Consider the following 57,671-nt stretch of genomic DNA (forward strand, 5'->3'; position numbering starts at 1 on the left):
ATTGCATCAGCTCATCGATGGTCAACTCGGGGTTGTCGATGAGGGCCAGGCAACCGTCGATGACTTCACCGAGGTTGTGCGGCGGGATGTTGGTCGCCATGCCCACGGCGATACCGCTGGAGCCGTTGACCAGCAGGTTGGGAATACGGGTCGGCATGACCGCCGGGATCATTTCGGTGCCGTCGTAGTTCGGCACCCAGTCCACGGTTTCTTTATGCAGGTCAGCCAGCAGCTCGTGCGCCAGCTTGGTCATGCGCACTTCGGTGTATCGCATGGCCGCGGCGTTGTCGCCGTCCACCGAACCGAAGTTGCCCTGACCGTCTACCAGCAGGTAGCGCAAGGAGAATGGCTGCGCCATCCGAACGATGGTGTCGTACACCGCGGTATCACCGTGAGGGTGATACTTACCGATCACGTCACCGACAACACGGGCAGATTTCTTGTACGGCTTGTTGAAGTCGTTGCCCAGCTCGCTCATCGCGAACAGCACACGCCGGTGCACGGGCTTCAAGCCATCGCGCGCATCCGGCAGTGCCCGCCCGACAATTACGCTCATCGCGTAGTCGAGGTAGGACTGCTTCAGCTCGTCTTCGATATTGACCGGGAGGATTTCTTTGGCCAGTTCGCCCATGAGAAGCCTGATTCCTTTTTCTGGTGAAACTTCGTCACATCCATTTGGGACGAACGAAGCTCGCCGATGCCGACTGATTGCCATGCACCGACTTACGACAAATCAACGAGTTAAGCCATGGATCTGCGCAGTAAAGACAACCCCGTGGGACTGCCTCGGAAAACGCCGGATGTTATCACAAGAGCCGCCACGCACCTATCCCCCTGATGCGCATGGAGCATAGTTAGTTGACCGGTGACAGGCTTAACGGGGACGAGAGAGGCTTAGAGCCGTGGTGAATGCAGATTTCGGGGCTGGATAAAGGATGTTTGCTGCTTGGAGGGCCCCTTCGCGAGCAAGCCCGCTCCCACATTTGACCGAGTTATCCAGTCAGACACCGTCAAGTGTGGGAGCGAGCCTGCTCGCGAAAGCGATTTATCCGACAACACGAATCGTCAATGCAGACGCTTACGGCACATCAATTGCGCCATTTTCGCGGTATCCGGGCGCTCGACAATGCCCTTCTCGGTGACGATCGCATCGATCAAGTCCGCCGGCGTCACGTCGAATACCGGGTTGAAGGCCTCGACATCCGCCCCGACCCGCTTGCCGCCAACGCTCAGCAACTCGCTGCCGTCGCGCTCTTCGATGGGAATGTCGTCGCCACTGGCCAGGTTCATGTCGATGGTCGAACTCGGCGCCACCACCATAAAACGTACGCCGTGGTGCATGGCGCTCACCGCCAACTGGTAAGTGCCGATTTTGTTGGCCACGTCGCCATTGGCGGTGATCCGGTCGGCGCCGACGATCACCCAGGTAATGCCTTTGGTCTTCATGATGTGCGCGGCGGCGGAGTCGGCATTGAGGGTCACGGGAATGCCTTCATTGGCCAGTTCCCACGCGGTCAGCCGCGAACCTTGCAACCAAGGCCGGGTTTCATCGGCGTAGACACGCTCGACCATGCCTTCAATAAAGGCGCCACGAATCACCCCCAGCGCTGTGCCGAAACCGCCAGTGGCGAGGGCGCCGGTGTTGCAGTGGGTCAGGATCGCCTGGGCATTGCCCTGATGCTTGCGGATCAGGTCCACGCCCAACTGGGCCATGGTCAGGTTGGCTTCACGATCACTTTCGTGGATGGCAATGGCTTCAGCCTCCAGAGCCGCCAGAGGGTCTGCATCGCCCTTGAGACGGTCCAGGCGATCACGCATGCGACTCAAGGCCCAGAACAGATTCACCGCCGTCGGACGGGAATCGGCCAACAACGCGTAATCTTCTTCCCACGCGGCTTGCCAGTCATCGCCCTCGGCAATCCGGGCACGGGCTGACAGCACCATGGCATACGCGGCACTGATGCCGATCGCCGGCGCACCGCGCACCACCATCGAGCGAATGGCCTCGGCCACCCCAGCGGCGCTGGTGTAGGCAATCCAGGTTTCCTCGAACGGCAAAATACGCTGATCCAGCAGGTACAGGGCGCCATCACGCCAATCGATGGCCTTAACTTTCTCTGCAGCCAATAGTCGATCGCGCATCCTTCACCCCGCACTCATGAACAAAAGCCGCCGATTATAGCGATCCCCCCGCGAAGACGCTCGGGTATACTTCGCCATCCTTTACAAAAGCACTGGAACCGATCTTCGATGCCGAAACCTGCCGTTGCGCTCGACTTATTATTGCTGCCGACCTGGCTGGTACCCGTCGAACCCGCTGGCGTGGTTCTCAAAGAGCACGGCCTGGGCATCCGCGACGGTCGCATCGTGTTTATCGGCCCGCGTGCCGAAGCGCTGAAGTGTAACGCGACCGAAGTCCGCGAGCTCCCGGATGTTCTGCTCAGCCCTGGCCTGGTCAACGCCCACGGCCACGCGGCGATGACGCTGTTCCGCGGCCTGGCCGATGATCTGCCGTTGATGACCTGGCTGGAAAACCACATCTGGCCGGCCGAGGCCAAGTGGGTTGATGAAGATTTTGTGCGCGATGGCACGGACCTGGCGATCGCCGAACAGCTGAAAGGCGGCATCACCTGCTTCTCTGACATGTATTTCTTCCCGAAGGTTGCCAGCGAACGCGTGCATAACAGCGGCATTCGCGCGCAAATCGCGATTCCAATTCTCGATTTCCCGATTCCGGGCGCCGCCACGGCGGATGACGCCATTCGTCAGGGCGTCGAATTGTTCGGCGATTTGAAGCACCACGAGCGCATCAAAATCACCTTCGGCCCCCACGCACCGTACACCGTGGGCGACGAAAACCTGGAGAAAATCCGGGTGATCGCCGAAGAGCTGGACGCAGCAATCCACATGCACGTCCACGAAACCGCTTTCGAAGTACAGCAAGCGGTCGAGCAACGCGGCGAACGCCCGTTGGCGCGCCTCGGGCGTTTGGGCTTGCTCGGGCCGCGCTTCCAGGCGGTTCACATGACCCAGATCAGCGATGAAGACCTGGCGTTGCTGGTAGAAAGCAACACCAATGTGATTCATTGCCCGGAATCAAACCTGAAACTGGCCAGCGGTTTCTGCCCGGTGGAGCGCCTGTGGCAGGCCGGGGTGAACGTCGCCGTCGGCACCGATGGCGCGGCCAGCAACAATGACCTGGATCTGCTCGGCGAAACCCGAACCGCCGCATTGCTCGCCAAGGCTGTTGCCGGCTCCGCCACGGCGCTGGACGCTCATCGTGCCTTGCGCATGGCCACGCTCAATGGTGCCCGTGCGCTGGGCATCGAGGCTGAAACCGGCTCGCTGGAAATCGGCAAGGCTGCAGACATCGTCGCCTTCGACCTGTCCGGCCTGGCCCAGCAACCGATCTACGACCCGGTTTCGCAACTGATCTACGCCACCGGCCGCGACTGTGTGAAACACGTTTGGGTCGCCGGCAAGCAACTGCTCGACGACAAGCGCCTGACGCGCCTGGATGAAGCACAACTGTGCGCCACGGCCAAGGCCTGGGGCCAGCGCATCAGTGGCCACACCGAATCGTAAGCACCCCGGACTCAACGCCGGGGCAACAGGATTTTTCAAGTTTTAGAGGACTTACACCATGAGCAACGTCGACTACGCCGAAATCGCCAAATTCGAAGCCCTGGCCCATCGCTGGTGGGACCGCGAAAGCGAGTTCAAACCCTTGCACGACATCAACCCGCTGCGGGTCAACTGGATTGACGAGCGGGTCAACCTGGCCGGCAAGAAAGTCCTCGACGTCGGTTGCGGCGGCGGCATCCTCAGCGAAGCCATGGCCCAGCGCGGCGCCACCGTCATGGGCATCGACATGGGCGAAGCGCCGCTGGCGGTCGCGCAGTTGCATCAACTGGAATCCGGCGTGAGCGTCGAATACCGCCAGATCACCGCCGAAGCCCTGGCCGAAGAAATGCCTGAGCAATTCGACGTAGTCACCTGCCTGGAAATGCTCGAACACGTACCAGACCCGTCCTCTGTCATCCGCGCCTGCTTCCAGATGGTCAAGCCGGGCGGCCAGGTGTTTTTCTCCACGATCAACCGCAACCCGAAGGCGTACCTGTTCGCCATCATCGGTGCCGAATACATCATGAAGTTGCTGCCTCGCGGCACCCATGACTTCAAGAAGTTCATCCGCCCGTCCGAGCTGGGTGCCTGGAGCCGCATGGCCGGCCTGACCGTCAAGGACATCATCGGATTGACCTACAACCCGCTGACCAAGCACTACAAACTGGCGGCCGACGTGGACGTCAACTACATGATCCAGACCCTGCGCGAGGAGTAAGCCGATGCGAATCAGAGCAGTCCTTTTCGACATGGACGGCACCCTGCTCGACACAGCGCCGGACTTTATTGCCATCTGCCAGGCGATGCGCGCCGATCGCGGCTTGCCGCCGATGAACGACAAGCACATTCGCGACGAGATTTCCGGCGGCGCCAAGGCAATGGTCGCGGTGACGTTCTCCATGGACCCGGAATCGCCAGGTTTTGAGGAACTGCGCCTGGAGTTCCTGGAGCGCTACCTCAAGGATTGCGCGGTTCACAGCAAACTCTTTGACGGCATGGGCGAGCTGCTGGCCGACATCGAGAAGGCCAACCTGATCTGGGGCGTGGTGACCAACAAGCCGTTGCGCTTCGCCGAACCGATCATGCAGCAGCTAGGGCTTGCCGAGCGCTCGGCGCTGCTGATCTGCCCGGACCACGTCAAGAACAGCAAACCGGACCCGGAGCCGTTGATCCTGGCGTGCAAGATGCTCGACCTGGACCCGGCCAGCGTGTTGTTTGTCGGTGATGACTTGCGGGATATCGAGTCGGGTCGCGATGCCGGCACCAGGACTGCCGCCGTGACTTACGGTTACATCCATCCGGACGACAACCCGCGGCATTGGGGCGCGGATGTGGTGGTGGATCATCCGCTGGAGTTGCGCAAGGTGTTGGATAGCGCGTTGTGTAGTTGCTAAGAATCGATTTTCCAATCCTGATTTCGGGCTGTCGGCGCTGACGCCTTCGCGAGCAAGCCCGCTCCCACATGGATTTCGCTGTACCTGTGGGAGCGGGCTTGCTCGCGAATGGCCACGCCGCGGTCTGCACTCTGATTTGTTGAGGTTTTTTTATGTTTGATTACTCCGCCCGCCCTGAATTGCTCAAGGGCCGGGTCATCCTGGTCACCGGCGCTGGCCGTGGCATCGGCGCTGCCGCCGCGAAAACCTACGCCGCCCACGGCGCCACCGTGCTGTTGCTGGGCAAGACCGAAGCCAACCTGACTCAGGTCTACGACGAAATCGAAGCGGCCGGGCACCCACAACCCGCCGTGATCCCGTTCAACCTGGAAACCGCCCTGCCCCATCAATACGATGAGTTGGCGGCGATGATCGAGACCGAGTTCGGCCATCTCGACGGGTTGCTGCACAACGCCTCGATCATTGGTCCGCGTACGCCGATCGAGCAGTTGTCCGGCGAAAACTTCATGCGCGTCATGCACGTCAACGTCAACGCCATGTTCATGCTCACCAGCACCCTGCTGCCGCTGCTCAAGCTGTCCCAGGACGCGTCGGTGGTGTTCACCTCCAGCAGCGTCGGGCGCAAGGGCCGGGCGTACTGGGGTGCCTACGGGGTTTCCAAGTTTGCCACCGAAGGGCTGATGCAAACCCTGGCCGATGAAGTCGACACCGTGGCACCGGTGCGCTCCAACAGCATCAACCCCGGCGCAACCCGCACCAGCATGCGCGCCCAGGCGTATCCGGGTGAAAACCCGCTGAACAACCCGACGCCCGAGGAGATCATGCCGGTTTACCTGTACCTGATGGGCCCGGACAGCACGGGCATCAATGGCCAGGCGTTCAACGCCCAGTAACGCCCGCACGTCGCTTTTGTGCCGCGGCAATTATCCGTCGCGGCACGTGGCAACCGCTGCAACTTCTGCCCTTTCCAGTCAAACAAATGCCGCGACATTCAGCGGCATTTTCAGAAAACCGCTCTAATCCAATGATTTAGAACGGCTTTTATCCGAATGAACCGAATGGCACGACTTTCGCTCTAATTTTGTTCAGACACGCAGTGTGACAGCAGCTGGCGGTGGCGCCTGAGTCGATAGGTTACTTATCTTCGGCAAAGCGGACTAAACTCGTACCAAATGTCCTACGGGACTGATGGACCAGTATGACGCGCAGCCCAAAGCCGCTCTCACCCAGCCTGTAAGACAGCCTTACTGCTTAGGGGCTCACGCCATATGAAATCACCTTCCCAGACCAACGCAATTGACTTCGATAGCGCCAAATTGCAACGCCTGGGCTTTGGTCAGCAGCCTCCTCTCCTGGAGCGGCCGGTCAGTCTCGCGCAATTGCGCCAGCAACTGGGCCTGCAACTGCAAACCAGTCTTGAGCCGCAACGCATTCTCGGGCTCTTTTTCCGCGAAATTCAGCGCCTCGTGCCTCTGGATGCCTTGAGCTACCAGCACAAGACCAGTGACTTGCGCCTGGAATTCGGTCAGCGCGGTCATCATTCGGTCAGCTACAGCCTGAGCCATGAAGGTGAACATCTGGGTGATTTGGTGTTCCGCCGCAATCAGCGTTTCAACGAACAGGAACAGGGCAATCTGGAGTCGCTGCTGTCGGCGCTGCTGTATCCGATGCGCAATGCCCTGCTCTACCGCGCCGCGACCCAAAGTGCCTTGCGTGACCCGCTCACCGACACTGGCAACCGTGTCGCCATGGACCAGACCCTGCAACGGGAAATCGAGATGTCACGGCGGCATTTGCAGCCCTTGTCGTTGCTGATGCTGGACATCGACCATTTCAAGGACGTCAACGACAGCCATGGCCACAGCGCCGGCGATGAAGTGCTCAAGACGGTTGCCGCCTCGATCAAGGGCCAGTTGCGCAACGTGGACATGGTGTTCCGGTTTGGTGGCGAGGAGTTTTTGATCCTGCTGTCCAACACCAGCCGGGAAGCCGCGGCATTGGTTGGCGAACGCCTGCGACTTGCCGCCCAGGCCCAGGAATATCGCGCCGATGGCCAGAGTATCGAGTTGACGGTCAGCCTCGGTTGCTCGACCTTGCTGCCCGGCGAATCCGCCGAGAGCCTGTTGCGTCGGGCCGACAGCGCGTTGTACGTGGCCAAGCGCGAGGGACGTAATCGCCTGGCGATGGCGGGCTGAGATTTCACCGACAGCACAAAACAATGTGGGAGCGGGCTTGCTCGCGAAGATGGACTGACAGTCACCATTTAAGTCGACTGATCAACCGCTTTCGCGAGCAAGCCCGCTCCCACATTTGGTTTATGTTGCCTTCAGGGCTCAGCTCTCGACCAACACCATCCGCTCGCGAGCTACCGGCGCCCGTTCCGCGTGTTCCTGCTGCATGCAGCGCTCCAGGAACAGGAACATGTAGTCGTAGCTCTTGCACACGGCCTGGCGCAATTCCACTTGCAGGGATTTGCTCGGGTTCGTGCCGGCGAGGGTGCAGATGATTTCCAGCGCTTCCCACGGGTGGGCATCGTCGTACTGGGCGTGCATCTTCAGCCACTTCATCGCGCGCTTGCGATCTTCCTCGGGGAAGGCCGCCGCGTAGACGCCACTGGAACACACCAGCGCCGACCACTCCCCGGTCGCGCCCTCGATGGCGTAGTTGGTCGCCGCGATGGCCACAATCAGCGAATCCGCCGAACTCGTGTGCCAGCACCAATGACTCAACGCATGCAGCTCAGGGGCGACTTGTTGCGCTTGCAGATCTTCCAGGCTGACACCGTGAGCCCGGCTCCAGTGCACCCAGTAATCGGCGTGGTTGAGTTCGACACGAATGTTACGCATCAGCCAGCGGCGCGCCATGTCTTCGCCGGGGTGGCGGGCAAAGCGGGTCTTGGTGAGGTTTTGTGCCATATACAACGCGAACTGCTCGACCACCGGCCAGCCCCCTATCAGGTACTGACGCATGGTCTTTGCGCTGAGTTTGTTATCTCGCATGCGCTGATACAGTTCGTGTTCGACAACCCGGCGCTTACTCTCGCTGCAATCCTGGATCAGTTGCTGAGCCCAGGCGGGATAACTTGCAGCTTCCATGAGTGGTCCGGTTCGGTTGAATGTGTCGATCACTGTTCGGCTCCTTTTGATTTGTGATTGTAAGATCAGCAAGAGATTTCAACGGAACGTGCCAGGCGCCTTGAATAACAGAGGCTGCGGTCTGGCGGGACGACTTTGCAAGCTGTCGCAGGTAAACAATTGCGGGCGTTCAATCACATACCCTTGAGCGTAATCCACACCGATTTCGAGCAATGCCTGCTCGATCTGGGGTGTCTCGACAAACTCGGCAATGGTGCGCTTACCCATGACATGACCGATGTGGTTAATCACCTCGACCATAGCGCGGTTAATCGGGTCGTCCAGCATATCCTTTACGAAACTCCCGTCGATCTTCAAGAAGTCTACAGGTAAATGTTTCAAGTAAGCGAACGAGGACATTCCGGCGCAAAAGTCATCAAGTGAGAAGTGGCAACCTAAACCTTTGAGTTCATTAATAAATCTGATTGCACTTCCCAAATTCGAAATAGCGCTGGTTTCTGTAATTTCAAAACAAATCATTTCAGGAGGAATAGAGTAAGTAACAAACTGTTCACGCAAGAAGTCCAGGAACGCCTCATCTCCGATAGTAATACCTGACAGATTAATCGCACACATGGCTAACGGACCTTTGCGCTGTTCGCCAATACATTGCGCGATGATTTTGAATACATTCTCCACAACCCAGCGATCCAGCGACGTCATCAAGCCATAACGCTCGGCGGCCGGAATGAAACTGTCGGGCAAGATCATCCGCCCGGCCTCGTCATGCAGGCGCAGCAGTATTTCGATGTGCCCGCCGCCGTGCTCGACATGCCCCAACGGCGCGATTTCCTGGGCATACAGACAGAAGCGGTTTTCTTCCAGGGCCATATGCAAACGTTGCACCCAGGCCATTTCGCCGAAACGCAGGGACAGTTCCGAATCGTCGGCATGGTAGACCTGCACCCGGTTGCGCCCCTTCTCCTTGGCCATGTAACAGGCCATATCGGCGGCGCGTAGCGAGGACTCGAGGGTGGTCGGGGTTTGCGCAACGTGCACCAGGCCGATGCTGACGGTGGTCAGGAACGGCCGGCCCTTCCACACAAAGTGCAGATTTTGCACGGTCTGGCGCAGCACCTCGGCGATTTTTTCCGCATGCTCCGGCGCGCAGTTCTCCAACAGGATGCCGAATTCATCGCCGCCGAGCCTAGCCAGGGTGTCGCCTTCGCGCAGGCCGGATTGCAGCAGCGCGCAGATATGCCGCAGCAACTCATCCCCCGCCGCATGGCCGCAGGTGTCGTTGACCAGTTTGAACTGGTCCAAGTCGAGGAACATCAAGGCGTGACGCCCCGGCTGGCGCGTCAGGTTGTGCAGCGCCTGCTCGAGGCGATATTCGAATTCCCGGCGGTTGGCCAGCCCGGTCAAGGCGTCGTGGGTGGCCTGCCAGGACAGGTTGGCGATGTATTGCCGTTCCTGGGTCATGTCATGCAGTACCAGCACGGTGCCGCTGACCTTGCCGGCATTGCGGATCGGCGCGCCGACCAGGGTCACTGACACGGTGCTGCCGTCCAGGCGCTGGATCAGCTTGGAATGCTCGCTGCCGCCACTGAGCTGGCCACTCAGAATGTGTTCGATCAAGGTGAAGCCGTCGGCCTGGGCGTTCTCGTCCAGCAGATTGAACAGCGCCGCCAGCGGCAACCCGGTGGCCTGTTCGGCTTTCCAGTGGGTCATGGCCTCGGCAGCGGGGTTCATGTAAGCAATCGCCCCTTCGACATCCGTGGTGATCACGCCATCGCCAATCGACTGCAAGGTAATCTGCGCCCGGTCCTTCTCCAGTTGCAGGGCTTCGGCGAAGGCATGGCGCTGCTTGAGCAGCTTGTGGGTGCGCAGCAACGCCAGGACGATCAGCCCCAGCGCCGTCGCCAGGTTGGTCACCAGCAACAGCCGCAGAATGACCCGCGAGCCCTCCCCCAGCGCATCGCTGAACGCCTTCGCCGCCGGGGTTACGCCGTCGTTGATCGCAAAGATCTGATCCTTCCAGCGCTTGATATCGGCCGAGGTGGCCTGATTATCGACCACGTTTTGGTGCATCTCCCGGGCGACGTCATCGAGTTGCACCAGGTAAGCGTCGCCCACGGTCCAGCGGTCGATGGCTTTTTCCAGATAACTGAAGTGCCGGAAATTGAGATACAGCCAGATCAGGCTGGCGACGTCGTCCGGATGGTTGCCGCCCTTGAGAATCCCCACCCGCGCGGCTTCGAGATCCGGAGGTTGCTTGTCCAGGGCCACGCGCAATTCATGCCCGCCCTGAGGCACGGCAATCGCGTTCTGGTATTTGAGGAAGATCGCCTCGTCGCGATTGTCGGCGTAGAGGTTGAGGTAATAGATGGCGTCTTTCTGGCCCTTTGACCACAGGCTTTCACCGGCCACATAGCCGCGCACTGCCGACAGCACATAGAGGCTGACGCCGCCAAGCAACGCTTGAAACAGCACGACGGCGATAAACGGCCAGACGATGCCCAACAATCGTGGCGTTCCGAGAGTCCGTTTTGGCTTCATGAGGTCCCTTGCATAGGCGCTGCCCTGATCATCATCCAGATCCCGCCACTCCCGCAAGACTAGGAGGCGATCCCTTTCCCTGCAAGGGGCGGGACGTACACCCGGCGAAGATGCATCGTCCCAGCATAGAGCAACAACGTGACCTGCGCCGTCATTGACCGTTAACAGGTGCCCGTGCCGACTAGTGACTAGTCGTTTGTATATATATGCACCGCACTTGCTCATTGCCGACTCGCTTAACTGGAGGCCGGTCCTGCCCTTGCTTACATCAAGCAAGTGCAGGTTAAGCGAGCAACTTTGCGAAGAGCATCATTTATGTCAGCTGAACTACCCGACACCGCAGCAACATCAAATCCCACCTATGCGCAACGACATCAAGGGCTGCTGGAAGACTACGACTTATTGCTGTCGTCCATGCGCTCCCCGCAACAAACCAGCGACACGTTATTGCGACCCAGTCGCTTTTCACCCCTTGATCTGGACCTTCAAATAGTTCGCCAGAATGGCCTGCTTCCCCTTGATCAAATGGCGCGCTATTACGGCATTGCACCGTGGGATCCGCAAAACCCGACCCAACATCAATCGGTCATCGACGCACTCGAAGAAAAACGCGCCAGCCATTCCCTGGAACTTGAAAATGGCCTGGAGATTGACGAACTACAGCGCCCAGGCAGTTTGAAAGAACGCAAAGCCTACGACGCCATGCGCAAAAGCGTTCCGCACCTGGAGGACACACTGACGTTTGAGCGCTATCGAGCCAAACGGACCAATACGCTGATTATCGAGACAGTACGGAATTTTTTACCGCCACAGACCTCATTGATCGGCTACTTGGGCGACGGGTTTGACGCCAAGGTTACGTTTGCAAAGGTACGCGCCAAACCAACCGTCTACCTGGAAAAACTGTTGAACTCGCCCAGGGCCCAGACCCTCGCTGACCTGTTGATCAAGGCGCTGGACTGGTACGGCGCCCAACCCGGGGAGCAGACGTCGCCCGCCATACGCACCAAACTGGTGTCCCGGGCCATCCGCCTTTATCTCCAAGCCCCCTCCAGCGAGGTGCCGCAAGAAATCGCCGGTTATGACTGGCAGCAATCCGCACATTGGGGCAAGAGTTACCAGGCGATCCACCGTGAATTCGAATCCCACCTGCTCAGCACCCGACGCGTTGCGACTGCCAACGAAGCCGTCATTCTCGCCCGCCTTTACCAAACGCAGCTGACGAAGGATTTTGCGGTACGTGACGTGCCCGCCGAACTGCCGTACCGCAGTTCCGTGGTGTGGGTGAACTTCATGCACGGCGTCTTGCTCTGCGCAGCCATGGAACCGGGCTGGCGCCAACGCCAGACATTCCAGCAACTGGTCAACCTGCCGCTGGCGCTATCGACCGATGCCTCTGCCGATGAACTGGAGGCCATCGCGCTTGCACGCCTGGTCCCGACCCTCCAATGGGCCGTGACCCAGGGCATTGTCCCTGATCGAGCCGACCTGGATTACAGTCAGGATGAACTCGAACGCGCCACCAAGGCGCTCGATGCTCACACCCAGGACCTGCAAAAAGCCATTGTTGAACTGGACGTTCCCCCGCCCGAAAGACTGAAGATGGCCAAGGAAGAGATGGCCAAGCTGTTCGGAAGCGAAAACTTCATCAGCGATGGACGCAAATTAGTCAAATGGGACAACACCCGCCCGGCTGGCGGTTTTCGCAGCACACCGCTGCTGGATAATCCTCGCGTTCAAGCTTTCACCTTTCTGGATATATACGCCGGCGGAAAATTCGACGACGGCCAGAAGTGGGTAATGACCGGCAGCGATGGCAAATCCAAAACCAACCGAGTATTCCGTTTGGGGAATAATCGCGAATTGTTGTCATCGGTGACGACCAACCAGACTTACTTCGATCGAGACGAAATTTTTATATACGGCTACAGAGCCAGGGTAATACCCGATGTAAACAACCTGTTCAACTCGGCATTCGACAGTCACATTGCCGCCATCAAACGGGCCTATGAATCACTGATCATCAGCCAACTTGCCTCTCTGCCACTGGCCGACCGTCAGCTCTTCAAGCTTGGAAAACTCAGATTACTGGCACTGAGAAAGGAAACGGAAAACCTGAGAGCAGCAGAAGAAACCGATGACATCCTCCGGCAGATGACCGCACGGATGGGGTTTCTGATCCAGATCATCCACGAGCGAAAAACCTACTTCTACGAACTGTTTCCTCGGGCCGGCACGATTCGCCGACGCCCGGACTTGACCCTCGACATGCCCGGCGCCGTTCGAACAACAGCAGAGTTCGAAGGCTGGTTCTTCGGCGAAACATTTGATGCCCCGGTTCTAAGGGGTAAAACACTGCCGCTGGATTGGTCAGCCTATGCAAACGGTTCGGCGCCAAAAGAGGGGGCAAGCTGCCGCGCCATTCTCGAGCAACGAGGAGCGACCCTGCTCGCGCCCGACGCCAGCGTCGACCCAGACACCTCCGGATGGTCGCGTTACAGGGAAATAGCCCAACTCGTTTCATCTAATCACCTTTATGTCGATGAAAAACAATTGCATACCGACGCGCGCGGCAGAACGGCATTCGACGATATTCAAAGTGCTTTCGAAAGCAAACTCGACACCGTCAAATCCTTCATTCCGTTCTGGGGCAGCCTTGAGGATCTGATGTCTGGAGATACGGACCGAACCTACAGTGGATTACTTGGGCTCATGATGGACCTGGCCACGTTTGCCTTGCCCATCGGGAAATTCGTTTCCGGCTCGCTCAGGCTCGTCAAGTTGGCCCGCGTCGCCAGTGTGACCGGGCAGTTGAGCAGCAAAGCCGCCCTCCCTTCATTCGCTACCCTGACCCGTAAACTACTGGTGTCGACCGTACAAAACCTCAACCCGCTGGACGGCATACCGACCCTGCTTGCATCACTCGGCAAAGGCGTCTTGTGGCTCGGTAAACTTGGGGTCCGCAAAGTCAGGACACTGGCCGGGATATCCGGTCAGTACAGTTTTACCCAGGGTTTTACCCAAGCCACCACACCCGGTCGGTGGATGCCGCTGAATAATGGTGATCAGTTGGCCACCATCAAGGGAATCGACGACGTACCGATCCGCGAAATCCCCAACGCCGACTCGCCCCGACACTTTCTGGTCGATCCTTTATCCTCCCTGCCCTATGGACCACGACTGGCCACCCGGAGGAGGGATTTTTCCCCCGGCAGATCGTCGTTCGCCCCACTGGAAAACAACCACAGCCACGTCATTGTGGAACTCCCCGAAAACGCCCGAGTGCTTGAAGTGCTTGAGGTTGACGGCCGAACCACCCTGCTCATCGACGACGTACCGTATCGCCTGGACGGGGACACGCTGCGCAGAGCGGATTCCGCTGACACCCTCAAGGCGTTGCCTTGCAGGATACGTCGCGCGCCCGGCGCGGAGGTTTGCCAGACCCGCTATGTCACCCGCAGCCTGGCCCCTACGCCCGACGTTGGTCTGTTCGATGACAGCAAAGGCTGGGCGCCCTGGTTCGGCGACAGCATCTACACCCCCGCCGCCCACCGGGCGGCGATGGAAAGCAGCAAGATCGCCACTCACCCGTCCCTCCACGCCACGATGGAGTTTCAAAAAGGGATTTATGGCCGGGCCAAAGTCAGCATCCCTGTGGCGGGGGAAGAGCTGATGGATACCTTCGATGTCGGCACCGCCATCGTCGAAGCCATGGACGGATCGAAACACTACCTGTTCACCCGCCTCAACGCCGGGGACTTCTACGTTGCCGAAGTGGCCAAGGGGCAAAGCGTGCGCGATGCGTTGACCTTCAAAAAGGCCTCCACCCTTCCCGACGAGGTGCGCAAGGAATTACAGGTGGTTTACACCGGCTCCCTCAACGCCAATAACACCGTGCGCATCCATGGCGTCGAGGCTGTTGAGCGCGCCTTGAAGACTATGGAGGACATCGCCATCCCGATTGGTAGCCATGCCAATCCACCCGAAACCCTCAAGTGGTTGAAGGTCGACACCAGTCCGGGTGAAGCGGCGATGTTCGATCATTCGACGCGGATGATCATCAGCAAACTGCCGGAGGGCGCGACGTCGTGGTCACGCAGCAAGGACGCGCCCGAGGCCTTGCGCCAAAGGACGGCGGAGATTTTCGATACGCTGTTTTTGCAAACCGTCATTACCCCGAAGAACGCCAGCAGCGCTTTGAAAATCGACGAGACGATGAAAAAACTGCACAAATTGCTCCCCTATCGATTGCGCCAGCACAACGTGCGCAACATCGCCTATGCCGAAGTCGTTACCGCGACCGGGAAACGCGAGGTCTACGTCAGTGTTTCCGGCGCACAGGGCGCTACCGGGCATCTCCCGCTGTTCAAGCACAATCAGGGGATGGCCGAAATCACCGTGGGAGAAACGACCTACTTCAATATCGACCATAAGGCCTCGTTTCCCAGCACGTCGCTCAATGTCACTGCCGAGGGCAAGCTGCTCGCCGTGCCGCGCACCATCGACAACATCGAAACCTATCGCCCGGAGCTGACCAGCCGCCCGACATCACTGGACAGTGAAAGCAAACTGATCAGCGTGATTCGCAAGAAATACCCGGATCGCGAGTCGATGAAATCGGTGGACGTCGCCACGACGATGCCGCCGTGTGATTCCTGCTCGGTGGTGATGAAAGAGTTCGCCTACGACGGCGGGGAAAACGCGCTGCAAGTCCTGTGGAAATGACCTACAGCTGCTGCAAATGCCCATAAAGCTTGGCGTACAAACCACCATCGGCAATCAATTGCTGATGGTCGCCGTCCTCGGCGATGCGCCCGCCATCGAACACCAGCACACGGTCGGCCTGCTTCACCGCTGACAGTCGGTGGGCAATGATCAGGGTGGTGCGCTCGCTGAGGAAACGCGCCAATGCCTCGTGCAGGTTGTATTCGGTGGCGGCATCCAGCGCCGAGGTGGCTTCGTCGAGGATCACCACTTTGGGCTGGGCCAGGACCATCCGCGCAATGGCCAGCCGTTGACGCTGGCCACCGGACAAACGCACACCGGAACGACCGACCACACTGTCCAGACCCTGGGGCAAGCCGCGCACCGTGCCATCGAGTTGGGCGATTTCCAGGGCCTGCCAACAGGCTTCGTCGCTGCGTTCGCGGCCCATGGTCAGGTTGGCGCGGATGGTGTCGTTAAACAGCGCCGGATGCTGCAGCACCACGGCGACATTTTCCCGCACCGTTTCCAGACCGATCTCTTCTTGCGTCGCACCACCGAAACGAATGGTCCCGGCCAGCGGCGTGTACAAGCCCAGCAGCAACTGCACCAGGGTGCTTTTACCGCCACCGCTGGCGCCGACGATCGCGACTTTTTCACCGGGGGCGATGCTCAGGTTCATCTGGTCCAGCACCAGCTCATCGCCATAACTGAAACTCAGGCCCTGAACGTCGATGCCCACGGTGTTACGACCCTGGAACGGATCGACACCGCCGGGGTATTGCGGCTCATCGGCACGGGCCAGCAATTCGTTAATCCGCGACAGCGCGCCACCGGCGGCGTAGTAGGCGTATTGCAGATTCAGCAGCTGTTCGACAGGGCCGATCATGAACCACAGGTAGCTGAACACTGCGAGCATCTGGCCGATGGACAGGTCGGAAAACAGCACGGTGAGCATCGCGGCGGCGCGGAAAATATCGATGCCAAACTGGAACAGCAAACCGCTGGCCCGGTTCGACGCGTCGGTTTTCCATTGCGAGTTCACCGCGTAATCCCGCACTTCCCGGGCGCGTTGGCCGAGCCGTCCGAGGAAAAAACCCTGGCGGTTGCCGGCGCGCACTTCCTGGATCGAATCCAAGGTTTCGGTCAGCGCCTGGGTGAAACGCGAGGTGCTGTCGTTCTCCAGCTTCTTCAGGTGCTTGACCCGTTTGCCCAACTGCACCGTGGCGTAGATCACCAGCGGGTTGAACAGCATGATCAGCAGCGCGAGTTTCCAGTGCATCCACACCAGAATGCTCGCGGTGCCGACCAGGGTCAGCATCGCCACGAGGAAACGGCTGAGGGTTTCGCCGACAAACTTGTCGAGGGTGTCCAGGTCGGTGACCAGGTGCGTGGTCACCGTGCCGCTGCCCAGGCTTTCGTATTCGCCAAGGGAGATGCGCTTGAGCCGTTCGATCAGCCGCACGCGAATCCGATAGACGATGTCCTTGGCCAGCGCCGCAAACAACTTCGCCTGGACCACGTTGAACAACAACGCGCCACAGCGCAGGACGAAGGTCACCAGCAACATCAGGCCGATGTAGCCGGCGGCTTTCTGCCAGGTATCGGGCAGTGCGTGGTTCATGATTTTCAGCGCGGAATCGCCGTGGCCCAGCAGCACTTCGTCCACCAGCAACGGCAACAGCAACGGGATCGGCACACTGCACAGGGTCGCCAGCACGGCCACGCCGTTGGCGATCCACAGGGATTTTTTGTGATGCAGGGCCAGTCGGCGGATTTCCGCCCAGCTCAGTCGATCGACACGCGGGGAAGCGGGTGCATCGTCGGGCAGATCATGCACAGGCAGCGCGCTCCAGCCAGCGGCCGAGCAGCGGTGACAGGACACTCAGGGGTTGATAGCCGTTGGTCAGCAACGCCAGTTGCCCATCGCGCTCGGCCAGCAAGGTCGGGAACCCGGCGATGCCGAGGTCCTGGACCCAGGTGAAATCGGCGGCGGTGGCGGCGTGCTGATCGGCACGGTCGAACGCGGCGGCGAACTCGATACGCGGCAAACCGGCCTGCTCCGCCAACTCCACCAGCACGCTGGCGTGGGTGACGTCGCGACCTTCAGCATAGAACGCGTGCTGAATCAGCCCGAGCAGTTTCCACGCGCAATCCGGCGCCAGACTGCGCGCCGTCACCAGTGCCCGGCAGGCGGGTTCGGTGTCGTAGACGAAGCCGTCGGGCAACGCGCCTTCGCGCTTGAACGGCTGGCCGGTAGCCTCGGTGACCGCTTGCCAATGCTCAAGAATGTAGCGTCGGGTGGTCGGCTCCAGCGCCGAGCCACTGCCGGTGCGCAAACCGCCCACCACCAGATGCAATTCCACGCCCGCCGCCTGTGCCTGCTCGACCAGCGCTTCAGCCACCGGTGCGAAGCCCCAGCACCAGGAACACATCGGGTCCATCACATAGAGCAGGCGGCGAGCAGACATGGATTCAAGCCTCGGAAGGGGTTTGCTTGTAGTTGTAACCGATCGGGTGCGGCAAGTTGCGCGCCTTGGCCAGTTCGATCTGCTTCTGCCGGTCGATGGCGCTGCGACGGGTTTTCTCGCTCAGCTTATCCCAGCAATGCGGGCAACTGATGCCGGCCACGTAGTGCTCGGATGCGCGGTCTTCGACGCTGATCGGTGTACGACAGGCATGACATTGATCGTAGTCGCCTTCGCTCAAATCGTGGCGCACGGTCACGCGGTTGTCGAACACGAAGCAGTCGCCCTGCCACTTAGTTTCTTCCTGCGGCACCTCTTCGAGGTACTTCAGGATGCCGCCCTTGAGGTGATAGACCTCGTCGAAGCCCTGGCTGAGCATGTAGCTCGAAGCCTTTTCGCAGCGAATGCCGCCGGTGCAGAACATCGCGACTTTCTTGTGCACGGCCGGGTCGAAGTGTTCTTTGATGTAGTCGGGGAATTCGCGAAAACTGGTGGTTTTCGGATCGATGGCGCCTTCGAAGGTGCCGATCGCGACTTCGTAGTCGTTGCGGGTGTCGATCAGCAGCACTTCCGGGTCGCTGATCAGCGCATTCCAGTTCTGTGGATCGACGTAAGTGCCGACGGCTTTGTTCGGATCCACGCCTTCGACGCCGAGGGTGACGATTTCTTTCTTCAGCTTGACCTTGGTGCGATAGAACGGCTGGTCGTCGCAGTACGATTCTTTGTGGTCGATATCGTCCATGCGCGGGTCGTTCTTGAGCCAGGCCATCAGCCCGTCAATGCCTTCGCGGCTGCCGGACACGGTGCCGTTGATGCCTTCTTCGGCAATCAGCAGCGTGCCTTTGATGCCGTTGTCGACCATCGCTTGCAGCAATGGCTCACGCATCTCGACGTAGTTTTCCAGGGTGACGAACTTATACAGTGCCGCCACGACAATCTGTTGTGTCATGGGTGATTCTCCAGGTGGCTACCCTCGTAAGGGGTGAACCGGATGCGAAAAAAAACGCGCCGGGTTAGCGGCGCGTTGCGGATTCTAGCAAAAAAGATCGCAGCCTGCGGCAGCTCCTACAGGAGAACGCATTCCCCTGTAGGAGCTGCCGAAGGCTGCGATCCTTTGATCTTAATGTTTGCTGCCGCCAGCACAGGTCGGTGAGGCCGGAGCCGCATCCATCTGTGCCCATTCCTCAGGCGTGTAGGTATGCAGCGCCAACGCATGAAACTCGCCCATCAGCTCGCCGAGCGTGCCGTAGACCTTCTGGTGACGCTTGACGCGATTGAGCCCTTCAAACTGCTGGCTGACCACCACGGCCTTGAAGTGGGTTTGCAACCCACGACTGTGCATATGGCTTTCATCCAGCACTTGCAGGTGCTCGGGCTGCAACAGCCCCAGCGTCGATTCGATGCGTTGTTGCATGGTCATACCCGACTCCGCTTAAGGCTTTTTCTTGGCAGGAGCAGGTGCGGCAGCGGCAGCTTTCGGATCCAGCTCGTTGGTCATGTCAGCCAACAGCTTGTTGACAACTGGCACGGCGCTTTCGAGTTTGGCCTGGGTCATCTGGGCCGATTGCTGGGTCAGCTGCGGCATTTTTTCCAGGACTTTCTTGCCCAGCGGCGACTGGTAGAACGCAACCAGGTCTTTGAGCTCGGATTCGCTGAAGTTGGTGGTGTACAGCTTGACCATGTCAGGTTTCAGCTTGTTCCAGCCAATGGCTTGGTCCAGAGCGGCGTTGGCCTTGGCCTGGTAGGTTTCCAGCAGGGCTTTTTTCGATTCAGGGGCTTTGGTCTGTTCAAAGCGCTGAGCGAACATTTGCTGCACTTGCATGTACACCGGAGTGCCCAATTTGTCAGCGTGCGCCAGGGTCAGGAAAGCTTCGGCACTGGCGTTGTGGCTGGCGGTATCGGCAAAAACCTGGCCGCTGGCGCAAACCAGTGCAACCGCGGTACAGATGGCACGAAGACGAGTCATCGAGTTTCCTTTTCTAGCAGGCGAGGTAAAACCCCAAGGGCGACCATTCTGCGCCTAAAAAACGTCATGGCTCAACCCCTGCCCCTTACAGGGCCTGATTTGCAGGGCTGAGCGGTCAAAAAACAGACTGATGGAACCACATCGGCCGAACACGGCCTAAACTGCGCAATCAGACATTCAGGAGTGTGACCGATGAGCCGTATCGAAACCGACAGCCTTGGTGAAGTGGACGTCCCGGATGAGGCCTACTGGGGCGCGCAGACCCAACGTTCGCTGATCAACTTCGCCATCGGTCAGGAACGTATGCCCCTGGCGGTCCTGCATGCACTGGCGTTGATCAAGAAGGCCGCGGCCCGGGTCAATGACCGCAATGGCGACGTGCCGGCGGACATCGCCCGGCTGATCGAGCAAGCCGCCGACGAAGTGCTCGACGGCAGCCATGACGACCAGTTCCCGCTGGTGGTGTGGCAAACCGGCAGCGGCACCCAAAGCAACATGAACGTCAACGAAGTGATCGCCGGTCGCGCCAACGAACTGGCCGGCAACCCCCGGGGCGGCAAGTCGCCGGTGCACCCCAACGATCATGTGAATCGCTCCCAGAGTTCCAACGATTGCTTCCCCACCGCCATGCACATCGCCACCGTCCAGGCGGTGCAGCAACAATTGCTACCGGCGATCAGTGAATTGTCTGGCGGGCTGGCCGAGCTGTCGGCGCGGCACATGAAACTGGTCAAGACCGGCCGCACGCATATGATGGATGCGACGCCGATCACCTTTGGCCAGGAGCTGTCGGCGTTTATCGCGCAACTGGATTACGCCGAACGGGCGATCCGCAGCGCGTTGCCGCAGGTCTGTGAACTGGCCCAGGGCGGCACGGCGGTGGGCACCGGGCTCAACTCGCCCCACGGGTTTGGTGAAGCGATTGCCGCCGAACTGGCTGCGCTCTCCGGTTTGCCGTTCGTCACCGCGCCGAACAAATTTGCCGCCCTCGCCGGCCATGAGCCGTTGACCACCCTGTCCGGCGCGCTGAAAACCCTGGCCGTGACCCTGATGAAAATCGCCAACGACTTGCGTTTGCTCGGCTCCGGGCCCCGCGCCGGGTTCGCTGAAGTGAAGCTACCGGCCAACGAACCCGGCAGTTCGATCATGCCCGGCAAGGTCAACCCGACCCAGTGTGAAGCGTTGTCGATGCTCGCCTGCCAGGTGATGGGCAATGACGTGGCGATCGGTTTTGCCGCGAGCCAGGGTCACCTGCAATTGAACGTGTTCAAACCGGTGATCATCCACAACCTGCTGCAATCGATTCGCCTGCTGGCTGATGGTTGCAGCAACTTCCAGCAGCATTGCATCGCCGGGCTGGAACCGGATGCCGAGAAAATGGCGGAACACCTGGAACGGGGTCTGATGCTGGTGACTGCGTTGAATCCGCACATTGGCTATGACAAGTCGGCGGAGATTGCCAAGAAAGCGTATTCCGAAGGGCTGACTTTGCGTGAAGCGGCGCTGCAGTTGGGTTACCTGACCGATGAGCAGTTTGATGCGTGGGTGCGGCCGGAGAATATGCTGGAGGCTGGGGCCAAGGGCTGAGCACCTGAACTGATCGCTCCCACGCTCTGCGTGGGAATGTCTCACTGGACAATCTGCGTCCGCTTCGAAAGGGACGCGGAGCGTCCCGGGCTGCATTCCCACGCAGAGCGTAGGAACGATCATTTTCAGGCCATCCGAATCCGCCGAGCCTTGAGCCCCGCCATCAACGACGGCCCCAACGCCACCAGCGCCGACCCCAGCACCACCAGCACCGCCCCGCCATAACCCAGGCCATTGATGGTCTCGGCATGCACGTATTCCGGCCATGCCCACGCCGCCACGGCCACCGCGACAAACGTTACCAACGGCGTAATAGCCAACGTCGCACTGACCCGCGAAGCCTCCCAATGCGCCAGCGCTTCGGCAAACGCGCCGTAGGCAATCAACGTGTTCATGCAGCACGCCAGCAGCAGCCAGCCTTGTCGCGGACTCAGACTCAATGCTTCCAGCGGATGCACCCACGGCGTCAGCAACAGCGCGCAGAACAGGTAGATCACCATCATCACCTGCAACGAATTCCACACCGTCAGCAATTGTTTCTGCCCGAGGGCATAGAAGGTCCAGACCGTGGACGCCGCCAGCACCATCAACACGCCGGCGGTGTAATCGGTCAGGGACGTGAGTAATTCGGCCAAACGCTGATTGAAAAACAGCCCGAAGCCGATCAGCAGCACCAACAGGCCAATCCCCTGCCCGACGCTGAAGCGCTCCTTGAACACAAACAGACTGGCGATCAGCAACATGATCGGCCCCATCTGCACCACCAGTTGCGCAGTACCGGGGCTGAGCAGGTTCAGGCCCATGAGGTACAACACGTAGTTGCCCACCAGCCCGAGCACCGCCATCAGCACCAGCCAGCCACCCTTGGGGCCGAGCACTTTGCGGGTTGGCAGGCGCTTGGTCGCCGCCAGGTACAGGAACAGGCAGCCGCCGGATACCAGCAGGCGAAACCAGGTCACCGTCACCGGGTCCATCACCGCCAGCACTTGCTTGAGTTTGATCGGCAAAATGCCCCACAGCAGCGCTGTCAGCAACGCCAGGAACAGACCGTACACCCAGCGACCCGATGAAATATGCATGCCGACCCCAAAGCCAAGTGACGAGAATCGACATTCTAGGCTCGGCGCCGTTTGGCACACAGGGACAGTTGCGGGTTAGCCGCGAATGAAACTGTGCAGGTCGCAACGCTAAATTGACGAAGTGCCGTCGATCAGGTCGCCAGGCGCCGCAAGTACTTCAGGCATAAGCTCATTGGATCCGCAATCAGGACCTACCCTCAGGAGATCGCCATGTACGGCATGCGCGCCCAGGACAACGCCCCCGCCACGCACTTTCGCAGTGACCGGATGTGTCGTGTGAATGGGGAGTTGTATTTCAGCACCCGGGAAAACACCCTCGAGGGTCCGTTTGACAACCCTGAGGCGGCGGCGCGGGAGATTCAGGCGTATATCGAGCGGATGCAGCTTCAGAGCAAAAACAGGTAGACCGAGTCGCTGCCTTCGCGAGCAGGCTCGCTCCCACAGGGATCTGATGAGCGCCATAGATCCAATGTGGGAGCGAGCCTGCTCGCGAAGGCTATTAAACAGACAACCCAAATCCCGCGGTTTAACGCACCGCCTCAAACAACCCCGTCGCCCCCATCCCGCCACCCACGCACATGGTCACCACGCCATAACGCAAATTGCGCCGTTGCAGTTCCCGCACGATATGCCCGACCTGCCGCGACCCGGTCATTCCGAATGGGTGCCCGATGGAAATCGACCCGCCATTGACGTTGTACTTGGCGTTATCGATTTCCAGCCGATTACGGCTGTACAGGCACTGGGACGCGAACGCTTCGTTGAGTTCCCACAAATCGATATCGGCAATCTGCAAGCCCTTGGCCTTGAGCAGCTTCGGCACCGAGAACACCGGGCCGATGCCCATTTCATCCGGCGCGCAACCGGCCACGGTGAAGCCACGGAAGAACGCTTTCGGCTTCAAGCCCAATTCCAGGGCTTTTTCCAGGCTCATCACCAGAGTCATCGACGCACCATCCGACAACTGCGACGAGTTACCCGCCGTCACCGAGCCGTCCTCGGCGAACACCGGTTTCAAACCGGCGAGGCTTTGCAGGGTGGTGTCCGGGCGGTTGCAGTCATCGTGGTCGACGATGCCGTCAAGGATTTGCACCTGACCGGTGGCCTTGTCTTCGACCCGGTACTTGACCGCCATCGGCACGATTTCATCATTGAACAAACCGGCCGCCTGGGCCTGGGCCGTGCGTTGCTGGCTCTGCAACGCGTAAAGATCCTGTTCTTCGCGGCTGACGTTGTAACGTCGGGCGACGATTTCAGCGGTCTGGCCCATCGGGAAATAGATGCCCGGCACCTGTTCCTTGAGCAGCGGATTGATCAGGTTATCGGTGTTGACGCTTTTCATGGTCAGGCTGATGGACTCGACGCCACCGGCCACGATGATGTCGCTGCAACCCGAGGCGATCTGGTTCGCAGCAATCGCGATGGCTTGCAGGCCCGAGGAACAGAAACGGTTGAGGGTCATGCCGGCGGTGCCGATGCCCAGGTGCGAGAGCACCGCGACGTTGCGCCCGATGTTATAGCCCTGGGCGCCTTCGTTGGAGCCGGCGCCGACAATGCAATCCTCGACGCTGGCCGGGTCGATGTCGTTGCGCGTCAGCAGCGCATTGACACAGTGGGCCGCCATGTCGTCCGGACGGGTCTGATTGAACTTGCCGCGAAAGGATTTGGCCAGGCCGGTCCGTACGCTGTCGACGATCACCACTTCACGCATGGCATACCTCATTGTTGTTGTCGGTTGAGAGTGGACCGAGCATAAGTCCACCCCATTGCCGACCGCGACAATCATTCACCTCGCGTATGCGCAACCATCGTCCTAGTTCTTGTGCTTCCTGGCTTTCTTGTCGGCTTTTTCGAACGCCTCTTCCAGCGCCCGGTTGATGGTGCGCAACACTTTGACCCGCGCCCAGCGCTTGTCATTGGCTTCCACCAGGGTCCAGGGTGAGATCTCGGTGCTGGTGCGGTCGACCATGTCGCCGACCGCCGCGCGATAGGCGTCCCACTTGTCGCGGTTGCGCCAGTCGTCTTCGGTGATCTTGAAGCGTTTGAAGGGGATTTCTTCCCGAGCCTGGAAGCGCTCCAGTTGAGTTTGCTTGTCGATGGCCAGCCAGAACTTGACCACGATGACGTGGGAGTCGGAGATCTGCTCTTCGAAATCGTTGATCTCGCTGTACGCCCGCAGCCAGTCTGCCGGAGGGCAGAAGCCTTCGACGCGCTCCACCAGCACCCGGCCGTACCACGAACGGTCGAACACGGTGAATTTACCCTTGGCCGGGAGGTGCCGCCAGAAACGCCACAGGTAGGGTTGCGCCCGTTCTTCTTCGGTGGGCGCGGCAATCGGCACGATGCTGTACTGACGTGGGTCGAGGGCTGCCGCAACCCGACGAATCGCCCCGCCCTTGCCCGCCGCATCATTGCCCTCGAACACCGCCACCAAGGCGTGCTGACGCATGCGTTTGTCGCGCATCAGGCCGGAGAACCGCGCCTGTTCGGTAATCAGTTGTTCTTCGTAATCGTCCTTGTCCAGGCTTTGGGTCAAATCCAGGCTGTCGAGCAGGTTCATTTGATCGACATGAATGGGCAACGGCGCGGCGTTGACTTTGTCAGGATGGACCTTGGGCCGCTTCAAGGCATTTTGCAGGCCTTCGAGCAGAATCTGGCCGACCACCAGACTGCGGTAATGCGGGTCGACGCCTTCGATCACATGCCACGGCGCATAGTCGCGACTGGTGCGACGCAGCACGCGCTCGCCGTATTTGACGAATTTGTCGTAGGTCTTGGATTGCTGCCAGTCCAGCGGGCTGATGCGCCAACTGTGCAACGGGTCGTCGGCCAGCGCCTTGAGACGCGCCTTCATTTGCTTCTTGGAGAGGTGGAACCAGAACTTGAAGATCAGCGCGCCTTCGTCGCAGAGCATTTTTTCGAAACGCTCGGACTGGTTGATCGCCTGATCCAGCACCGCATCCTTGAAGTCGCCATGGACGCGACCTTGCAGCATCTGGCTGTACCAGTTGCCGAAGAAAATCCCCATGCGGCCCTTGGCCGGCAGCATCCGCCAGTAACGCCAGGCCGGTGGCCGCGCCAGTTCTTCGTCGGTCTGCTGGTCGAAGGTGCGCACCTCGATCAGGCGCGGGTCCATCCATTCGTTGAGCAACTTGACCGTTTCGCCTTTGCCGGCGCCTTCGATGCCGTTGATCAAAATGATCACCGGAAAGCGTTGTTGCTGCTGCAGTTCAAACTGCGCTTCGAGCAAGGCTTCCCGCAGGGCCGGCACTTCGGCGTCGTAGGTTTCTTTGTCGATGGCGTGACCGATTTCGGCAGATTCGAACATGGGCGGCTCCCTTCCAAGATTGAGCAAGACTAGCGGATTGACCTCTCCTATGGGGGGAGAAGTTCAAGATCACGAGCAAGATCAAAAGATCGCAGCCTTACCTGTCTAAGAACCTGCCATGGATCAAGCACGCCCCCACCGATCAGATAGAATGCCCGCCTTGCCGTTACCGAGCCTGCCATGAACCCCGAATTGCCCCACGCCCAGCTCGACTGGGATGACCAGGGACGCCCGTACTCGCGGGTGTTCGATGATGTGTATTTTTCCGACCTGTCCGGGCTGGATGAAACCCGTTATGTGTTCATCGAACAAAACCGTTTGAAGGAACGCTTTGCCGCGTTGCCCGCCGACGGTTGCCTGGTGATTGGCGAGACCGGTTTCGGCACCGGGTTGAATTTCCTCTGCGCCTGGCAACTGTTCGAAGAGCAGGCCGTGGCCGGTGCGCGATTGCATTTTGTCAGCGTGGAAAAGTACCCGCTGACTGCCCCGGACCTGCAACGGGCATTAGCGCTGTGGCCAGAACTCAAGCCATTCGCCGATCAATTGCTGGCCCAATACGTGGCGATCCATCAGGGTTTCCAACGGCTGGTGCTGGATAACGGTCGGGTGACCCTGACCTTGCTGATCGGCGATGCACTGGAACAATTGCCGCAGCTGGACGCGCAGATCGATGCGTGGTTTCTCGACGGTTTTGCCCCGGCGAAAAACCCCGACATGTGGACCGCCGAGTTGTTCGCCGAACTGGCGCGCCTGTCCGCTCCCGACTCGACCATCAGCACCTTTACCAGCACCGGTTGGGTACGTCGGTTGCTCAACGCGGCGGGCTTCAAGATGAAGCGCACCCCGGGCATCGGCCACAAATGGGAAATCCTGCGAGGCGCCTTCCTCGGCTGGCCCACCGAAGTTGCCGCATCTGTCACCGCCAAACCCTGGTTCGCGCGTCCGCCCGTGCATAAAGGCGAACGCCGCGCCGTGGTGATCGGTGCCGGCCTCGCCGGTTGTGCCAGTGCGGCCAGCCTTGCGGCCCGGGGGTGGCAGGTCAGTTTGCTGGAACGGCATGCCGACATCGCCCAGGAAGCCTCGGGCAATCCGCAAGGCGTGCTGTACTTGAAACTGTCGGCTCATGGCACTGCGTTGTCGCAATTGATCGTCAGCGGTTTCGGCCACACCCGGCGCGCACTCGAACACTTGCATCGCGGTGTCGACTGGGACGGCTGCGGTGTGTTGCAACTGGCGTTCAATGCCAAGGAAGCCGAGCGCCAGGCGCAATTGGCGGCGGCGTTTCCTGCGGACCTGCTGCATGTGCTGGATCAGCAACAAGCTGAAGCGCGGGCCGGCATTGCGCTGGCCCATGGCGGCTTGTTTTATCCCGAAGGTGGCTGGGTGCATCCGCCAGCGCTGTGTCAGTGGCAGGCCACCCAACCCAATATTCAGTTGTTGACCCATCGCGATGTGCTGGAACTGCGCAAGGTCGAGCACCAGTGGCAAGCCTGGGACGGCGACACCTTGCTCGCCAGCGCACCCGTGGTGGTATTGGCCGGTGCCGCCGAGATCAAGCGTTTTGAACAAAGCGCCGACCTGCCGCTAAAACGCATTCGCGGACAAATCACTCGACTGGCGCAAACCGACGAAAGCCAGAGTCTGGCCACAGTGGTCTGCGCCGAAGGTTATGTCGCGCCTGCACGCTTGGGCGAACACACCCTGGGCGCCAGTTTCGATTTCAACAGCGATGACCTGACGCCGACCACCGCCGAACACCTGGGCAACCTGCAATTGCTGGAAGAGATTTCCAGCGATCTGGTCACCCGCCTGCACGCCGATCAACTGGACGCCGAACAGCTGCAAGGTCGCGCGGCGTTCCGTTGCACCAGCCCCGACTACCTGCCCATCGTCGGCCCATTGGCTGATGGCCAAGCGTTCAACCAGGCCTATGCCGCCCTGAGCAAGGACGCCCGGCAAGTGCCGGACTTCCCGTGCCCCTGGCTCGAGGGCTTGTACGTCAACAGCGGTCATGGCTCACGGGGTTTGATCACCGCGCCACTGTCCGGCGAGTTACTGGCCGCGTGGCTGGACAACGAACCGTTGCCCTTGCCGCGCAGCGTCGCCGAGGCCTGTCACCCGAATCGCTTTGCCTTGCGCCGGTTGATCCGCGGCAGTTGAGTCAAACTTCCGCGATGGCACACAACCCCAGGTCAACCCGCTTCATGGTCTCGTCCGTCAAACGTTCCAGCAGCTTCATCTCGGACAGGTCGCGGTCCTTATTGATGGCCTCGACCTGCGCTCGGTAATCGGCATCCTTGAGGGTCTCGGCCTTTTCGAACACCTCGCTCAAGCGGGTTTGAAACGGCGCATTCATCGCCGAGAACGCCTTGGGCGAATACTGTTTCAGGTAGTCGACCCAGAAGAATTGCTTCGCCAAGGATGTGCGCAACGCCGGGGAAAGCTCGGCGGCGAGGATTTGGTTTTTCGCCGCCGCAATGTCGGTGGCTGTCACGTCGCCGAGGGAGGAAAAACGCATGTACTTGGGCTGCCCCGGCAATTCAAGATCCTCCGCCAGCCCCGTTCGATACGCCAGGTTGGCCTCCAGCGGGTCCACCGCCGGGTGGGTGGCTTTATGTTCCAGGGCGATGGCATTCAATCGCTCGATTCGAAACAACACTCGCCCCAGTTGCAACAGTGGCTTGGCGGAATCGGCGGTGGTGCCGGACAGCCGTCGGACTTTATCCACCTCCACCGCCACTTCCAGGTTGCTGAAATTCATCGCCGCCGTGTCCGTGCAGTTGATCGGGTTGGCCGCCTGATTCAGCACTTGGTCACGCAACGCCGCATCGCCATAGGCGGCTTCCAGCACCGACCAGACTCTGCGGGTCATGTCTTCGCGAACGTATTCGCTGTCCGCGGTGTTCCCCAACTCGGCCAGCAACTGGAACAGACTTTCGGACTGCGGATCATCCCTGAACGCGTTCCAGATCTCGCCACGTCGGGTGTAAGTGACCCTGGTTTCCTCTGGCAACCAAAGCGCCTTGGCGCTCTGTTCGTTCATACGGGCGATGTCATCGTCGAAATAGCCCATGCCCACCCCGGTGCTATCCCGATAGGTTTCGAGCTTGATGCGACTGGCGTCGTCCAGGGTGTTGGTTCGCAGGTTGATGCTTTTGCTGAAGCGCGTGGGAGCCTCAAACAGCCAGTCGGGCAGCGTCCGAATGTTGTTCTCGCGCAGGTCGACGAAATTCAGATGAGGCAACCGGACCAGGCCTTTGGGCAGCTCGGTAGCCCCGGTGTCACGCAGCGCCAGCAGACGCAAATCGAACATCTTGGTGACATCGGGGGTGGCGCCCAGGGCGTTTTTGCTCAGGTTCAGCGATTCCAGTGAGCGCATGGCCGCCAGTTTCACCAGGGTTGTCTCGGACAAGCGCAGCCGGTTGTTCGCCAGGCTCAAGTGGATGAGTTTGGGCATCAGCGCCAACGCGTCGGGCAACGCGGTGATTTGGTTGCCGTCCAGCTCCAGGGATTCAATGCCCTTGAAGGATTTCAGGAAGTGCACCATGTCGTCGCCCTGCTGCATGCCTTTCAATGACAAACGCTGGACGTGACTGAAGTCGATATCGGCCGGCAATGTCGGGAGCTTGCCGACACGCATGCCATCCAGGTTCAGCCCTGGCACATCGTTGCCCTGCTCATTGCGCAGGAGCACCATTCGCCGCCAACTGTTCTCGATGGCATTGGCCACCTGTCGACGACTTTGTTGGTATTCACGCCAGTCGCCCGGCAGCTTGCGCATGTTGGCGTCATCGTTGCGCCAGGTCTTGAGCACGCCGCGCAGGGTTTCGAGTTGAGTCTTGCGCTGCTTGACCGCCGTGGCCCTGGTCAGGTGGTCAGTGCCCAGGCCATCGAGCAGGGTATTGAGCTGTTTATCCGTCAGCAGCGGATAGAGCTTTTTGACTTTGCGCAGCAATGCACGGGGGTGAGTCGCTGAAGGCAGCGGTGGGTCGGCCTGGATACAAGCGGCTGGCGCGGCGATTTCCAAGGGTTTACCCACGAGTAAACGCGCCGCTTGCGCCCGTTCCTCCGTGGCCCGGGCCAGCAACTGGCCGCGCAACAACCTGGCTTGCGCCGGCAACTGATTGCCCAGCCCCATGGCTGTCCGTTGTGCCGTGGGAAGGGCTTGCACGATGGCTTCGTACAAGGCGTCCGGACCTTTTGTTGCCGGGCCGAGGGACTTTCCATCGCTGCCAAAAGCCTGGTAGCCGGCCGCTGACTTGACGACAGTGCGCTTCAACACACTGCCCTCCCGACGAATACTGTGCAGCACGTTGCCGGTGATCGAGCCTTCTCGCACCTCAAGCAACATTTTGCGATCCCAGCCACGCAAGTGTTCGAGCAAGGCCAACGCCAGATTTTCGCTGTCGCCACTGGCGATTTCCGGCAGGGACAAGCCGCTGATGGCTCGGTCCAACTGCACATCCGCCACCCCTTCACGGGACTTTTGCGCCAGCCCCATGGGCACGCGCTTGTTGGCTCGCAGACGCAAGCGCTCGACGCTGCTGGCCTGATCGATCAATTCCTGCGCCATGTCGACGGGCAACTGCGCGAATTCCTTCCTGACGAGTTCCACATCACTGGCCGTACTGACGTCGTGCAACTGGTACAAGCGGTTGAACAGCGGTACGCGATCCTGCTTCAACGCGGCGCTGAGTTTTTTCGCCAGCGCATCGACGTCCTTTTCCGTGCTGGTCTTGGCACCGATCAACGTGTCCACTTCGGTCTGGTACAAGCCAGCCACCACCTTCTCGAACAACTTGCCCTGGGCCAGATCCGTTTCAGTGACATCAACCGCCAGTTCCTCGTCCGTGACCCGTGCGGTTTTCGGATACACCGCGCTGACCTTTTGATCGCGCCCCAGCACGCGGATATAGCGCCCGGCCGGCCAGCCGCTCATGGACGGCAACGCCTGCAGATGCTCGGAGGCATGCACGGCACTGCGGGGATCGCCTTTTTCCAGGGCGGCGATACAGTCGCGCAGGCGTTGGTCCAGGCGAAAACGCTCGATGCAGTCCTTCAACCGGGCGCTCAAGACCAGGCTTTCTTCGTTAAGGTGATGCAGGTCCGGGACTGAAGTGCCGGTGACCCGTCGAATGGTTTCCAACCGACTGTCCTCCAGCGCCGCCAAGCGTGAATCCGCACGTTTGAGCGCATAGCTGCCCTCACGCCATTGATGGGGTTGCTCGAATGCCAGCCGCCAGCCGCGTTCGCCGTTGTGTTCGAGAACCGGCGAAAAGGCATCGTCCCGGGAAAAATGCCGAACCCGCCATTTTTTCAGCGTCGGGTCGTAATGAATCCGATAGGCGCTGTCGTCGATGCGGATGTGCGGATGCCCGTCAACCTGGTAAACCCCTTCGGCGTCGGCGGCACGCCCGCTCAGCAAACCGAGGGGACGCTTGTACGGCTGGAGGTCGGTCTTCCAGAGACGCGGCTTGCCGCTGCTATGGGTCATCGATTCGAACTGACTGAAAAACGCCGGGTGTTCACGCACGGTTTTCTTGACCAGCGCACCGATGACTTTACCGCCAACGGCAAACGCACCCAGCAAGGCGAGGTTTTCCGCGACGCTGAGCAGGTGAGACAGGGCTTCCTGTTTGTCGCCGTGCTGCCAGTCCTGCACGCCGTCATAGACTTCGGCCAGCACCATTCCGACGCTCACGCCAATCATCAACTGCCCTAGCACCGGGACAAAAAATGCCGCGACATTGGCGACGGTCAAACCCAGCTCAATGAAACTCTGCAAACGCTGCTTGCGCGCCTCTTCATCCACATCCGCCGTCGGCACGGCCAGCTCCCGGGCATCGATCTGCATCTTGCCGAGCGCACTCTGGATCAGGAATTGGGAGAGCGGCACGGTGATCGGCAGCGCCTTGAAGGTGTCCAGGTTGCTGGCCTGTGCCGCGGATTTGAAGAACTCCAGTTTGTGGTCTTCTTCGATGCCGTGGGCGAAGTAGTCCTTGTAGCTGTTCACCTTCAACTTCAGGCCCAGATACAGTTTGAACTCGGCAAAAGTCTTGTATTCGTAGAGCGGCCGCCCCGGTTCGTTGGGCATGTAAACCACGCACCATTCGTTTGGATACGTCTCGACCGAACGTTTGGAGAACACCACCACACCCCAGACACAAGTGCCGAACAATTCCATGCCCTGGATGATCAGCGGTTCGCTGCCGTGGGTGATTTTCTGGATCCCCGTCTCACTGCCTGTTCCGCTGTGAGTGTTGAGCGTCAGCAGGGTTTTATAGGCGGCTTCGGTGAGGTGCTCTTTCATGAAAGCCAGGTGCGCATCGACCCTGAGCTTCTTGATCTTGAGCCATTTGAGGTCATTGACCAGACCGTCGGACGTCGTCGGGAGCTGGAACACTTCGCGGATGTGGTCTTGATAGCGCTGGCCCAGGTCGAGTTCCCGGCACAGGGTGGCAAAGGCTTGTGGCGTCAGGCCCGTGAGACCTTTCGGGCTCGAGGCGACATCAACAGTGCTTTCGGCTGGAAACCCGTCCTTTTCGGTTTCGGCGGTGGTGAAGTTTTGCATCGCAGCCTGCAGCAGGCTGCGGCGGACCGAGGGGATTTTCATCACACCTTCGGTCGTCGTCGATGCGCCTTCGCAACCACAGTCGAACCCGGGAAGCACTAACGCGTCGTGGTTCACATCGAACGCCACGGACCACTTCCGGGTCAGCGCGCTCGACAGTTGCGACGCGCAAAAAGTGTCCAGCGGTTGCAGCTTCTGCATCAGGAGTTCGAACTTTTGCTGATAAACCAGCAGCTCTCGCGTATCGGTGTCTAACGCCGCGAGGACCGTCGGCGACGCCTTGAGTAACCAGGCAGGAAGGCCCTTGTGCAACGTCTCGGCGATGTCCAGATCCCCGGTTGCCTCCAGCAGCGCGATGAGGGTTTCGGTGTGACTCAATGGTCGGCGCGCCGGCGCCGGGGTTTGCGTGGTTAACATCAGCAATATCCTTATTGCAGGTCAGTAGCCCTAAACCTATCGACTCCGAGGCAGGAAAAAAAACACGAAAACCGGGACGTTCCGGCGCTGGTTTGAGCAGTAACTCGCATGCTTTCTATAACTATGTACCGCACGGCAGCCCTGTGGTTGTGCATGCCGCCTACAACAGCCCCGCCCTGCTACTTATAACCGATCGATCTAAAACTCCCGCCAACCCACCGGGTCAGTTTCAGAGTACCCGCCGTGTCGGCGCGGTATCGACTGACCCTCCCCAACGGAAAAACCGGTAAGGACTTTATGTGCGGATTAGCTGGCGAGTTACGCTTTGATCACCAACCTGCGGACCTCGCGGCCGTTGAACGAATCACCCATCACCTGGCCCCTCGCGGCCCGGATGCGTGGGGCTTCCACAGCCAAGGGCCGATTGCCATGGGCCATCGTCGCCTGAAAATCATGGACCTGTCGGATGGCTCGGCGCAGCCGATGATCGACAACCAACTGGGCCTGTCCCTGGCTTTCAACGGCGCGATCTACAACTTCCCGGAATTGCGCACCGAGCTGGAAAGCCTCGGTTATGCGTTCTATTCCGGCGGCGATACCGAAGTGCTGCTCAAGGGCTATCACGCCTGGGGCGAAGCACTGTTGCCCAAGCTCAATGGCATGTTCGCCTTCGCTATCTGGGAGCGCGATGCCAAACGCCTGTTCATTGCCCGCGACCGTCTCGGCGTGAAGCCGTTGTACCTGTCGCGCACCGGCCAGCGCCTGCGCTTCGCCTCGGCATTGCCGGCGTTGCTCAAGGGTGGCGATATCAGCCCGATGCTCGATCCGGTGGCGCTCAATCACTATCTGAATTTCCACGCGGTGGTCCCGGCCCCGCGCACCTTGATCGCCGGCATCGAAAAACTGCCGCCGGCGACCTGGATGCGCATCGAAGCCGATGGCACCACCGAGCAGAAAACCTGGTGGACCCTGCCCTACGGCCCCCACGCCGATGAGATGAACCTGACCCTGGAAGACTGGCGTGACCGTGTGCTCGACAGCACCCGCGAAGCGGTAGCGATCCGTCAGCGCGCGGCGGTGGATGTCGGCGTGCTGCTTTCTGGCGGCGTCGATTCGAGCATGCTGGTGGGTCTGTTGCGTGAAGTCGGCGTGGAAAACCTGTCGACCTTCTCCATCGGTTTCCAGGATGCCGGCGGCGAACGCGGCGACGAGTTCCAGTATTCGGACCTGATCGCCAAGCATTACGGCACCCAGCATCACCAGTTGCGGATTCAGGAAAGCGAGATCATCGAGCAACTGCCTGCGGCGTTCCGCGCCATGAGCGAGCCGATGGTCAGCCATGACTGCATCGCCTTCTATCTGTTGTCCCGGGAAGTGGCCAAGCATTGCAAAGTGGTGCAAAGCGGCCAGGGCGCGGATGAATTGTTCGCCGGTTATCACTGGTACCCGCAAGTGGACGGCGCGGCCGATCCGTACGCGGCGTATCGCGAGGCGTTTTTCGACCGCAGCTACGAAGATTATGCCGCCACCGTGCAGCCGAAATGGCTGACGGCGAATGACGCCGCTGGCGACTTCGTGAAGGAACATTTCGCACAACCCGGCGCCGATGCGGCGGTGGACAAGGCCCTGCGCCTGGACAGCACGATCATGCTGGTGGACGACCCGGTCAAACGCGTCGACAACATGACCATGGCCTGGGGCCTGGAAGCGCGTACGCCGTTTCTCGATTATCGCCTGGTGGAATTGTCGGCCCGGGTGCCGGGCAAATTCAAACTGCCGGACGGTGGCAAGCAGGTATTGAAAGAAGCGGCGCGGCTGGTCATTCCAAGCGAAGTGATCGATCGTAAAAAAGGCTACTTCCCGGTGCCCGGCCTCAAGCATTTGCAGGGCGATACCCTGAACTGGGTGCGTGAACTGCTGCTCGATCCAAGTCAGGATCGCGGCCTGTTCAACCCGGCCATGCTCGACCGCCTGCTGACTGACCCGCAGGGCCAGTTGACCCCGTTGCGCGGCTCCAAGTTGTGGCAATTGGCGGCGCTGAACCTGTGGCTCAGTGAACAAGGAATCTGATCGATGAAACCCCACGCCACGGCTTACAGCCAACGCTTGTTGCGCGGTCAGTCTCCCACTTACGAACGCTTGCAGGCGCGCCTGGCCGAGGACGGCAGCGAACTCGGCGCGGCACCGATCGCGGTGCATTGCGGTTGGGGCCGGTTGCTGATCGGGCATACGTTTCCTGATCCGGCGAGCATCGCCCAAGAGTTGCTTAACGAACATCCTGGCGAGCGCGATATCGCCCTATATGTGGCGGCGCCCCAGCAAGTGTTGGGGCTGGAGCCGGCACAGTTGTTTCTTGATCCGTCCGACACCTTGCGCCTGTGGTTCAGCGATTATCGCCAGTCGACCCGAGTGTTTCGCGGCTTCCGTATTCGTCGGGCCCAGAGCGAGGCGGATTGGCAGGCGATCAATCTGCTGTATCAGGCCCGCGGCATGTTGCCGATCGATCCGTCGTTGCTGACCCCGCGTCACATGGGCGGCCCGGTGTATTGGCTGGCGGAAGACGAGGACAGCGGCGCGATCATCGGCAGCGTCATGGGCCTCAATCATCACAAGGCCTACAACGATCCGGAGAACGGCAGCAGCCTCTGGTGCCTGGCGGTCGATCCGCACTGTTCGCGGCCCGGCGTCGGCGAAGTGCTGGTGCGGCATTTGATCGAACACTTCATGAGCCGTGGGCTGAGTTACCTGGACCTGTCGGTGTTGCACGACAACCGCCAGGCGAAAAGCCTCTACGCCAAGCTTGGTTTTCGTAACCTTTCTACCTTCGCCATCAAGCGCAAGAACGGCATCAATCAGCCGCTGTTCCTTGGGCCGGGGCCAGAGGCAGAGTTCAATCCCTATGCGCGAATCATTGTCGAGGAAGCCCATCGGCGTGGCATTGATGTGCAGGTCGATGACGCCGACGCCGGGATGTTTACCCTCAGCCATGGCGGGCGCCGGGTGCGTTGCCGCGAATCCTTGAGCGACCTGACCAGCGCCATCAGCATGAGCCTGTGCCAGGACAAGAGCCTGACCCATAAAGTGTTGAAAGCCGCTGGCCTGAACCTGCCCTCCCAGCAACTGGCGGGTAACGGCGACGACAACCTGGCGTTTCTCGACGAGCATGAACGGGTGGTGGTCAAACCCTTGGACGGCGAACAGGGCCAAGGCGTGGCGGTGGATTTGCAGACCATTGAAGAGGTTCAGCTAGCCATTGAAGCGGCGCGCCAGTTCGACACCCGTGTGTTGCTGGAAAGCTTCCACGAAGGACTGGACCTGCGGATTGTGGTGATCGGTTTTGAAGTGGTCGCCGCCGCCATTCGCAGGCCGGCGGAAGTCGTCGGTGATGGCCAGCATTCCATCGGCGCGCTGATCGAAGCCCAGAGCCGACGTCGCCAGGCGGCCACCAGCGGTGAAAGCAAGATCCCGCTGGACCACGAAACCGAGCGCACCTTGCGGGCGGCGGGTTACGACTACGAGAGCATTCTGCCGGCGGGTGAGCATCTGTTCGTACGGCGTACGGCGAATCTTCATACCGGCGGCGTGCTTGAAGACGTCACCGCGATCCTGCACCCGACGCTGGTGGATGCCGCCGTACGCGCGGCGCGGGCGCTGGACATTCCGATGGTCGGGCTCGACCTGTTGGTGCCGGCGGCCGATCAGCCGGAGTATGTGTTTATCGAAGCCAATGAACGCGCCGGCCTGGCGAATCATGAACCGCAGCCGACGGCGGAGCGGTTTGTGGATTTGTTGTTTCCGCATAGTCAGCCGGCGGTTTAGACCTCCCCTTCATGATCGTTCCCACGCTCTGCGTGGGAATGACTCCTCGGACGCTCTGCGTCCGCTCTTGGGACGCAAAGCGTCCCTGGCTGCATTCCTACGCAGAGCGTGGGAACGATCAGCCGTTTACTCATCAGGAGTTTCCATGACCAGCAAAATTCCAGAACCGGATCTCAACTACCTGCAAAAAGTCCTGCTGGAAATGCTCGCCATTCCCAGCCCGACCGGATTCACCGACACCATCGTGCGTTACGTTGCCGAGCGGCTCGAAGAGCTGGGCATTCCGTTCGAGATGACCCGGCGCGGCACCATCCGCGCCACCCTCAAGGGCAAGAAAAACAGCCCGGACCGAGCGGTGTCCGCGCATCTGGACACCATCGGCGCAGCGGTGCGTGCAGTGAAAGATAACGGTCGTCTGACGCTGGCCCCGGTCGGCTGCTGGTCGAGCCGTTTCGCGGAGGGCAGCCGCGTCAGCCTGTTTACCGACAACGGCGTGATTCGTGGCAGCGTGTTGCCGTTGATGGCTTCCGGGCATGCATTCAACACCGCCGTGGATGAAATGCCGATCAGTTGGGACCACGTCGAACTGCGCTTGGACGCCTATTGCGCGACCCGCGCCGATTGCGATTCCCTGGGGATCAGCGTCGGCGATTTCGTCGCGTTCGATCCGTTGCCGGAATTTACCGAAAGCGGCCACATCAGCGCCCGTCACCTCGACGACAAGGCCGGGGTTGCCGCGCTGTTGGCGGCGATGAAAGCCATCATCGACAGCGGTGAAGAGCTGATGATCGACTGTCACCCGCTGTTCACCATCACCGAGGAAACCGGCAGTGGCGCGGCGGCGGCATTGCCGTGGGATGTCAGCGAATTTGTCGGCATCGACATTGCGCCGGTCGCGCCGGGGCAGCACTCCAGCGAGCATGCGGTGAGTGTGGCGATGCAGGATTCCGGCGGCCCGTATGACTATCACCTGTCGCGGCATTTGCTGCGACTGGCCAGCGACAACGACTTGCCGGTGCGCCGCGACCTGTTCCGCTATTACTTCAGCGATGCCCATTCGGCGGTGACTGCCGGGCATGACATTCGTACCGCGTTGCTGGCATTTGGTTGCGATGCGACCCATGGTTACGAGCGGACGCACATCGACAGCCTCGCGGCGCTGAGTCGTCTGCTGGGTGCGTATATCCTGAGCCCGCCGGTGTTTGCCAGCGATGCGCAACCGGCCAAGGGTTCGCTGGACCGGTTCAGTCACCAGATCGAACATGACACGCAGATGGAAAGCGATACGCGGGTGCCGTCGGTGGATAGTCTTGTTGGGCAGCGTAACGAGAGCTGATCCTGATATTTTCGCTGTCTGAAAGATTGCCTTCGCGAGCAAGCCCGCTCCCACAGTTGATCGCATTCCAACTGTGGGAGCGGGCTTGCTCGCGAAAGCGGCAGATCAGGCAATGATGCGCTCAGGCTAGCCGCAAAACCCCATTCGCCGTAGCATCGCGCCATTGTTTTAGCCGAGGTGCCCATGCTGATCCCTTACGACCAACTTGAAGTCGACACCCTGACCCGCCTGATCGAGGATTTCGTGACCCGCGACGGCACGGACAATGGCGATGACACGCCGCTGGAAACCCGCGTACTGCGAGTTCGCCAGGCGCTGACCAAGGGCCAGGCGCTGATCGTTTTCGACCCGGACAGCGAGCAATGCCAGTTGATGCTCAAGCACGACGTGCCCAAGCACCTGTTCGACTGAATCGCTCAGCGTCTTTTGTTTTTGGCCAGTTTGACCTGGATGCGTTCGTAGACTTCGGCTCGGTGCACATCGACGTCTTGTGGCGCTTCGACACCAAAGCGCACGCTGGAGCCGTTGACCGCGAGAATGCGCACGGAAATGTTGTCACCGATGGAAATCAATTCGCCTACGACACGACTGAGTACAAGCATGGCCTTTATCCTTCAGGGGTTACCGGACCCTGAAGATGCCCGGCGTGCGCCGGGGCTTCAATGCGCTGCGGGCAAATCAGTCTTGCCCTACAACCCGGGAAATTTCGCCTGACGGAAACGTCCCGCAAACCGGGCCAATGAAGGACTGATCTTTCAGGATGCGGTGAAGCGCGGGCCGAAAAGGATGACAGACGCGCCGATCACGCACAGCGCCACGCCGATCCAGTCCGAGCCCAGCGGACGCACCCGCTCGACCACCGCCAGCCAGCCAATCGACGCAATGATGTAGATGCCACCGTAGGCGGCATAAGCGCGCCCGGCGTAAGTCGCTTCGATCCGGGTCAGCAACAGCGCAAACAAGGTCAGGCTCAGCAACGCCGGGATCACCCACCACGCACTTTTACCCTGGCGCAGCCACATCCAGAACGCGAAGCAACCGGCGATTTCGAACAGCGCAGCGAGGAAAAACCACAGGTAATTGAGCATGCAGACGTCTCGTGAGGATGGCCGAATGCGGCCACCCTAACGACGGTGTTGCCTGCGGGCAAGATCAGCCCGCGGATTGTTTGGCCTTGGCGCGCATTTTGTCGGCCATGACGGTCATTTCGTTGTAGAGCAGTTGCGGGTTTTTCTGCTTGAGCGCCCAAGCCATGCGCCCCTGTTCGTGAGGCAGGATCATGAACTCGCCGGCGGCCACCTGGGTGTAGATGTAGTCGGCAATGTCGGTGGCGGTGATCGGCGAACTTTCCAGCAACTTGCCGACCTGGGCTTTCATCGCCGGGGTCGGGCCACGGAAAGAGTCCAGCAGGTTGGTCTGGAAGAACGACGGGCACACCACGTGGACACCGACTTCCTGCTGCGCCAGTTCGATCAACAGACTTTCGGACAACGCCACGACACCGGCCTTGGCCACGTTGTAGTTGCTCATGGCCGGACCTTGCATCAGCGCCGCCATGGACGCGATGTTGATGATCTTGCCTTTGCTTTTTTCCAGCAGTGGCAGGAAGGCCTTGCAGCCTTTGACCACGCCCATCAGGTTGATTGCGATCTGCCAGTCCCAGTCTTCCAGCGACAGCTCGCTGAAGAACCCGCCCGAGGCCACGCCGGCGTTGTTGACGATGACATCGATGCCACCGAGTTTCTCTTCGCACGCTTGGGCGAACGCGGTCAGTTGGCTGTAGTCGCGTACGTCGCAACGCTGGATAAAACCGTCGCCGCCCGCTTCGCGCACCAGTTTCAGGGTTTCCTGCAGACCGGGCTCGCTGACATCCGACAAGGCCAGTTGCCAGCCTTCGCGGGCCCAGCGCAGCGCGATTTCGCGACCCAGGCCCGAGCCTGCGCCAGTGATCATCATGCGATTTTGCATAGCAAACAGCCTTGTTGTTCTGGGGAAGATGCGCCGAGTGTAGCGAAGGAAATTGCCCGACCCACGCTCCATCAGATTGCTGAATGGTCCGGGCAAACCGTGGGAGTGACTGGCCTGGTTTGTTTGTAGACCGTGTTGCCGCCTTCGCGAGCAAGCCCGCTCCCACAGGGGAACGCATTCCCCTGTGGGAGCGGGCTTGCTCGCGAAGAACGATAACGCGGTCTAACTTGTGAACTTGACCGAAAAGAAAAAGAAATAACCCTGGTTTCTAAAAAACATTAAAAAACTTTGAATTTTCTTTCATGCCCGAGAGTCGGATTTTGTAAGCAGTTCGGATTAATTACATCCCGGCTGATGGTTAAAACATTCGGTCAATCCGGAACACTTCCAACAAGGAAATCGTCATGGGCACAATTCTTATCGTTATTCTGATCCTCTTGCTGATCGGTGGTCTGCCAGTCTTCCCACACTCCAGAAGTTGGGGTTATGGCCCATCGGGTATCCTCGGCGTGGTGTTGGTAGTGCTGTTGATTCTGCTGTTGCTTGGCAAGATATAAAGATTTAACCCGAGCAAAAAAAGAGGCCCTTGAAAAAGGGCCTCTTTTTTATTGCGTCAATCGTTAGTCCGGCTTGCCGTTCACCACGCCAGCGGTGTTATCCAGCAGGCTCTTGGTCGCGGTTTGCAGGAACGACTCGAGTTTCTGCTTGAGGGCCGCTTCGTCAGCTGACTCGGGAATCACCGTACCTTTCGGATTGGCGCCCAGTTCGTACTGATACAGCTTCGGCGGCATCTCTTTCGGCAAGACCAGCACGCGGTCGGCGGTCAGCAAGGCCACGGTCTGATCGCTGCCCGACGGCTTGATCACGCCGAAACCCTTGTCGCCTTCCGGCAGGTTCAGCAGGTCGCGGCCCCAGCATTGATGAATCACGTCGCCACCGACACGGCCCATGATGGTCGGCACGATGTCGATCTGAGTGCCCACGGTGTGGTCACGCTGGCCGAATTTTTCCTGGATGCCCGGTGCGATCATCAGCATCGGCACGTTGAAGCGGCCCAGGTCCATTTCGGTGATTTGCTGCTCGTCGCCGAAGCCATGGTCGCCCACGATCACGAACAGGGTTTCATTGAAGTACGGCTCTTTGCGCGCCTTCTCGAAGAACTGACCCAGCGCCCAGTCGGAGTAGCGCATGGCGGTCAAGTGTTCGTTGAGGCTGCCGCGATTGGTCACAGGCTCCACCGGCAATGGTGTCGGCAAAGCGTACGGCGTGTGGTTGGACAGGGTTTGCAGCAAGGCATAGAACGGTTTTTTGTCCTTGCCATCGCGGGCCTTCAGTTCTTCCAGGCCACGGTTGAACATGTCCTGGTCGGACACACCCCACGTCGGGTCGGAGAACACCGGGTTCACGAAATCGTTGCGCCCGATGAAGTTGGTCATGCCCTGGTTGCTGAAGAAGCCCGACTGGTTGTCCCAGGCGAAATCGCCGTTGTAGACGTACACATCGTCGTAGTCACGGGCGCTGAGCAACTGCGGCAGGCCGGACAACTTGTGGCTGCCTTCCGGGGTCTGCATCAGGTATTCGAAGCCCGGCAGGTTCGGGAAGCAGGCCATGGTGGCGAACATACCCTGGTGGGTATGGGTGCCGTTGGAGAAGAAACGGTCGAACAACAGGCCTTCTTTCGACAACTTGTCGAAGGCTGGCGTGATGTTGCCCGGACGACCCAAAGCGCCCACCGAGTGACCGGCGAAGCTTTCCATCAGGATCACGACCACGTTCTTGATCGGCAGGGTCTTGTTGGCATCCGGCGTGTAGTTACGACGTACCGCAGCGATATCGTCGTCGACCAGTTTGTCGCTCGGGGTCAGCAGCATGTCGCGCACGGTTTGCTGGGCCAGAGGCTGGGGCAGCGTGGCTTTCCAGATGTTGTCGCGCTCTTCGGACATCCGCGCCTTGGCCGCCGCGATCAGCGACAGCGTGCCGTTGAGGCCCAATTGGTTGGCGAAGTTGGAGTCGGTGGTGTAGACGTCACCCCAGCGCAACGGCGGGCCCTGACGCAGGGTGCCACGGGCAGCGACTACGCAGACCAGCAGGCAAACCACGAATACCGCAATGCGCGCATACCACGGGGCGATCTGGCGCGTGCCAATACTGCCGCCGCTGAACGGACCACGCGGACGGGTGGCGCGGTCGGCGCCCTTGAACGCCAGGGTCAAAATCAAGGTGCCAACGGCCCAGGCCAGCAGGTAGCGCACCACCGGGAAACCGTACCAGAGCATGCTCATCACGGTTTTCGGGTCTTCTTTCACATACTGGAAGACCAGGCCGTTGAGGCGCTGGTGGAATTCACGGTAGAAGTCCATCTCCATCAGGCCGAGGAACAGCGCGATGCTCGAAGCGATGGTCAGCCAGAAACGGAAAAACCCGCGAGCCGCCATGGCCCGGGCGCTGAACAATGCCAGCAGCAGCGGAACAATGAGGTAGACCACCAGGCGCAGGTCGAAACGCAGGCCATTGGCGAACGCTTCGAGGAAAGTCGAAGCCGGTGTGTCGAGGATCATCGAGCGGTTGTAGACCAGCAGCGCGACGCGCAGCAGGCTGAACATGACCATCATGACCAGGGCACACAGCAACGTGTAGGCCAGATGCGATTTGACGGTCGGTTGCAGCAGGCGATTAGAAGCTCGCTGCTGATTCAGGGCGTCCGGGTTTGCCATGTCGTTTTAGGACCCATTGGAAGTTGAAGTTTCAAAAATACAGCTGCGCCCTGCCCTCTATTGGCCAGTACTCGGCCCCGGGGCTTGCGCGGGTGCGCAAATGTTGCACGATCACTCGCGGCATTGCCATTGATTACTGTGCGGATGTTGGCGCGGGCGAATTGTCTTGGAGGCTTTGTGAAAATTTCGTGCAACGTATATCTGGAAACACAATAAAACACTGAACCTGAAAGAACGCTGAACCTGTGGGAGCGAGCCTGCTCGCGAAGGCGTCGTGTCAGTCGATATCTATGTTGAATGATTAACCGCATTCGCGAGCAGGCTCGCTCCCACAGGGACTGCGTTTAAGTCTCGCCCAAATAGAAACGCCCCGAACCAGTCGGGGCGTTTTCGAAAGTGCGGCGCGGTTACTTCTCGGCGCGTTCTTTCAGGGCTTTCAGGGTATTGAACGGGGCATCAACCACGAACTTGTTGGCGATCATCGACGGCACGCTGCCACCCGGCTCGGTGTGCACCTGATAGGTCACTTCGACCTGGTCACCCTTGGGCACGAACTTCCAGAAGCCATCGACCTTGGCGACCCGAATGAAGCCTTTTTCTTCAGGAATGTACTTCGGCACGCCTTCGAGCTTGCGGGTCAGGCTGCCATCGGCGCCTTCGACGGTGGTGACGTGCAGCACCGAATCACGCGGGGTGACGGGCCACGGCGTATTGAATTGGGTGTAGGTCCAGCTGTCGGCACCTTCGTGCTTGAGCAACTTCTGGGCTTTGCATTCGTGAATCCAGGAGCAGGCTCGCGACACGTCTTCCTGCAGCGCGCGCAATTTGGCGATGGTGGTCTTCATCAGGGTGACGCCCTGATAAGCCTTGTAATCGGAACCGGCCACTTCACTCAGGGACACCTTGATGCCGTCTTCGTTTTTGGCGACTTTCCAGTCTTCTGCCTGGGCAGCCGAGGTGGCCAGCACAACCGTCAAACCACACAGCACAGCAATACGATGCAGCGAACCCATAGTCTTATTCCTTATTGTTGAAGTTCCGTTCGTTTGATCACATCACGCCGCCGTCATTTGCTCCCACCAGCCAATCAGCCGGATGGCTTCTTCACTGCTGTTGCCGCAAACCTCGGCATCGGCTTCGAAGGCCGAACAAACGGCCGGGCGTTCTGCCTGGCCGAAAATGTTGCACAGGTTTTCGACAGAAAGTTGTACGCAACGTTCTCCGGCGGCTTTGCCATGGGGCATGCCGGGAATCGGTGAACTGATGGAAGGGGCAATGCAACAGGCGCCACAGCCTTCACGGCATTTCATGACGACAAGCTCCTCGCGACGGGTGATGTGTAAAAGGGACGTGGCACAGAGTAACCGCTAAAACGACTGTTTAAAATTACTTGCAGCGCAGTTTTTGCGCTTAACCGAACGTGACCGACCAGTCTCCGACGAAGCGTCTGGTCCGCGGCTTACCGATGGGAATGATTTAGCGCTTGAACTCGAATTCCAGTGCCGCCCCTTCGACCTCACGGCGCTCTTCGTTGCGCAGTTGCAGCTGCATTTCGTTGCTCAGCAGACGGCCGTTGAGTTGGAAGTCACTGGATTTATCGCCGAACATTTGTGGGAACGCACCGTCGTGCTTGGGTAAAGGCACGGTGCCGATCGGCTTGAGTTCTTCGACCATGTGCTGGGGCAGGCTCAAGTCGAGATTGGCCGGCGGCAATTGGGTGGTCTTGACCACTTCGCTGGCCGATTTGGACTTGGAGGCAATGGGCGGACGTTTCTTGATCGGGGCGGCTTTCTTTTTGGCCGGCGTCGCTTTTTTCGCCGCAACCGGTTTCTTCGGTGTTGCCTTGGAGCTGCTGGCGGCGGGCTTTTCCTGAACGGCAGCCGCCATGACACCTTGCGGTACAGCAGTCAGCAACAGGCAGATCGACAGCCAGGCGGCAGAAAAAATCGGTTTCATGGACCCAACGGCGCTAACGGCAGAGGGCCATATGCTCGCTTGTTGCAAGCGACATGACAAGCGCGGGCAGTGGATGACCTGCCCGCATGATCAAAAACCGCTGGCCGTCTCCTGACAGAGTTGGGTGGCGAGCAGCCCGAGAGTCATCAGTGCACGCTCGGCTTCACGGTTCCAGGGGGTGCCACAGTTCAACCTAATACAGTGATTGAACTGCTCGGTGTTACTGAAAATCAGCCCCGGCGCAATACTGATGCCCTGCTGCAAGGCCCGCACATGCAATTCCTGGGTGTTGACCCGACCCGGCAGGCTGACCCACAAAATGAACCCGCCGGTTGGCCGACTCATCTGCGTACCTTCGGGGAAGTATTGCTGCACCGCCAACTGAAAGGCGCTGAGATTTTTGCGGTATTCCTGACGGATGTAGCGCAAATGTCGGTCGTAGCCGCCGTTTTCCAGGTAGGCCGCGATGCCCATTTGCGTGACGCTGCAGGCCGAATGGGTGCTGAACGTCTGCAAACGCTGGATCTCCTGCTGGTACTTGCCGGCAATCATCCAGCCGATCCGCACGCCCGGCGACAGGGTTTTGGAAAAGCTCGAGCAATAAATCACCCGGTCCAGCCGGTCATAAGCCTTGAGCGCTTTGGTGCGCCCCTGCTCGAACATCAACTCGCCGTAAATATCGTCTTCGACAATCTGGATATCGAAATCCGAGGCCAGGCGCAGCAATTGCTTCTGCCGCTCTTCGGGCATGGTGCCGCCCAATGGATTGCTCAGGCGAGTGGTCAGCACCAGCGCCTTGATCGACCACTGGTTGGCGGCCAGTTGCAGGGCTTCGAGGCTCATGCCGGTGGCGGGGTCGCTGGGGATTTCGATGACTTTGAGGCCGAGCAGGTCAGCCAATTGCAGCAAGCCGTAATAGGTCGGCGATTCAGCCGCGATCAGATCGCCGGGCCGGGTCAGCACCCGCAGCGACATCTGCAAGGCGTCGACGCAACCGTGTGTGATCACCACTTCGGACGGATCGACCACCACCCCGGCATCGCGCATGCGGATCGCCACTTGGCGGCGCAACGGTTCGAAACCCGGGCTGAACATGTAGCTGAACGCCCGCGGGCTATGGAACCGGGTGACCTTGGCCAACTGCTGATGCAGGGCCCGGACCGGCAAATAATCGACGCTCGGCACCGCCGCGCCCAAAGGGAAAACACCCTCGCGGCGGGATTCGACCAGGACTTGCTGGATGATGCTGCTACGGGTAACCAAGCCTGGCCGTTCGACCCGGGCAATGTCCGGCGTCGGCGCGGTCAGGGCCGGCGTCTGGTGTACGTAGTAACCAGACTGCGGCCGTGCGCGGATCAGGCCCTGGTCTTCAAGGTTGGCGTAAGCCTGCAACACGGTTGCATGGCTGACATTGAGCTGCGAGCTCATCTTGCGCACCGAAGGCACGCGCTCCCCCGGTTGATAGACACCGCGACGGATGTCCTCGGCCAGTTGTTGAGCAATACGTTGGTAGAGCAAGAGATTGGTCATGACGCAGCACTCGATTTCACGGGCATTTTATTCTTGTATGAAACAATACCGGAACAGTTTAGAAGTGTACGGGGACAGTTGCCACAATAGTCGACCGTACAGTGCAGTGTCAGCAAAATCTGTACTGCTTTGTGAAGCGATTGGCAGGCGTAAAAAAAACCCGGCGCTGACAGGCAGGCCGGGTTTTCCAGAAACGCAGCCCTTAGCGGGCGGCGCCGAGCTGGCCTTTTTCGTCGGAGAACACAATTTCCACCCGACGGTTCTGCGCGCGACCGCGCTCGGAGGCGTTCACGTCCACCGGGTATTCATCGCCATAGCCTTCGACCTGAATACGTTTGTCGTCGATGCCCAGGTCCATCAGCACGTCGGCCACCGATTGCGCACGGTCCCGGGACAGCTTGAGGTTGTCCTGCTTGCCGCCGGTGCTGTCGGTGTAGCCTTCGATCCGCACCACGCGCTTGGGGTTGAGCTGCAGGAACTGCACGATCTTCAGCACCACGCGGTTGGCCGAGTTTTTCAACTCCGCTTCGCCGGTATCGAACAGCACATCGCCGAGGGTCATCACCAAACCACGATCCGTCTGGGTGGTGGCCAGCGCCACGATCTGTTCTTCGAGCCACTTGCCCTGTTGCTGCACGCTCAGCAACTTGGACTCGCGCAGGGCCAGTTGCAGGCGCTGGCGTTCCAGTTCCAGTTTCGCCGCCTGCTCCTCGTTGAGCACCTGGTTGGTGTGTTCCCGGGCAATTTCGCTGTAGCGCTGGCTCAGGTAAGCGTAATGCACCACATCCGAACCGCTGCCCCAGTAGCTGGACAGGCGATCGGCACGGGCCAGGGACTCACCGGCCCGGATCACATCCTTCGGCGCGATACGCAGCACGTTGGAATCTTCCTTGACCTTCTGGAAGTCAGCCCCGGCCTGCTGCAACGCGGACTCGCTGTGCTGGCCGGCGCAGCCGTACAGGCTGACGCAACCGGCGAGGATCAAACCGCCGACGGCTTTGGATTTGAGGCTCATTGGGCATCTCCCAGTTGCTTGCGCAGGCGAGTGATGCGGGTATTGAGTACGTTCAACTGCTCCTGGCTCTTGAGGGTCAGGACCCGGGCTTCGGCCAGGCGCGCATCCAGTTCAGCCTGTTCGGCGCGCATGCGGGCGTGTTTGTAGGATTGGTCGGTCATGTCGCCCTGAGCGCGGGAGAACTTGTCTTCGGCCAGTTTCAACTCCGGCACATCGTCAGCGGTGGCGCCAACGGCTTTGGCTTGTTCCAGTGCCTGCTCGGTCAGGCGAATTTGTTCATTCGGCGCCGGATCGGCTGCACAACCCGCCAGAGCCAGAACGGCCAGGGCAGCGAAAAGAGGTCGAATACTCACTAAAAATCCCTACTGTTTTGGGGTACTGGCGGCTTGTTGCTGTTGCTGCGCTTTCCAACGCTCGATATTGCGTTGCAGCACAGCTTCCGTCAGTCCGGACGCGGGCAATTCTGTCATCTTTTTGGCCAGCTGTCCGCGCAACCACGGATCGTTGCAGGCTGAGTTATGGGAAACCGCGAGGAACAGGCCGGGTTTGTCGACGGGCTGCGGATAGGCTTGCAGGTCGTTGCCCATGCCCAATGCCTGCGCGGCCGCCATGCCCGAGTAGCGTCCGGCGAGTACATATTCCACTTCACCCAGCAGCAGTTTCTGAAAGGCCTGGGTCAGGTTTGGCGTACGGGTCAGGGTTAATTGCTGCTCGGCGAAAGTGCCGAATTCCCGGGTCATTCGAGACTTTTCCGACACCGCGCCCGAGTGTCCGTGCAGGTCTTTGGCTTCGCTGTAGGTCAGTGTCGAGCCTTTGCGGGTCCAGACCAGGTAGTCGTTTTCCAGCAGCGGCGGATGGATGTAATCCAGGGTTTCCAGTTCGTTGAGGGTCAACGGTGCGTCCGCCAGCATGTCCATGCGCCCGCTGCGCACTTCGTCCAGGGCCTGGGCGCGTTTGCCGGCATACAGCATTTCAATCTTGATGCCCAACTCCCCCGCCACTTGCTGCAACAAATCGGCACTGGCGCCGATCAGGTGCTTGGGGTTCTGCGGGTCTTGCCACAGGTACGGCGGTGCATCCGGGCTGCCGGTGACCACCAGGCGTTCACATTTGCCCGCAGCGTTTGCGAGTCCTGGCAACAGCGTCAGGCCCAGCAAAAAAAACCAGCCATACAGGCGGCGCAGATCCATGGCGAAGCTCTCCCAATCAAATCCGGAACAAAAAAAAGCCCGACCAAAAGGCCGGGCTCTTTATAGTTTAAGCCGCTGGATTAGACCAGCTTCTCGAACTCAGGGATGGCTTCGAACAGGTCCGCCACCAGGCCGTAATCGGCCACCTGGAAGATCGGCGCTTCTTCGTCCTTGTTGATCGCAACGATCACTTTGGAGTCTTTCATGCCGGCCAGGTGCTGGATCGCGCCGGAGATACCGACCGCGATGTACAGCTGTGGAGCAACGATCTTGCCGGTCTGACCGACCTGCATGTCGTTGGGTACGAAACCTGCGTCGACCGCAGCGCGGGAAGCGCCGACAGCAGCGCCCAGCTTGTCGGCCAGGGCGTACAGGTGTTTGAAGTTGTCGCCGTTCTGCATGCCGCGGCCGCCGGAAACGACGATCTTGGCAGCGGTCAGTTCCGGACGATCGGACTTGGCCAGTTCTTCGCCAACGAAGCTCGAAGTGCCAGCGTCGTGGGCAGCCGCAACGGCTTCAACAGCAGCCGAACCACCTTCAGCGGCAACCGGGTCGAAACCGGTGGCACGCACGGTGATCACTTTGACCGCAGCGTTCGATTGAACGGTGGCGATGGCGTTACCGGCGTAGATCGGGCGCTTGAAGGTGTCAGCGCTTTCAACCGAGATGATCTCGGAGATTTGGTCAACGTCCAGGGTCGCGGCAACGCGCGGCAGGATGTTTTTGCCGTTGGAAGTCGCGGCAGCCAGGATGTGGCTGTAGCCCTTGCCCAATTCAGCAACCAGAGGCGCGACGTTTTCTGGCAACTGGTGAGCGTAGGCGGCGTTGTCGGCCACCAGCACTTTCGCCACGCCAGCGATTTTCGCAGCGGCTTCAGCCACGGCGCCAGCGCCTTGACCGGCGACCAGAACGTGGATGTCACCGCCGATTTTGACGGCAGCAGCCACGGTGTTCAGCGTGGCCGGGGCCAGCACTTTGTTGTCGTGTTCAGCAATAACCAAGATAGTCATTTAGATTACCTTCGCTTCGTTTTTCAGTTTCTCGACCAGTTCAGCCACCGACTTGACCTTGATACCCGCGCTGCGTGCAGCAGGCGCTTCGACTTTCACGGTCTTGTTGGTGGAGGCGGTGGAAACGCCCAAAGCGTCCGGAGTCAGCACTTCGAGAGGCTTCTTCTTGGCTTTCATGATGTTTGGCAGGGACGCGTAGCGCGGCTCGTTCAAACGCAGGTCGGTGGTGACGATGGCCGGCAGTTTCAGGGAAACTGTCTGTGCGCCGCCGTCGATTTCGCGGGTCACGGCAACGCTGTCGCCGCTGACTTCAACCTTGGACGCGAACGTGCCCTGACCGTAGCCGCTCAATGCAGCGAGCATCTGGCCGGTCTGGTTGTTGTCGCTGTCGATGGCTTGTTTGCCCAGGATCACCAGCTGAGGCTGTTCCTTGTCGACAACGGCTTTCAACAGTTTGGCAACCGCCAGGGACGTCAGATCTTCAGCGGATTCGACGAGGATGGCGCGGTCGGCACCCAGAGCCAGCGCGGTGCGCAGTTGCTCTTGAGCGGTGGACGGGCCGACGGAAACGACGACGATTTCAGTCGCAACGCCTTTCTCTTTCAGGCGTACGGCTTCTTCCACGGCGATTTCGCAGAATGGGTTCATCGACATCTTCACGTTAGCGAGGTCGACGCCGGAATTGTCCGCCTTGACGCGAACCTTGACGTTGTAATCCACAACGCGTTTGACAGCTACAAGAACCTTCATGGATTCCTCGTTACTCTCCGGTGAAAAGAAAGTCGCCTAGGCGAACCTGGCGGTTGATGCTCGTGGGCGCAAGGGCACCTCTAAAAACGCTGGCATCTGAACCGGGTGACACTGCCCCGCATTAATAATGACCGTTCGTCAGTGGTGACTGATGAGTCATTCATTACTGCGGCGTGTAAACTGCGCGCCGAATCCTCGCTGCGCATCACCTTGTACTGCCATCGCCCTGTCTCTAGAGGTGCTCTTGAAACCAACAGTCAGCCTACGGCGAGCGCAAAACCGCCCGTATCTTGACCGGAACGCCTATTCCGGTCAATACGGCAAAATGGCCAGTCATAAGCCGCGTTACTTTGATTTATCAGGCCTGGAGCCAATTCAAACAAACGTTTGTATTGGACGCTAGGAGTGGTGTAGATATAATGCGCCACCCAGAGAGAAAGGTGGCTCATCGATTGTCCTCTTCCGGCATTGCGCCGGAATTCATGGATGCGACACCAAACCTCCAATTAGAAAAAAAACTGTTGAGCCTTGAGTAGGAGATAACCTGTGGAACGCGAATACATGGAATTCGACGTGGTCATCGTCGGTGCCGGCCCCGCTGGTCTTTCCGCCGCCTGCCGCTTGAAGCAGAAGGCCGCCGAAGCCGGTAAGGAAATCAGCGTCTGCGTGGTCGAAAAAGGCTCCGAAGTCGGTGCTCACATCTTGTCCGGTGCCGTGTTCGAACCACGGGCCCTGAACGAATTGTTCCCGGACTGGAAAGAACTCGGCGCCCCGCTGAACACGCCGGTCACCCGCGATGACATCTTCGTTCTCAAGAACGCCGACAGCGCGCAGAAAATCCCCGACCTCTTTGTGCCCAAGACCATGCACAACGAAGGCAACTACATCATCTCCCTCGGTAACCTGTGCCGCTGGCTCGCCCAGCAGGCCGAGAACCTGGGTGTGGAAATCTACCCGGGCTTCGCCGCTCAGGAAGCGCTGTTCGACGAGAACGGCGTAGTTCGCGGGATCATCACCGGTGACTTGGGCGTTGACCGCGAAGGCCATCCGAAGGAAGGCCTGTACACCCCGGGCATGGAGCTGCGTGGCAAGTACACGCTGTTCGCCGAAGGTTGCCGCGGCCACATCGGCAAGCAGTTGATCAAGCGCTTCAACCTCGACAGCGAGGCCGACGCCCAGCACTACGGCATCGGCCTGAAAGAAATCTGGGAAATCGACCCGGCCAAGCATCAGCCAGGCCTGGTGGTCCACACCGCCGGCTGGCCGCTGGACATCATGGGCACAGAAAACACTGGTGGCTCGTTCCTCTATCACCTGGAAAACAACCAGGTGGTCGTCGGTCTGATCGTCGATCTTTCCTACAGCAACACCTACCTGTCGCCGTTCGACGAGTTCCAGCGCCTCAAGCATCACCCGGTGCTCAAGCAGTACCTGGAAGGCGGCAAGCGCATCAGCTACGGCGCTCGCGCCATCTGCAAGGGCGGCCTGAACTCGCTGCCGAAAATGGTCTTCAAGGGCGGCGCGCTGATCGGTTGCGACCTCGGTACCCTGAACTTCGCCAAGATCAAAGGCAGCCACACCGCGATGAAGTCCGGCATGCTCGCCGCTGAATCCGTGGCCGAGGCGTTGTTCGCCGAGAAAGATGGCACCGAAGAACTGACGACTTACGTCGACGCGTTCAAGAAGAGCTGGCTCTACGACGAACTGTTCGCCAGCCGCAACTTCGGCCCGGCGATCCACAAGTTCGGCGCGATCGTTGGCGGCGGTTTCAACTGGCTGGACCAGAACATCTTCGGCGGCAAACTGCCGTTCACCCTGCACGACACCAAGCCGGATTACGCGTGCCTGAAGCTGGCGGCCGACTGCAAGAAGATCGACTACCCGAAACCGGACGGCAAAATCAGCTTCGACAAACTCAGCTCGGTGTTCATCTCCGGTACCAACCACGAAGAAGAACAGCCGTGCCACCTGAAGCTGACCGACCCGAGCATCCCGATCAGCAAGAATCTGCCGATGTACGATGAGCCTGCCCAGCGTTACTGCCCGGCCGGCGTGTACGAAGTGGTCACGAAGGAAGACGGCGAGAAGCGCTTCCAGATCAACGCCCAGAACTGCGTTCACTGCAAAACCTGCGACATCAAGGACCCTGCACAGAACATCACCTGGGTGGCACCGGAAGGCTCCGGCGGCCCGACTTACCCGAACATGTAAGCCGAACGCCTGAACATCAAGGCTCCCGAAATGGGGGCCTTTTTGTTGCCCGGGATTTATGAGATCACCCAATACCAATGTGGGAGCGGGCTTGCTCGCGAATGCGGTGGATCAGTCACCCTTTAAATCGACTGACACACCGCATTCGCGAGCAAGCCCGCTCCCACAGGGAATCACTGGTGTGTCAGGCCGCGCGCTCATCCCCCGGATTACGCTCAAAGTAGCGCTTATATTCGCGACTGAACTGCGACGTACTCTGATACCCCACCCGATGCGCCACCTGCGCCACGCCCAGCCCTTGGGACAGCAACAATTGCTGCGCTTTGAGCAGCCGCAGACGTTTCAAATACTGCACCGGCGACAACAACGTGCTGCGCTTGAAATGCTCATGAAAGGTCGACGCGCTCATGTTCGCGCAACTGGCCAGTGTCTCGACATTCAACGGCTCGGTGAAATGCCCGTGCAGATGGTTGAGCGAAGCCGCGATCCGGGCGAACTGCCCCTGCTGTTCCACCAATGCCCGCAACACATCAGCCTGGGGACCGCGCAACGCCACGAACAACAATTCACGCAAACGCGCCGGGCCCATGATCTGGCATTCCAGCGGATCGTGCAGGCAACGCAACAGCCGTTCCACACAACCGCGCATGCCGTCATCGAGCACCGTCGAGGTCATGGACTCCAGCGTCTGCGCGGCAATGCTGCGCCCCGACACCAGCCCCATGGCCAACACCAATTCACTGAGTAACACCCGGTCGATGGCAATGGAAATCCCCAGCATCGGCCCTTCCGGCGCGGCAAAGGTTTCGCACTCGAACGGCACCGGCAACGCCTGAATCAGATAATGCCCGGCGCCGTACTCCAAAGTACGCGGCCCCAAATACGCCAACTTGCTGCCCTGGACGATGATGACCAGGCTCGGCTCATAAATCTGCGGTCCCCGGGCCACGTCGCGACTGGCGCGCAACACCTGCACGCCCGGCAACGCCGTGGGGGCGAAACCATCGCGGGTGGTCAGCGGTTGAATCAGTGAAACCAGCGTGGCGTTGGCATCCAGATGACGGGTCAACAACATGGGCAGCTCTTCACACAAAAGTGACGAAAAAAGGGATGAAAACATCATCGCAGGTCTGGCGGGCAATGCGACCCATCAACGGTACATGCCGGAGGATTAGGCATGACACGCGGAGGAATCGTCATGGCTGACCACGGTGACGCCCCCCAAAATGGCGCATCTCACCTTTCACTGCTTTTGCGAGGCTCCTTATGTACACCGCTATCGGATACGCCGCCCAGTCGGCCACCACTCCCCTCGCCCCCGTGAAATTCGAACGTCGCAGCCCACGGGCCGACGACGTGGCGATCGATATTCTCTACTGCGGCGTCTGCCATTCCGACATCCACCAGGCCCGTAACGAGTGGGGCATTGCCGTTTACCCACTGATGCCCGGCCACGAAATCGTAGGCAAAGTTACCGCCGTCGGTGCGAACGTCACCAAACACAAAATCGGCGATCTGGTCGGCGTCGGTTGCATGGTCGATTCTTGCCGCAGCTGTGATGCCTGCCAGGCCAACCTCGAGCAATATTGCCTCGAAGGCCCGACCATGACTTACGCCACCCCGGACCGGGTCGATGGCAGCAACACCATGGGCGGCTACTCGGACAGCATCGTGGTCAGTGAGCACTTCGTGGTGCGCATCCCGGCATCACTCGACCTGGCCAGCGCCGCGCCGATCCTCTGCGCCGGCATCACCACCTACTCGCCGCTCAAGCATTACGGCGTAAAGGCTGGCGACAAGGTCGGGATTCTCGGCATGGGTGGCCTGGGCCACATGGGCATCAAGTTCGCCAAAGCCATGGGCGCGGAAGTGACGTTGTTCACCCGCTCGGCGAGCAAGGCTGAAGAAGCGCGGCGTCAGGGCGCGGACCACGTGATCGTGTCCACCGATGCCGAACAGATGAAGGCCGCCGCCGGGCATTTCGACTTCCTGCTGGACACCATTCCGGTGCAGCACGACCTCAACCCGTACCTCGATACCCTGCGTTTCGACGGCGTGCACATCCTGGTCGGCTTGATCGAACCGATCGATCCGCCGGTCCACGCCGGCAAACTGGTGATGAGCCGTCGTGTACTGGCCGGTTCGCTGATCGGTGGCGTTGCCGAAACCCAGGAAGTGCTGGATTTCTGCGCCGAGCACAACATCACCTGCGACATCGAAATGCTCAACATCCATCAGATCAACGAAGCGTTCACCCGCATGATTGCCGGTGACGTGAAGTACCGCTTCGTGATCGACATGGCGACCCTGAAGGTCTAAACCTTCGCGCCGAGTTCAGCCGAGAGCCGGGCCGTGACCCCTTTGATCAGGGGAATCAGCTCGGCCATTTTTTCCAGCGGCATGTATGGCACGGTGCTGGCGATGCTGATGCCGGCGACGATGCGTTTGCTGGCATCGCGGATCGGCGCCGCCACACAACGGATCGACGGTTCGTTGTCTTCCAGATCGAACGCGTAGCCCCCCGCCACATACTCGACCATGCGCTGCTGAAACTGCTCCCAGGATTGCTCCGGGTGCTGCGGCCAGAACTGATTTTTCCCACCGGCCAGAAGGCTGACTTCGTACAGTCGTTTCCAGTCTTCCTGGGTGTCATCGAGCATCAGCGCCTTGCCGATCCCGGTGCGCGCCAACGGCATGCGATGGCCGACCCGCGAACGCATTTCCGGGCCATTGCGCCCCGGATTCTTGTGCAGGTACAGCACCTCGTCGCCCTCGCGAATCGCCAGGTGAATGGTGTCGCCGGTCAACGCCGACAACTCATCCAGATACGGACCGGCTAACGTCACCAACGGCAATTCTTCCCGCGCCTGGAAACCCAGTTCGATCAGCTTCGGCCCCAGCAAATAACCGACTTGCGGCACGACACGCAGGTAACGCTCGTCCACCAGGCAACTGGCCAGGCGATGGGTGGTGCTGCGCGTGGTGCCGATCAGCCGGGCAATTTCCTTGAGATCGCGAGCGCCACTGGCCACGGCCTGAACCACACCCAAACCACGAAGCAGTGTCTGGGTGCCGGTCGGTGCGGCGTCCTTGGCGATTTTTGGGGCGTCTTCCTGCATATCCAGCCTTTACCGTTGAGCGAGGGAACGGGCGGCATTATGGTCGCCCGACGGCTACGACTACAACTTGATACGCTCGACCTTGCCGACCAGCAGCACGTAGGAAAGCGCACCAATCAACGCAAGAACCGCGATGTAGGTAATCGCCGGGGCAAACGAATCACCGGTGGCGAGGAAACCAATCACGATTGGCGTGGTAATCGCCGACAGGTTGCCGATGAAGTTAAACACCCCACCGGTCAATCCGAGCAACCGCGCCGGGGCCAGGGTCGACACCAGTGACCAGGTAATCGAGGCCAGTCCGTTCCCAAAGAACGCCAACGCGAGGAAGGCAATCACCAGCGGCGTCGACTCGACGAAGTTGGCGCCGATGATCGAAGTGGAAATCAGCAGACCGCCAATGATCGGCAACTTGCGGGCAAATCCGACGGTGTAGCCGCGACGGATCAAAAAGTCCGAAAAGAACCCGGAACACAGCACACCCACAAACGCGGCGAGAAACGGCAGCGACGCCAGCAGGCCAGACTTGATGAAGTCCATGCCGCGATATTTCACCAGGTAGGTCGGGAACCACGTCAGGAAAAACCACAACGTCGAGTTGAGGCAGAACTGGCCGAGGTAAATGCCCCAGAGTTTGCGTTTGCTCAACACAATGCCGAGGTCGGTCCAGCTGAATTTGGCTTTGACTTTGGCTTGTTCGGCCTGGATATCCACCAGCCCGCCGCCCTCGCGGATCAGGTCGATTTCCGCGTCGTTGGCACCCTTGAAATCCCGTGGCTCGCGATACACCGCGTACCAGATCACCGCCCAGATAATGCCGACGACACCGGTGCTGACAAACACCATGTGCCAGCCAAACTCATGCTGCAGCCAAGCCAGTACCGGCGTCAGGAATGCGAGCCCGACAAACTGCCCGGAGGTGTAGAAACCGATGGCCGTGGCGCGTTCGCGTTCCGGAAACCAAGTGGTGACCACGCGACTGTTGATCGGATAGGCCGGGGCTTCCAGCGCACCGACCGCCATCCGCAGCACGAACAGCGCGATGAAGCTGCCGGCGAAACCGAGCATCACCGTGGCCAGCGACCACAGCAGCAGCGCGACGCTGTAGAGAATTCGCGGCGGCACACGATCCACCAGCCACCCGCCGGGGATCTGCATGGCGGCGTAGGTCCAGCCGAATGCGGAGAAAATCAGCCCGACGTGGATCGGGTCGATCCCCAGTTCAGTGGTCAGCGCCGGGGCGGCGATCGACAGGTTGCTGCGGTCCAGGTAGTTGATCACCACGGTGATAAACAGCAGCACCATGATGAAAAAACGCTTGCGGCTGGGCGTCACCAACGACGCCTGCCCGGTGAGGGTTTGCGGTTGCATGAGGGATGCCTCTTCTTATGTTTATTGAGGGCGATATCAAAATCGGATTTGACGCAGATCTACCTGTCCATGGAGATCCAGTGTGGGAGCGGGCTTGCTCGCGAAGACGGTGTGTCAGTCGACATCATCATTGGCTGATACGACGCCTTCGCGAGCAAGCCCGCTCCCACATTGGATTTGTGTTGAGTCAGGCAGCACTCACCACTCGGCGAAACTGCCATCGGCATGGCGCCAGATCGGGTTGCGCCAGCGGTGGCCGACCGCCGCGCGTTCGATCACGTATTCCTCGTTGATCTCGATCCCCAGGCCCGGGCCGTTCGGGATTTTCACGAAGCCTTTGTCGTAGTCGAACACCCGTGGATCCTTGACGTAATCCAGCAGGTCGTTGCTCTCGTTGTAGTGGATGCCCAGGCTCTGTTCCTGGATGAACGCGTTGTAGCAAACCGCGTCGAGTTGCAGGCAAGCGGCCAAGGCAATCGGGCCCAGCGGGCAGTGCAGCGCCAGCGCCACGTCGTAGGCTTCAGCCATGTTGGCGATCTTGCGGGTTTCGGTGATGCCGCCGGCGTGGGACGCATCGGGCTGGATGATGTCGACGTAACCTTCGCTGAGTACACGCTTGAAATCCCAACGGGAGAACAAACGCTCGCCCAAGGCAATCGGGGTGCTGGTCAGCGGCGCCAGTTCCTTCAGCGCTTCGTAGTTTTCGCTGAGCACCGGCTCTTCGATGAACATCAACTTGTACGGGTCGAGTTCCTTCATCAGCACCTTGGCCATGGGTTTGTGTACCCGGCCATGGAAATCGACGCCGATGCCGACGTTCGGGCCCACCGCGTCACGCACGGCGGCGACGTTGGCCAGGGCCAGGTCGACTTTTTCGAAGGAATCGAGGAATTGCAGCTCTTCGGTGCCAT

46 protein-coding genes (1 of these 46 running past the window's edge) are annotated in these 57,671 nt (G+C 59.9%); 16 read left to right on the forward strand and 30 right to left on the reverse strand.

The features are described from left to right. Positions 1 to 631 (reverse strand): DNA gyrase subunit A (locus ACIQY3_RS29750; protein WP_403027048.1); only part of this gene is annotated, 631 nt, incomplete at its 3' end. 434 nt (positions 632 to 1,065) lie between these two features. Further along, positions 1,066 to 2,142, reverse strand: a complete 1,077-nt coding sequence (gene mtnA / locus ACIQY3_RS29755) for an S-methyl-5-thioribose-1-phosphate isomerase (protein ID WP_403027051.1) — start codon at positions 2,140 to 2,142, stop codon at positions 1,066 to 1,068. Between the two features lie 108 nt (positions 2,143 to 2,250). Here mtnA and ACIQY3_RS29760 point away from each other — a divergent pair, with 108 nt between their 5' ends. The 5 genes from ACIQY3_RS29760 (at position 2,251) to ACIQY3_RS29780 (ending at position 7,213) form a co-directional block, all read left to right on the forward strand. Then, complete coding sequence (locus tag ACIQY3_RS29760; protein WP_403027053.1) at positions 2,251 to 3,585, forward strand: TRZ/ATZ family hydrolase; 1,335 nt, start codon at positions 2,251 to 2,253, stop codon at positions 3,583 to 3,585. A 58-nt stretch (positions 3,586 to 3,643) separates the two neighbouring features. Continuing rightward, complete coding sequence (gene ubiG, locus ACIQY3_RS29765) at positions 3,644 to 4,342, forward strand: bifunctional 2-polyprenyl-6-hydroxyphenol methylase/3-demethylubiquinol 3-O-methyltransferase UbiG (RefSeq protein ID WP_123510127.1); 699 nt, start codon at positions 3,644 to 3,646, stop codon at positions 4,340 to 4,342. Between the two features lie 4 nt (positions 4,343 to 4,346). After that, positions 4,347 to 5,018 carry an N-acetylmuramic acid 6-phosphate phosphatase MupP gene (gene mupP, locus ACIQY3_RS29770; protein WP_403027057.1) on the forward strand — a complete coding sequence of 224 codons (672 nt, stop codon included), beginning with the start codon at positions 4,347 to 4,349 and terminating at the stop codon, positions 5,016 to 5,018. 152 nt (positions 5,019 to 5,170) lie between these two features. After that, positions 5,171 to 5,911, forward strand: a complete 741-nt coding sequence (locus ACIQY3_RS29775) for a YciK family oxidoreductase (protein WP_123598539.1) — start codon at positions 5,171 to 5,173, stop codon at positions 5,909 to 5,911. Between the two features lie 375 nt (positions 5,912 to 6,286). Beyond that, the gene (locus ACIQY3_RS29780) at positions 6,287 to 7,213 is read left to right on the forward strand and encodes a GGDEF domain-containing protein (RefSeq protein ID WP_403027061.1); all 927 of its coding nucleotides are present in this window, start codon (positions 6,287 to 6,289) and stop codon (positions 7,211 to 7,213) included. A 138-nt stretch (positions 7,214 to 7,351) separates the two neighbouring features. On the opposite strand, the gene ACIQY3_RS29785 is transcribed toward ACIQY3_RS29780, so the two are convergent. Further along, positions 7,352 to 8,113, reverse strand: coding sequence for a TenA family transcriptional regulator (locus ACIQY3_RS29785; RefSeq protein ID WP_403027063.1), 762 nt, complete (start codon positions 8,111 to 8,113; stop codon positions 7,352 to 7,354). 78 nt (positions 8,114 to 8,191) lie between these two features. Beyond that, complete coding sequence (locus ACIQY3_RS29790) at positions 8,192 to 10,651, reverse strand: EAL domain-containing protein (RefSeq protein WP_403027066.1); 2,460 nt, start codon at positions 10,649 to 10,651, stop codon at positions 8,192 to 8,194. Positions 10,652 to 10,966: 315 nt separating this feature from the next. On the opposite strand from ACIQY3_RS29790, the gene ACIQY3_RS29795 reads away from it, so the two are divergent. Continuing rightward, positions 10,967 to 15,376 carry a deaminase domain-containing protein gene (locus ACIQY3_RS29795; protein ID WP_403027068.1) on the forward strand — a complete coding sequence of 1,470 codons (4,410 nt, stop codon included), beginning with the start codon at positions 10,967 to 10,969 and terminating at the stop codon, positions 15,374 to 15,376. 1 nt (position 15,377) lies between these two features. Here the strand turns inward: ACIQY3_RS29795 and ACIQY3_RS29800 are convergent, their stop codons facing one another. From ACIQY3_RS29800 to ACIQY3_RS29820, 5 genes are all read right to left on the reverse strand, one after another. After that, complete coding sequence (locus tag ACIQY3_RS29800; protein ID WP_403027071.1) at positions 15,378 to 17,195, reverse strand: ABC transporter ATP-binding protein; 1,818 nt, start codon at positions 17,193 to 17,195, stop codon at positions 15,378 to 15,380. Next, the gene (locus ACIQY3_RS29805; RefSeq protein WP_185076532.1) at positions 17,188 to 17,790 is read right to left on the reverse strand and encodes a DsbA family protein; all 603 of its coding nucleotides are present in this window, start codon (positions 17,788 to 17,790) and stop codon (positions 17,188 to 17,190) included. The genes ACIQY3_RS29800 and ACIQY3_RS29805 overlap by 8 nt, the downstream gene beginning before the upstream one ends. A gap of 40 nt (positions 17,791 to 17,830) precedes the next feature. Next, the gene (locus ACIQY3_RS29810) at positions 17,831 to 18,772 is read right to left on the reverse strand and encodes a rhodanese-related sulfurtransferase (protein WP_403027073.1); all 942 of its coding nucleotides are present in this window, start codon (positions 18,770 to 18,772) and stop codon (positions 17,831 to 17,833) included. Positions 18,773 to 18,943: 171 nt separating this feature from the next. Then, positions 18,944 to 19,243 (reverse strand): BolA family transcriptional regulator, encoded by a 300-nt coding sequence (locus ACIQY3_RS29815; RefSeq protein ID WP_054051883.1) that lies wholly within the window; start codon positions 19,241 to 19,243, stop codon positions 18,944 to 18,946. A 12-nt stretch (positions 19,244 to 19,255) separates the two neighbouring features. After that, positions 19,256 to 19,789, reverse strand: a complete 534-nt coding sequence (locus ACIQY3_RS29820) for a DUF2059 domain-containing protein (RefSeq protein WP_054051881.1) — start codon at positions 19,787 to 19,789, stop codon at positions 19,256 to 19,258. Between the two features lie 192 nt (positions 19,790 to 19,981). Between ACIQY3_RS29820 and ACIQY3_RS29825 the strand changes: the two genes are divergently transcribed. Further along, the gene (locus ACIQY3_RS29825) at positions 19,982 to 21,376 is read left to right on the forward strand and encodes a class II fumarate hydratase (RefSeq protein ID WP_403027078.1); all 1,395 of its coding nucleotides are present in this window, start codon (positions 19,982 to 19,984) and stop codon (positions 21,374 to 21,376) included. 125 nt (positions 21,377 to 21,501) lie between these two features. Here the strand turns inward: ACIQY3_RS29825 and ACIQY3_RS29830 are convergent, their stop codons facing one another. After that, positions 21,502 to 22,455, reverse strand: a complete 954-nt coding sequence (locus ACIQY3_RS29830) for a DMT family transporter (RefSeq protein ID WP_403027080.1) — start codon at positions 22,453 to 22,455, stop codon at positions 21,502 to 21,504. Between the two features lie 210 nt (positions 22,456 to 22,665). Between ACIQY3_RS29830 and ACIQY3_RS29835 the strand changes: the two genes are divergently transcribed. Then, positions 22,666 to 22,860: a DUF6316 family protein gene (locus tag ACIQY3_RS29835; protein WP_054613892.1), complete on the forward strand. Its 195-nt coding sequence runs from the start codon at positions 22,666 to 22,668 to the stop codon at positions 22,858 to 22,860. 121 nt (positions 22,861 to 22,981) lie between these two features. Here ACIQY3_RS29835 and ACIQY3_RS29840 read toward each other — a convergent pair whose 3' ends face one another. Beyond that, on the reverse strand, positions 22,982 to 24,166 hold the full coding sequence (locus tag ACIQY3_RS29840; protein WP_054051873.1) for a thiolase family protein: 1,185 nt from the start codon (positions 24,164 to 24,166) through the stop codon (positions 22,982 to 22,984). 102 nt (positions 24,167 to 24,268) lie between these two features. Beyond that, a complete protein-coding gene (gene pap, locus ACIQY3_RS29845) occupies positions 24,269 to 25,783 on the reverse strand; it encodes a polyphosphate:AMP phosphotransferase (protein ID WP_403027084.1) in 1,515 nt (504 codons plus the stop codon). 180 nt (positions 25,784 to 25,963) lie between these two features. On the opposite strand from pap, the gene mnmC reads away from it, so the two are divergent. Next, positions 25,964 to 27,943, forward strand: a complete 1,980-nt coding sequence (mnmC, locus tag ACIQY3_RS29850) for a bifunctional tRNA (5-methylaminomethyl-2-thiouridine)(34)-methyltransferase MnmD/FAD-dependent 5-carboxymethylaminomethyl-2-thiouridine(34) oxidoreductase MnmC (RefSeq protein WP_403027087.1) — start codon at positions 25,964 to 25,966, stop codon at positions 27,941 to 27,943. 1 nt (position 27,944) lies between these two features. Here the strand turns inward: mnmC and ACIQY3_RS29855 are convergent, their stop codons facing one another. After that, the gene (locus tag ACIQY3_RS29855) at positions 27,945 to 32,771 is read right to left on the reverse strand and encodes an NEL-type E3 ubiquitin ligase domain-containing protein (protein ID WP_403027090.1); all 4,827 of its coding nucleotides are present in this window, start codon (positions 32,769 to 32,771) and stop codon (positions 27,945 to 27,947) included. 297 nt (positions 32,772 to 33,068) lie between these two features. Here ACIQY3_RS29855 and ACIQY3_RS29860 point away from each other — a divergent pair, with 297 nt between their 5' ends. The 4 genes from ACIQY3_RS29860 (at position 33,069) to ACIQY3_RS29875 (ending at position 38,337) form a co-directional block, all read left to right on the forward strand. Continuing rightward, positions 33,069 to 34,841, forward strand: a complete 1,773-nt coding sequence (locus ACIQY3_RS29860) for an N-acetylglutaminylglutamine amidotransferase (protein WP_403027093.1) — start codon at positions 33,069 to 33,071, stop codon at positions 34,839 to 34,841. Positions 34,842 to 34,844: 3 nt separating this feature from the next. Further along, the gene (gene ngg, locus ACIQY3_RS29865) at positions 34,845 to 36,590 is read left to right on the forward strand and encodes an N-acetylglutaminylglutamine synthetase (protein WP_403027098.1); all 1,746 of its coding nucleotides are present in this window, start codon (positions 34,845 to 34,847) and stop codon (positions 36,588 to 36,590) included. Between the two features lie 145 nt (positions 36,591 to 36,735). Continuing rightward, positions 36,736 to 37,926, forward strand: coding sequence for an osmoprotectant NAGGN system M42 family peptidase (locus ACIQY3_RS29870; protein WP_054051863.1), 1,191 nt, complete (start codon positions 36,736 to 36,738; stop codon positions 37,924 to 37,926). 183 nt (positions 37,927 to 38,109) lie between these two features. Beyond that, positions 38,110 to 38,337, forward strand: a complete 228-nt coding sequence (locus tag ACIQY3_RS29875) for a YheU family protein (RefSeq protein WP_010461751.1) — start codon at positions 38,110 to 38,112, stop codon at positions 38,335 to 38,337. A gap of 5 nt (positions 38,338 to 38,342) precedes the next feature. On the opposite strand, the gene csrA is transcribed toward ACIQY3_RS29875, so the two are convergent. The 3 genes from csrA to ACIQY3_RS29890 form a co-directional block, all read right to left on the reverse strand. Continuing rightward, entirely contained in the window at positions 38,343 to 38,528 is a 186-nt protein-coding gene (csrA, locus tag ACIQY3_RS29880) for a carbon storage regulator CsrA (protein WP_403027101.1), read from the reverse strand. A 153-nt stretch (positions 38,529 to 38,681) separates the two neighbouring features. Then, positions 38,682 to 39,014: a YnfA family protein gene (locus ACIQY3_RS29885; protein WP_403027104.1), complete on the reverse strand. Its 333-nt coding sequence runs from the start codon at positions 39,012 to 39,014 to the stop codon at positions 38,682 to 38,684. Positions 39,015 to 39,078: 64 nt separating this feature from the next. Then, positions 39,079 to 39,894 (reverse strand): SDR family oxidoreductase, encoded by an 816-nt coding sequence (locus ACIQY3_RS29890; RefSeq protein WP_403027107.1) that lies wholly within the window; start codon positions 39,892 to 39,894, stop codon positions 39,079 to 39,081. Positions 39,895 to 40,292: 398 nt separating this feature from the next. Here ACIQY3_RS29890 and ACIQY3_RS29895 point away from each other — a divergent pair, with 398 nt between their 5' ends. Then, positions 40,293 to 40,451, forward strand: a complete 159-nt coding sequence (locus ACIQY3_RS29895; protein ID WP_177331420.1) for a DUF3309 family protein — start codon at positions 40,293 to 40,295, stop codon at positions 40,449 to 40,451. A 63-nt stretch (positions 40,452 to 40,514) separates the two neighbouring features. On the opposite strand, the gene ACIQY3_RS29900 is transcribed toward ACIQY3_RS29895, so the two are convergent. The 10 genes from ACIQY3_RS29900 to ACIQY3_RS29945 form a co-directional block, all read right to left on the reverse strand. Further along, a complete protein-coding gene (locus tag ACIQY3_RS29900) occupies positions 40,515 to 42,608 on the reverse strand; it encodes an LTA synthase family protein (RefSeq protein WP_403027110.1) in 2,094 nt (697 codons plus the stop codon). A 407-nt stretch (positions 42,609 to 43,015) separates the two neighbouring features. Beyond that, complete coding sequence (locus tag ACIQY3_RS29905) at positions 43,016 to 43,621, reverse strand: START domain-containing protein (protein WP_403027113.1); 606 nt, start codon at positions 43,619 to 43,621, stop codon at positions 43,016 to 43,018. 42 nt (positions 43,622 to 43,663) lie between these two features. Beyond that, positions 43,664 to 43,918: a YkgJ family cysteine cluster protein gene (locus tag ACIQY3_RS29910; RefSeq protein ID WP_403027116.1), complete on the reverse strand. Its 255-nt coding sequence runs from the start codon at positions 43,916 to 43,918 to the stop codon at positions 43,664 to 43,666. 166 nt (positions 43,919 to 44,084) lie between these two features. Next, positions 44,085 to 44,564 (reverse strand): translation initiation factor 2, encoded by a 480-nt coding sequence (locus ACIQY3_RS29915; protein ID WP_403027119.1) that lies wholly within the window; start codon positions 44,562 to 44,564, stop codon positions 44,085 to 44,087. 90 nt (positions 44,565 to 44,654) lie between these two features. Next, positions 44,655 to 46,094, reverse strand: coding sequence for a PLP-dependent aminotransferase family protein (locus tag ACIQY3_RS29920; protein WP_054051847.1), 1,440 nt, complete (start codon positions 46,092 to 46,094; stop codon positions 44,655 to 44,657). Positions 46,095 to 46,296: 202 nt separating this feature from the next. Next, positions 46,297 to 47,109 (reverse strand): OmpA family protein, encoded by an 813-nt coding sequence (locus tag ACIQY3_RS29925; RefSeq protein ID WP_403027122.1) that lies wholly within the window; start codon positions 47,107 to 47,109, stop codon positions 46,297 to 46,299. Next, the gene (locus ACIQY3_RS29930) at positions 47,106 to 47,462 is read right to left on the reverse strand and encodes a DUF4398 domain-containing protein (protein ID WP_123510080.1); all 357 of its coding nucleotides are present in this window, start codon (positions 47,460 to 47,462) and stop codon (positions 47,106 to 47,108) included. The genes ACIQY3_RS29925 and ACIQY3_RS29930 overlap by 4 nt, the downstream gene beginning before the upstream one ends. A gap of 9 nt (positions 47,463 to 47,471) precedes the next feature. Beyond that, a complete protein-coding gene (locus ACIQY3_RS29935) occupies positions 47,472 to 48,299 on the reverse strand; it encodes a substrate-binding periplasmic protein (RefSeq protein ID WP_403027126.1) in 828 nt (275 codons plus the stop codon). 80 nt (positions 48,300 to 48,379) lie between these two features. Beyond that, complete coding sequence (locus tag ACIQY3_RS29940) at positions 48,380 to 49,309, reverse strand: electron transfer flavoprotein subunit alpha/FixB family protein (protein ID WP_163913075.1); 930 nt, start codon at positions 49,307 to 49,309, stop codon at positions 48,380 to 48,382. Then, positions 49,310 to 50,059, reverse strand: coding sequence for an electron transfer flavoprotein subunit beta/FixA family protein (locus ACIQY3_RS29945; protein ID WP_017340080.1), 750 nt, complete (start codon positions 50,057 to 50,059; stop codon positions 49,310 to 49,312). It abuts the gene before it with no gap. Positions 50,060 to 50,605: 546 nt separating this feature from the next. Here ACIQY3_RS29945 and ACIQY3_RS29950 point away from each other — a divergent pair. Further along, positions 50,606 to 52,270, forward strand: coding sequence for an electron transfer flavoprotein-ubiquinone oxidoreductase (locus tag ACIQY3_RS29950; protein ID WP_403027129.1), 1,665 nt, complete (start codon positions 50,606 to 50,608; stop codon positions 52,268 to 52,270). A gap of 184 nt (positions 52,271 to 52,454) precedes the next feature. On the opposite strand, the gene ACIQY3_RS29955 is transcribed toward ACIQY3_RS29950, so the two are convergent. Further along, positions 52,455 to 53,345 carry an AraC family transcriptional regulator N-terminal domain-containing protein gene (locus ACIQY3_RS29955; protein WP_403027132.1) on the reverse strand — a complete coding sequence of 297 codons (891 nt, stop codon included), beginning with the start codon at positions 53,343 to 53,345 and terminating at the stop codon, positions 52,455 to 52,457. Between the two features lie 191 nt (positions 53,346 to 53,536). Here ACIQY3_RS29955 and ACIQY3_RS29960 point away from each other — a divergent pair, with 191 nt between their 5' ends. After that, the gene (locus ACIQY3_RS29960; protein ID WP_403027135.1) at positions 53,537 to 54,589 is read left to right on the forward strand and encodes an NAD(P)-dependent alcohol dehydrogenase; all 1,053 of its coding nucleotides are present in this window, start codon (positions 53,537 to 53,539) and stop codon (positions 54,587 to 54,589) included. Here ACIQY3_RS29960 and ACIQY3_RS29965 read toward each other — a convergent pair. From ACIQY3_RS29965 to dgoD, 3 genes are all read right to left on the reverse strand, one after another. After that, positions 54,586 to 55,389, reverse strand: coding sequence for an IclR family transcriptional regulator (locus ACIQY3_RS29965; protein ID WP_403027140.1), 804 nt, complete (start codon positions 55,387 to 55,389; stop codon positions 54,586 to 54,588). The genes ACIQY3_RS29960 and ACIQY3_RS29965 overlap by 4 nt on opposite strands. A 60-nt stretch (positions 55,390 to 55,449) precedes the next feature. Continuing rightward, positions 55,450 to 56,760, reverse strand: coding sequence for an MFS transporter (locus ACIQY3_RS29970; RefSeq protein ID WP_403027143.1), 1,311 nt, complete (start codon positions 56,758 to 56,760; stop codon positions 55,450 to 55,452). Positions 56,761 to 56,958: 198 nt separating this feature from the next. Next, on the reverse strand, positions 56,959 to 57,671 hold the 3' portion of the coding sequence (gene dgoD / locus ACIQY3_RS29975) for a galactonate dehydratase (RefSeq protein ID WP_008152275.1). Its footprint extends 436 nt past the window's final position; only the last 713 of its 1,149 coding nucleotides appear in the window; its start codon lies off the right edge, out of view; the stop codon is at positions 56,959 to 56,961.

The organism is Pseudomonas sp. NPDC096950, from assembly GCF_044762525.1.
Lineage (GTDB): Bacteria > Pseudomonadota > Gammaproteobacteria > Pseudomonadales > Pseudomonadaceae > Aquipseudomonas.

What these genes read in the sequence shown, in the direction of transcription:
- mnmC (WP_403027087.1), top strand. Translation starts at nt 25,964, where the DNA reads ATGAACCCCGAATTGCCCCACGCCCAGCTCGACTGGGATGACCAGGGA.
- ACIQY3_RS29955 (WP_403027132.1), bottom strand. Translation starts at nt 53,345, where the DNA reads ATGTTGTTGACCCGTCATCTGGATGCCAACGCCACGCTGGTTTCACTG.
- ACIQY3_RS29860 (WP_403027093.1), top strand. Translation starts at nt 33,069, where the DNA reads ATGTGCGGATTAGCTGGCGAGTTACGCTTTGATCACCAACCTGCGGAC.
- ACIQY3_RS29840 (WP_054051873.1), bottom strand. Translation starts at nt 24,166, where the DNA reads ATGCGTGAAGTGGTGATCGTCGACAGCGTACGGACCGGCCTGGCCAAA.
- ACIQY3_RS29785 (WP_403027063.1), bottom strand. Translation starts at nt 8,113, where the DNA reads ATGGAAGCTGCAAGTTATCCCGCCTGGGCTCAGCAACTGATCCAGGAT.
- ubiG (WP_123510127.1), top strand. Translation starts at nt 3,644, where the DNA reads ATGAGCAACGTCGACTACGCCGAAATCGCCAAATTCGAAGCCCTGGCC.
- csrA (WP_403027101.1), bottom strand. Translation starts at nt 38,528, where the DNA reads ATGCTTGTACTCAGTCGTGTCGTAGGCGAATTGATTTCCATCGGTGAC.
- ACIQY3_RS29890 (WP_403027107.1), bottom strand. Translation starts at nt 39,894, where the DNA reads ATGCAAAATCGCATGATGATCACTGGCGCAGGCTCGGGCCTGGGTCGC.
- ACIQY3_RS29960 (WP_403027135.1), top strand. Translation starts at nt 53,537, where the DNA reads ATGTACACCGCTATCGGATACGCCGCCCAGTCGGCCACCACTCCCCTC.
- mtnA (WP_403027051.1), bottom strand. Translation starts at nt 2,142, where the DNA reads ATGCGCGATCGACTATTGGCTGCAGAGAAAGTTAAGGCCATCGATTGG.
- ACIQY3_RS29885 (WP_403027104.1), bottom strand. Translation starts at nt 39,014, where the DNA reads ATGCTCAATTACCTGTGGTTTTTCCTCGCTGCGCTGTTCGAAATCGCC.
- ACIQY3_RS29925 (WP_403027122.1), bottom strand. Translation starts at nt 47,109, where the DNA reads ATGAGCCTCAAATCCAAAGCCGTCGGCGGTTTGATCCTCGCCGGTTGC.
- ACIQY3_RS29875 (WP_010461751.1), top strand. Translation starts at nt 38,110, where the DNA reads ATGCTGATCCCTTACGACCAACTTGAAGTCGACACCCTGACCCGCCTG.
- ACIQY3_RS29920 (WP_054051847.1), bottom strand. Translation starts at nt 46,094, where the DNA reads ATGACCAATCTCTTGCTCTACCAACGTATTGCTCAACAACTGGCCGAG.
- ACIQY3_RS29905 (WP_403027113.1), bottom strand. Translation starts at nt 43,621, where the DNA reads ATGGGTTCGCTGCATCGTATTGCTGTGCTGTGTGGTTTGACGGTTGTG.
- ACIQY3_RS29965 (WP_403027140.1), bottom strand. Translation starts at nt 55,389, where the DNA reads ATGCAGGAAGACGCCCCAAAAATCGCCAAGGACGCCGCACCGACCGGC.
- ACIQY3_RS29935 (WP_403027126.1), bottom strand. Translation starts at nt 48,299, where the DNA reads ATGGATCTGCGCCGCCTGTATGGCTGGTTTTTTTTGCTGGGCCTGACG.
- ACIQY3_RS29830 (WP_403027080.1), bottom strand. Translation starts at nt 22,455, where the DNA reads ATGCATATTTCATCGGGTCGCTGGGTGTACGGTCTGTTCCTGGCGTTG.
- ACIQY3_RS29835 (WP_054613892.1), top strand. Translation starts at nt 22,666, where the DNA reads ATGTACGGCATGCGCGCCCAGGACAACGCCCCCGCCACGCACTTTCGC.
- ACIQY3_RS29815 (WP_054051883.1), bottom strand. Translation starts at nt 19,243, where the DNA reads ATGACCATGCAACAACGCATCGAATCGACGCTGGGGCTGTTGCAGCCC.
- ACIQY3_RS29790 (WP_403027066.1), bottom strand. Translation starts at nt 10,651, where the DNA reads ATGAAGCCAAAACGGACTCTCGGAACGCCACGATTGTTGGGCATCGTC.
- ACIQY3_RS29855 (WP_403027090.1), bottom strand. Translation starts at nt 32,771, where the DNA reads ATGTTAACCACGCAAACCCCGGCGCCGGCGCGCCGACCATTGAGTCAC.
- ACIQY3_RS29820 (WP_054051881.1), bottom strand. Translation starts at nt 19,789, where the DNA reads ATGACTCGTCTTCGTGCCATCTGTACCGCGGTTGCACTGGTTTGCGCC.
- ACIQY3_RS29910 (WP_403027116.1), bottom strand. Translation starts at nt 43,918, where the DNA reads ATGAAATGCCGTGAAGGCTGTGGCGCCTGTTGCATTGCCCCTTCCATC.
- ACIQY3_RS29915 (WP_403027119.1), bottom strand. Translation starts at nt 44,564, where the DNA reads ATGAAACCGATTTTTTCTGCCGCCTGGCTGTCGATCTGCCTGTTGCTG.
- ACIQY3_RS29870 (WP_054051863.1), top strand. Translation starts at nt 36,736, where the DNA reads ATGACCAGCAAAATTCCAGAACCGGATCTCAACTACCTGCAAAAAGTC.
- ACIQY3_RS29825 (WP_403027078.1), top strand. Translation starts at nt 19,982, where the DNA reads ATGAGCCGTATCGAAACCGACAGCCTTGGTGAAGTGGACGTCCCGGAT.
- mupP (WP_403027057.1), top strand. Translation starts at nt 4,347, where the DNA reads ATGCGAATCAGAGCAGTCCTTTTCGACATGGACGGCACCCTGCTCGAC.
- ACIQY3_RS29945 (WP_017340080.1), bottom strand. Translation starts at nt 50,059, where the DNA reads ATGAAGGTTCTTGTAGCTGTCAAACGCGTTGTGGATTACAACGTCAAG.
- ACIQY3_RS29970 (WP_403027143.1), bottom strand. Translation starts at nt 56,760, where the DNA reads ATGCAACCGCAAACCCTCACCGGGCAGGCGTCGTTGGTGACGCCCAGC.
- ACIQY3_RS29810 (WP_403027073.1), bottom strand. Translation starts at nt 18,772, where the DNA reads ATGACACAACAGATTGTCGTGGCGGCACTGTATAAGTTCGTCACCCTG.
- ACIQY3_RS29805 (WP_185076532.1), bottom strand. Translation starts at nt 17,790, where the DNA reads ATGTGTTCCTGGTGCTGGGGCTTCGCACCGGTGGCTGAAGCGCTGGTC.
- ACIQY3_RS29900 (WP_403027110.1), bottom strand. Translation starts at nt 42,608, where the DNA reads ATGGCAAACCCGGACGCCCTGAATCAGCAGCGAGCTTCTAATCGCCTG.
- ACIQY3_RS29940 (WP_163913075.1), bottom strand. Translation starts at nt 49,309, where the DNA reads ATGACTATCTTGGTTATTGCTGAACACGACAACAAAGTGCTGGCCCCG.
- ACIQY3_RS29780 (WP_403027061.1), top strand. Translation starts at nt 6,287, where the DNA reads ATGAAATCACCTTCCCAGACCAACGCAATTGACTTCGATAGCGCCAAA.
- pap (WP_403027084.1), bottom strand. Translation starts at nt 25,783, where the DNA reads ATGTTCGAATCTGCCGAAATCGGTCACGCCATCGACAAAGAAACCTAC.
- ACIQY3_RS29760 (WP_403027053.1), top strand. Translation starts at nt 2,251, where the DNA reads ATGCCGAAACCTGCCGTTGCGCTCGACTTATTATTGCTGCCGACCTGG.
- ngg (WP_403027098.1), top strand. Translation starts at nt 34,845, where the DNA reads ATGAAACCCCACGCCACGGCTTACAGCCAACGCTTGTTGCGCGGTCAG.
- ACIQY3_RS29795 (WP_403027068.1), top strand. Translation starts at nt 10,967, where the DNA reads ATGTCAGCTGAACTACCCGACACCGCAGCAACATCAAATCCCACCTAT.
- ACIQY3_RS29775 (WP_123598539.1), top strand. Translation starts at nt 5,171, where the DNA reads ATGTTTGATTACTCCGCCCGCCCTGAATTGCTCAAGGGCCGGGTCATC.